At 47.0% G+C, this 57,671-nt stretch carries 42 protein-coding genes, 11 tRNA genes and 1 rRNA gene (1 of these 54 running past the window's edge); 51 read left to right on the top strand and 3 right to left on the bottom strand.

The annotated features are described in order from the left end of the window. The 43 genes from FHT67_RS19010 to FHT67_RS19220 form a co-directional block, all read left to right on the top strand. A 23S ribosomal RNA gene (locus FHT67_RS19010) occupies positions 1-94 on the top strand; the annotation flags it as partial. 57 nt (positions 95-151) lie between these two features. Continuing rightward, positions 152-227, top strand: a tRNA-Asn gene (locus FHT67_RS19015). A 4-nt stretch (positions 228-231) separates the two neighbouring features. Beyond that, positions 232-307: transfer RNA gene (locus FHT67_RS19020), tRNA-Thr, on the top strand. Between the two features lie 14 nt (positions 308-321). Next, positions 322-396, top strand: a tRNA-Glu gene (locus FHT67_RS19025). Positions 397-427: 31 nt separating this feature from the next. Then, positions 428-503: transfer RNA gene (locus FHT67_RS19030), tRNA-Val, on the top strand. A gap of 9 nt (positions 504-512) precedes the next feature. After that, positions 513-587: transfer RNA gene (locus tag FHT67_RS19035), tRNA-Gln, on the top strand. Positions 588-596: 9 nt separating this feature from the next. Further along, positions 597-669 (top strand) — tRNA-Lys (locus FHT67_RS19040). Positions 670-693: 24 nt separating this feature from the next. Beyond that, positions 694-776, top strand: a tRNA-Leu gene (locus FHT67_RS19045). Positions 777-869: 93 nt separating this feature from the next. Beyond that, a complete protein-coding gene (gene nfsA, locus FHT67_RS19050; protein ID WP_167200765.1) occupies positions 870-1,604 on the top strand; it encodes an oxygen-insensitive NADPH nitroreductase in 735 nt (244 codons plus the stop codon). A 192-nt stretch (positions 1,605-1,796) separates the two neighbouring features. After that, positions 1,797-2,648 carry an ABC transporter ATP-binding protein gene (locus FHT67_RS19055; RefSeq protein WP_132311501.1) on the top strand — a complete coding sequence of 284 codons (852 nt, stop codon included), beginning with the start codon at positions 1,797-1,799 and terminating at the stop codon, positions 2,646-2,648. Positions 2,649-2,806: 158 nt separating this feature from the next. Then, positions 2,807-2,881: transfer RNA gene (locus FHT67_RS19060), tRNA-Gly, on the top strand. 6 nt (positions 2,882-2,887) lie between these two features. Beyond that, positions 2,888-2,964 (top strand) — tRNA-Arg (locus tag FHT67_RS19065). Between the two features lie 28 nt (positions 2,965-2,992). Further along, positions 2,993-3,069, top strand: a tRNA-Pro gene (locus FHT67_RS19070). An 8-nt stretch (positions 3,070-3,077) separates the two neighbouring features. After that, a tRNA-Gly gene (locus FHT67_RS19075) sits at positions 3,078-3,151 on the top strand. A 186-nt stretch (positions 3,152-3,337) separates the two neighbouring features. Continuing rightward, a complete protein-coding gene (gene ppc / locus FHT67_RS19080) occupies positions 3,338-6,148 on the top strand; it encodes a phosphoenolpyruvate carboxylase (RefSeq protein ID WP_167200767.1) in 2,811 nt (936 codons plus the stop codon). A 193-nt stretch (positions 6,149-6,341) separates the two neighbouring features. Next, positions 6,342-7,472, top strand: coding sequence for a S1C family serine protease (locus FHT67_RS19085; protein ID WP_167200769.1), 1,131 nt, complete (start codon positions 6,342-6,344; stop codon positions 7,470-7,472). Positions 7,473-7,610: 138 nt separating this feature from the next. Continuing rightward, positions 7,611-8,525 carry an EamA family transporter gene (locus tag FHT67_RS19090; protein WP_167200771.1) on the top strand — a complete coding sequence of 305 codons (915 nt, stop codon included), beginning with the start codon at positions 7,611-7,613 and terminating at the stop codon, positions 8,523-8,525. Between the two features lie 156 nt (positions 8,526-8,681). Beyond that, on the top strand, positions 8,682-9,248 hold the full coding sequence (gene sigW / locus FHT67_RS19095) for an RNA polymerase sigma factor SigW (protein WP_015847179.1): 567 nt from the start codon (positions 8,682-8,684) through the stop codon (positions 9,246-9,248). 174 nt (positions 9,249-9,422) lie between these two features. After that, positions 9,423-10,055, top strand: coding sequence for a zf-HC2 domain-containing protein (locus FHT67_RS19100; protein ID WP_132311509.1), 633 nt, complete (start codon positions 9,423-9,425; stop codon positions 10,053-10,055). Positions 10,056-10,263: 208 nt separating this feature from the next. After that, a complete protein-coding gene (gene cdaA, locus FHT67_RS19105) occupies positions 10,264-11,118 on the top strand; it encodes a diadenylate cyclase CdaA (RefSeq protein ID WP_132311511.1) in 855 nt (284 codons plus the stop codon). Next, positions 11,111-12,571 carry a CdaR family protein gene (locus FHT67_RS19110; protein WP_167200773.1) on the top strand — a complete coding sequence of 487 codons (1,461 nt, stop codon included), beginning with the start codon at positions 11,111-11,113 and terminating at the stop codon, positions 12,569-12,571. Before cdaA ends, FHT67_RS19110 begins: the two co-directional genes overlap by 8 nt. 127 nt (positions 12,572-12,698) lie before the next feature. Continuing rightward, positions 12,699-14,039 (top strand): phosphoglucosamine mutase, encoded by a 1,341-nt coding sequence (glmM, locus tag FHT67_RS19115; RefSeq protein ID WP_167200775.1) that lies wholly within the window; start codon positions 12,699-12,701, stop codon positions 14,037-14,039. 792 nt (positions 14,040-14,831) lie between these two features. Then, entirely contained in the window at positions 14,832-16,664 is a 1,833-nt protein-coding gene (gene glmS / locus FHT67_RS19120; RefSeq protein WP_167200777.1) for a glutamine--fructose-6-phosphate transaminase (isomerizing), read from the top strand. A gap of 216 nt (positions 16,665-16,880) precedes the next feature. Then, entirely contained in the window at positions 16,881-17,225 is a 345-nt protein-coding gene (locus tag FHT67_RS19125) for a helix-turn-helix domain-containing protein (protein WP_167200779.1), read from the top strand. Between the two features lie 423 nt (positions 17,226-17,648). After that, complete coding sequence (locus FHT67_RS19130) at positions 17,649-18,476, top strand: TnsA endonuclease N-terminal domain-containing protein (protein WP_167200781.1); 828 nt, start codon at positions 17,649-17,651, stop codon at positions 18,474-18,476. Between the two features lie 5 nt (positions 18,477-18,481). Further along, positions 18,482-20,671, top strand: coding sequence for a Mu transposase C-terminal domain-containing protein (locus tag FHT67_RS19135; RefSeq protein WP_208403390.1), 2,190 nt, complete (start codon positions 18,482-18,484; stop codon positions 20,669-20,671). Then, on the top strand, positions 20,668-22,338 hold the full coding sequence (locus FHT67_RS19140) for an ATP-binding protein (protein WP_167200783.1): 1,671 nt from the start codon (positions 20,668-20,670) through the stop codon (positions 22,336-22,338). The genes FHT67_RS19135 and FHT67_RS19140 overlap by 4 nt, the downstream gene beginning before the upstream one ends. A 10-nt stretch (positions 22,339-22,348) precedes the next feature. Then, a complete protein-coding gene (locus FHT67_RS19145) occupies positions 22,349-24,121 on the top strand; it encodes a TnsD family Tn7-like transposition protein (RefSeq protein WP_167200785.1) in 1,773 nt (590 codons plus the stop codon). After that, entirely contained in the window at positions 24,109-24,543 is a 435-nt protein-coding gene (locus FHT67_RS19150) for a hypothetical protein (RefSeq protein ID WP_167200787.1), read from the top strand. Before FHT67_RS19145 ends, FHT67_RS19150 begins: the two co-directional genes overlap by 13 nt. Before the next feature lie 27 nt (positions 24,544-24,570). Continuing rightward, positions 24,571-25,725 carry a Tn7-like element transposition protein TnsE gene (locus tag FHT67_RS19155; protein WP_208403391.1) on the top strand — a complete coding sequence of 385 codons (1,155 nt, stop codon included), beginning with the start codon at positions 24,571-24,573 and terminating at the stop codon, positions 25,723-25,725. A gap of 99 nt (positions 25,726-25,824) precedes the next feature. Beyond that, positions 25,825-27,411 carry a restriction endonuclease subunit S gene (locus FHT67_RS30090; RefSeq protein WP_167200791.1) on the top strand — a complete coding sequence of 529 codons (1,587 nt, stop codon included), beginning with the start codon at positions 25,825-25,827 and terminating at the stop codon, positions 27,409-27,411. Positions 27,412-27,425: 14 nt separating this feature from the next. Next, positions 27,426-28,949 (top strand): class I SAM-dependent DNA methyltransferase, encoded by a 1,524-nt coding sequence (locus FHT67_RS19165; protein WP_167200793.1) that lies wholly within the window; start codon positions 27,426-27,428, stop codon positions 28,947-28,949. Next, the gene (locus FHT67_RS19170) at positions 28,939-30,255 is read left to right on the top strand and encodes a restriction endonuclease subunit S (RefSeq protein WP_167200795.1); all 1,317 of its coding nucleotides are present in this window, start codon (positions 28,939-28,941) and stop codon (positions 30,253-30,255) included. Before FHT67_RS19165 ends, FHT67_RS19170 begins: the two co-directional genes overlap by 11 nt. Before the next feature lie 17 nt (positions 30,256-30,272). Beyond that, on the top strand, positions 30,273-33,410 hold the full coding sequence (locus FHT67_RS19175; RefSeq protein WP_167200797.1) for a type I restriction endonuclease subunit R: 3,138 nt from the start codon (positions 30,273-30,275) through the stop codon (positions 33,408-33,410). A 199-nt stretch (positions 33,411-33,609) separates the two neighbouring features. Continuing rightward, complete coding sequence (locus FHT67_RS19180; RefSeq protein ID WP_208403392.1) at positions 33,610-34,725, top strand: DUF262 domain-containing protein; 1,116 nt, start codon at positions 33,610-33,612, stop codon at positions 34,723-34,725. Then, entirely contained in the window at positions 34,722-35,720 is a 999-nt protein-coding gene (locus FHT67_RS19185; RefSeq protein WP_167200801.1) for a hypothetical protein, read from the top strand. Before FHT67_RS19180 ends, FHT67_RS19185 begins: the two co-directional genes overlap by 4 nt. 219 nt (positions 35,721-35,939) lie before the next feature. Further along, positions 35,940-36,704 (top strand): hypothetical protein, encoded by a 765-nt coding sequence (locus FHT67_RS19190; RefSeq protein ID WP_167200803.1) that lies wholly within the window; start codon positions 35,940-35,942, stop codon positions 36,702-36,704. A gap of 690 nt (positions 36,705-37,394) precedes the next feature. Further along, positions 37,395-38,852 (top strand): DUF262 domain-containing protein, encoded by a 1,458-nt coding sequence (locus FHT67_RS19195; RefSeq protein ID WP_167200805.1) that lies wholly within the window; start codon positions 37,395-37,397, stop codon positions 38,850-38,852. Beyond that, positions 38,842-40,854, top strand: a complete 2,013-nt coding sequence (locus FHT67_RS19200; RefSeq protein WP_167200807.1) for a DUF262 domain-containing protein — start codon at positions 38,842-38,844, stop codon at positions 40,852-40,854. The genes FHT67_RS19195 and FHT67_RS19200 overlap by 11 nt, the downstream gene beginning before the upstream one ends. Before the next feature lie 13 nt (positions 40,855-40,867). Continuing rightward, positions 40,868-42,817: a hypothetical protein gene (locus FHT67_RS19205; RefSeq protein WP_167200809.1), complete on the top strand. Its 1,950-nt coding sequence runs from the start codon at positions 40,868-40,870 to the stop codon at positions 42,815-42,817. Beyond that, entirely contained in the window at positions 42,814-44,469 is a 1,656-nt protein-coding gene (locus FHT67_RS19210; protein ID WP_167200810.1) for a coiled-coil domain-containing protein, read from the top strand. The genes FHT67_RS19205 and FHT67_RS19210 overlap by 4 nt, the downstream gene beginning before the upstream one ends. Continuing rightward, positions 44,453-44,887, top strand: a complete 435-nt coding sequence (locus FHT67_RS19215) for a hypothetical protein (RefSeq protein ID WP_167200811.1) — start codon at positions 44,453-44,455, stop codon at positions 44,885-44,887. Before FHT67_RS19210 ends, FHT67_RS19215 begins: the two co-directional genes overlap by 17 nt. Further along, a complete protein-coding gene (locus FHT67_RS19220) occupies positions 44,877-46,367 on the top strand; it encodes an AAA domain-containing protein (protein ID WP_167200812.1) in 1,491 nt (496 codons plus the stop codon). The genes FHT67_RS19215 and FHT67_RS19220 overlap by 11 nt, the downstream gene beginning before the upstream one ends. A 357-nt stretch (positions 46,368-46,724) precedes the next feature. Here the strand turns inward: FHT67_RS19220 and FHT67_RS19225 are convergent, their stop codons facing one another. Continuing rightward, positions 46,725-47,435, bottom strand: a complete 711-nt coding sequence (locus tag FHT67_RS19225; protein WP_132311519.1) for an SDR family NAD(P)-dependent oxidoreductase — start codon at positions 47,433-47,435, stop codon at positions 46,725-46,727. A 105-nt stretch (positions 47,436-47,540) separates the two neighbouring features. Here FHT67_RS19225 and FHT67_RS19230 point away from each other — a divergent pair, with 105 nt between their 5' ends. The 3 genes from FHT67_RS19230 to FHT67_RS19240 all read left to right on the top strand — a co-directional run bounded on the left by FHT67_RS19230 (position 47,541) and on the right by FHT67_RS19240 (position 49,232). Continuing rightward, positions 47,541-47,900 carry a MerR family transcriptional regulator gene (locus FHT67_RS19230; protein WP_167200813.1) on the top strand — a complete coding sequence of 120 codons (360 nt, stop codon included), beginning with the start codon at positions 47,541-47,543 and terminating at the stop codon, positions 47,898-47,900. Between the two features lie 64 nt (positions 47,901-47,964). Then, positions 47,965-48,885: an RCC1 domain-containing protein gene (locus FHT67_RS19235; protein WP_132311523.1), complete on the top strand. Its 921-nt coding sequence runs from the start codon at positions 47,965-47,967 to the stop codon at positions 48,883-48,885. After that, the gene (locus FHT67_RS19240; RefSeq protein ID WP_167200814.1) at positions 48,882-49,232 is read left to right on the top strand and encodes a VOC family protein; all 351 of its coding nucleotides are present in this window, start codon (positions 48,882-48,884) and stop codon (positions 49,230-49,232) included. Before FHT67_RS19235 ends, FHT67_RS19240 begins: the two co-directional genes overlap by 4 nt. Before the next feature lie 67 nt (positions 49,233-49,299). Here the strand turns inward: FHT67_RS19240 and FHT67_RS19245 are convergent, their stop codons facing one another. Next, positions 49,300-49,914, bottom strand: a complete 615-nt coding sequence (locus FHT67_RS19245; protein ID WP_167200815.1) for a TetR/AcrR family transcriptional regulator — start codon at positions 49,912-49,914, stop codon at positions 49,300-49,302. Between the two features lie 143 nt (positions 49,915-50,057). After that, a complete protein-coding gene (locus FHT67_RS19250; protein WP_132311529.1) occupies positions 50,058-50,780 on the bottom strand; it encodes a hypothetical protein in 723 nt (240 codons plus the stop codon). 208 nt (positions 50,781-50,988) lie between these two features. On the opposite strand from FHT67_RS19250, the gene FHT67_RS19255 reads away from it, so the two are divergent. The 5 genes from FHT67_RS19255 to FHT67_RS19275 form a co-directional block, all read left to right on the top strand. After that, positions 50,989-51,840 carry a helix-turn-helix transcriptional regulator gene (locus FHT67_RS19255; RefSeq protein ID WP_132311531.1) on the top strand — a complete coding sequence of 284 codons (852 nt, stop codon included), beginning with the start codon at positions 50,989-50,991 and terminating at the stop codon, positions 51,838-51,840. Between the two features lie 62 nt (positions 51,841-51,902). Then, complete coding sequence (locus FHT67_RS19260) at positions 51,903-53,711, top strand: cache domain-containing sensor histidine kinase (protein ID WP_167200816.1); 1,809 nt, start codon at positions 51,903-51,905, stop codon at positions 53,709-53,711. Further along, positions 53,711-55,363 carry a response regulator gene (locus tag FHT67_RS19265; protein WP_243867339.1) on the top strand — a complete coding sequence of 551 codons (1,653 nt, stop codon included), beginning with the start codon at positions 53,711-53,713 and terminating at the stop codon, positions 55,361-55,363. Before FHT67_RS19260 ends, FHT67_RS19265 begins: the two co-directional genes overlap by 1 nt. A 111-nt stretch (positions 55,364-55,474) precedes the next feature. Continuing rightward, positions 55,475-57,070, top strand: a complete 1,596-nt coding sequence (locus tag FHT67_RS19270) for an extracellular solute-binding protein (RefSeq protein WP_132311535.1) — start codon at positions 55,475-55,477, stop codon at positions 57,068-57,070. A gap of 33 nt (positions 57,071-57,103) precedes the next feature. Then, positions 57,104-57,671: the 5' portion of an ABC transporter permease gene (locus tag FHT67_RS19275; RefSeq protein WP_127492433.1), read on the top strand. 395 nt of this gene lie beyond the right edge of the window; only the first 568 of its 963 coding nucleotides appear in the window; it begins with the start codon at positions 57,104-57,106; its stop codon lies off the right edge, out of view.

Genomic DNA, 57,671 nt, shown 5'->3' on the forward strand with positions numbered 1-57,671 from the left:
AGACCCCTTGAAGACGACGAGGTTGATAGGTTCGGGGTGGAAGCACAGCAATGTGTGGAGCTGACGAATACTAATCGGTCGAGGGCTTATCCTACTGCTTAAGAATTCATTGTTTCGCATCCAGTTTTCAAGGCACAAGCTTTGAACATATTCCCTGATAGCTCAGTTGGTAGAGCACTCGACTGTTAATCGAGTTGTCACAGGTTCGAGTCCTGTTCGGGGAGCCAATATGCTCTCATAGCTCAGTAGGTAGAGTGCATCCATGGTAAGGATGAGGTCACCGGTTCGATCCCGGTTGAGAGCTCCAGAAGTATTTTTCAAGGCCCGTTGGTCAAGGGGTTAAGACACCTCCCTTTCACGGAGGTAACAGGGGTTCGAATCCCCTACGGGTCACCATATATACTTATACGGTGGATATATTGCCTTTGGAGGCTTAGCTCAGCTGGGAGAGCATCTGCCTTACAAGCAGAGGGTCGGGGGTTCGATCCCCTCAGCCTCCACCATTACAACATTGGGGATTAGCCAAGCGGTAAGGCAACGGACTTTGACTCCGTCACTCCAAGGTTCGAATCCTTGATCCCCAGCCATTTTAATACGAGCCATTAGCTCAGTTGGTAGAGCACCTGACTTTTAATCAGGGTGTCGAAGGTTCGAGTCCTTCATGGCTCACTTTTCTTAATAAGCTTCACCCATGCGCGTATGGCGGAATTGGCAGACGCACCAGACTTAGGATCTGGCGGGCGACCGTGGGGGTTCAAGTCCCTCTACGCGCACCATACTTAACACCCAAACCTTCAGAAGATGTCCTGAAGGTTTTTTTGTGCTACATTGTAACCATATTAATTTTTAAGGCAAAGGAGATATCGATAATGAACGAAACTATAGCTAAGTTGATGCAACACCGCTCTATACGCAAATTTACGAAGGATCCGATTACGCAAGAGCAGCTTGATGCCATATTATCCGCGGCGCAGCAAGCATCAACTTCAAGCAATATGCAAGCCTATTCCATTATTGGTATTACGGATAAGGTACTGCGCAGCGAGCTGGCTAAGCTGGCGGGAAATCAGGCTTATATAGAGGAAAGCCCCGTATTCCTCGTCTGGTGCGCGGATTTGTACCGCTGGGAGCAAGCAGCGAAACGGCATTACGGGGAAGTGATTCCTAGTACAACGGAGAACTTTATTATCGGTACGGTGGATACGGCATTAGCCGCACAGAACGCTGCTGTAGCAGCCGAATCTCTTGGGCTTGGTATCGTTTATATCGGAGGGATCCGGAATCAGCCTGATAAGGTGTCTGAACTTCTGAAGCTGCCGCAGCATGTGTATCCGGTGTTTGGCATGTGCATTGGCGTACCGGATCAGTCTCCGCTCGAACGGCCTCGTCTGCCTCGCCAAGCAGTCTATTTTGAGAATACATACAAGCAGGACGCCATAGACTCTGCTATTGATGCTTACGATGAGACGCTAAGCGCTTATATGACGGCTAGATCGAACGGGAAGGCCAGCGCGACATGGTCTCAGTCGATGGCAGGCAAGGCGGGTCCTGTACGCATTCATATGCGTTCGTTTTTAGAGAAACAAGGATTTAAGCTGGAGTAACGTTCATTCCCTTAAACATGAAGTCCATTAATCCATAGTCATTTGGTCAAGTATCACATTTCTGTCATTGACAACGCATCTGAGAACGATTATCATTATACATAGTTAATTGATAATTGTTATCACGACGCGCTGCAGGCGCATAAATAAAAACGATCCGCCTTGCGGCATCGGAAGGAGCGTGCAGGTCAAATGATTCGTCTTGCGACTTCGAATCTCGACATTGCTTATGATGATCGACTCATCGTTCAAAATTTAAATATTGCTATCCCTCAAGGTAAAATTACAGCCCTTGTCGGTTCCAACGGATCGGGTAAATCGACCATTCTGAAGACGATGGCGCGTTTAATGCACCCATCTGCAGGCAGCGTTCTTTTGGACGGAAGATCGATTCACAAGCAGTCTACAAAAGAAGTGGCGAAGCAGCTTGCGATTTTGCCGCAGAATCCGACAGCTCCGGACGGCCTGACCGTTGCCGAGCTCGTGTCGTACGGTCGCTTTCCTTACCAAAAGGGCTTCGGGTCTTTAACGAAGGAAGACCGCGGTATTATCCAATGGGCTATTGAGGCGACAGGCATGGGAGAATTCACCGATCGCCCGGTTGACCAATTGTCCGGCGGTCAGCGCCAACGCGCATGGATTGCAATGGCACTTGCGCAAGAGACGGACATTTTGTTCCTCGACGAACCAACGACCTTCCTGGATATGGCCCATCAGCTTGAAGTGCTCCATTTGCTGCAGAAGCTTAACGAGATGAACAACCGCACCGTTGTCATGGTTGTCCATGATTTGAACCATGCCTCCCGTTACGCGCATCATATGGTTGCCATCAAGAAGGGCACGGTCGTAGGTGAAGGCACTCCGGCTGAAGTCATGACACCGGATATTTTGCGTGAAGTATTTAATATCGAAGCCGATATCGTTCCTGATCCTCGCACAGGTGTACCGCTTTGCCTGCCACACGCATTAGCCGGCGAACCGGCTGCTGACAAAGCGCTGGCTGACTCGAGGCCTGAACGGATTTTGACTGCTGCAGGGGCATAATTATAATGAAAGGCCGTGCGGGAATGGCGCGGCTTTTTCTTTTTATAACTTTTCTTAAAAAAACTTTTATAAAACAGTTGCATTTTGTTTTTGAAGGTGATATATTATTACTTGTCGCCGCGATGATAAGTAAACGCGTACGACAGCGAAAGTAACATGCGGAAGTGGCTCAGCGGTAGAGCATCGCCTTGCCAAGGCGAGGGTCGCGGGTTCGATTCCCGTCTTCCGCTCCATAATGTGCGGCCTTAGCTCAGCTGGATAGAGCGTTTGACTACGAATCAAAAGGTCAGGAGTTCGAATCTCTTAGGCCGCGCCAATCTTTACTAATACTTACTTATATTTGTCGGGATGTAGCTCAGCTTGGTAGAGCACCTGGTTTGGGACCAGGGGGTCGCATGTTCAAATCGTGTCATCCCGACCATTTAATACGCGGGTGTAGTTCAATGGTAGAACTTTAGCCTTCCAAGCTAATAGCGTGGGTTCGATTCCCATCACCCGCTCCAGATTTTCAAACAATCTCCTTCTTCGGAAGGAGTTTTTATATTTTATCCCCTTATATTGGCAGCCCCCGCTGGGGCTGCCTTTCGCGCGTTATGAAAAGAAAGTGGGTGCTTCGGGCTTCAACCAAGCGTCATTTTGTAGTATGATGATTAGAAGTTGAAAATGCGTTAAAGTACAGGAGGATCAGTATGTCGGACCAAGTAACATCGACTTTATCGGCACAACATCGGCCGCAGGCTAACAATTTACTGCGCAGAGACGTCCGTTTCCTAGGCAACATACTTGGGGAAGTGCTCGTCCATCAAGGCGGCCGCGAACTGCTGGATATCGTCGAGCAAATTCGTGAAACAAGTAAAGCGTTACGCGCTGAATTTGTACCTGAGCTTTTTGAACAGTTTAAGACGACAATTGCATCATTAAGTCCCGAAATTCGCCATCAGGTGATCCGTGCATTCGCGATCTATTTCCAATTGGTCAACATTGCAGAGCAGAACCACCGTATTCGCCGTAAACGCGATTACGAGCGTTCAGCAGGGGAAAGTGTACAACGAGGCTCCATTGAGAGCGCGATTTCCGATCTGAAAGAGCGCAACATCGATGTTGAAGGTGTTCAAGAAATCCTGAGCAATATTTCACTCGAGCTCGTGATGACTGCGCATCCGACGGAAGCGACGCGTCGTGCCGTGCTTGATATTCATAAGCGGATTGCCGAAGACGTAATGGAGCTTGATAATCCGACGCTGACTTACCGCGAACGCGAGATCCTTCGGGACAAGCTGCTGAACGAAGTACTCATTCTATGGCAGACCGACGAGCTCCGCGACCGTAAGCCAACTGTTATCGATGAAGTGCGCAACGGGTTGTATTACTTCGACGAAACCCTGTTTGAGGTGCTTCCGAACGTATACGAAGAACTGGAACGCAATCTTACGAAATATTATCCGGGAGAGTCCTGGCATGTACCAAGCTATCTGCGCTTCGGCTCATGGATCGGCGGAGACCGTGACGGCAACCCGTCCGTAACCGCTAAGGTCACATGGGAGACGTTGACGCTTAACCGCCAGCTGGCTATTAAGAAATACGAAGAGAAGCTGCATGAGCTTGTCAGCATTCTGAGCTTCAGCACGAACCTGGTTGAAGTATCCGAAGAGCTGATTAACTCGATTAAGAAAGACCGCGAGCACGTGGAACTCAAATGCATCGATCTGTGGCGCAATGCGAAAGAACCTTACCGCATTAAGCTGGGCTTTATGCTGGAGAAGCTGGCGAATACGCGCGACGAGTCGCTCAAAGGCTCTGCAATGCGTTACAACAACGCAAACGAGCTGCTTGAGGATCTGTACATTATCGACCGCAGCTTGCGCGGGCATTTTGCCGATTATGTAGCGGATACGCACATTGGCAAGCTTGTACGCCAAGTGGAGCTGTTTGGCTTCCATATGCTTACCCTCGATATCCGTCAGCACAGCCAAGAGCATGAGAATGCAATGGCCGAAATTTTGGCGAAAATGAATATCGCTCAGAACTACGGTTCCTTGTCGGAAGAAGAAAAGATTGAATTGCTCGGCAAATTGCTGGAGGATCCGCGTCCTCTTACTTCTTCCCATCTGGATTACTCGCCTTCGACTCGCGAGTGCCTTGACGTATACCACACGGTATACAGAGCGCAGCAAGAGTTCGGACCGGAATGTATTTCGACTTATCTGATCAGTATGACACAAGGCGCCAGCGACATGCTGGAGGTTATGGTATTCGCGAAAGAGGTTGGCTTGTTCTGCAAGGAAGCAGACGGCAGCGTTCGCTGCACGCTGCAATCCGTGCCGCTCTTCGAGACCATTGACGACCTTCACGCCGCGCCTGGCATCATGAAGCTGCTCTTCGAGCTGCCGATCTATCGTCAAGCCGTAGCGGCAAGAGGCGATCTGCATGAAATCATGCTGGGTTACTCCGATAGTAACAAAGACGGCGGCGCGGTAACCGCGAACTGGGAACTGCGCGTAGCGCTTAACGATATTACGGCAACTGCGGGAGAATACGGCGTGAAGCTGAAATTCTTCCATGGCCGCGGCGGTGCGCTTGGCCGTGGCGGAATGCCGCTTAACCGCAGTATCCTGGCTCAACCGCCACATACGGTTGGCGGCGGTATTAAGATTACCGAGCAAGGCGAAGTATTGTCCTCGCGTTATTCGATGCAGGGCATTGCTTACCGAAGCCTGGAGCAGGCAACATGGGCGCTTATTACGGCTGCCCGTCTTGCGAAATATCCGCAGGCACAAGACGACGCCGTGCTGAAGGAATGGGAAGAGATTTCCCGTTCGATCTCGGAAACGGCTTTGAACAAATACCAAGATCTGATCTTCCGCGATCCGGACTTCCTGACTTACTTCAAAGAGTCGACTCCGCTTCCTGAGGTTGGCGAGCTGAACATCGGTTCCCGTCCTTCGAAACGGAAAAATAGCGACCGCTTCGAGGATCTTCGCGCGATTCCTTGGGTATTTGCATGGACGCAGAGCCGTTACTTGCTGCCGGCATGGTATGCGGCAGGTACTGCCCTGAAGCAGTATACCGGCGAGGATGCGCAGCGTCTTGAAACGTTGAAGACGATGTACGAGAAGTTTCCGTTCTTCCGTTCGCTCATCGACAATCTGCAAATGGCACTGGCAAAAGCAGATTTAACGATCGCGAAGGAATATGCGGATATGATCGCCGACAGCACGATTCGCGACCGTATCTTCACGCAGATCGAGAACGAATATAAGCTGACTTCGGAAATGATACTGAGCATTACCGGTCAAGACGAGATTCTGGACAACGTGCCTGTTATCCAGGAATCGATTCGTCTGCGGAATCCATACGTGGATCCGCTCAGCTACATGCAAGTTCAGCTTCTGAGCGAGCTGCGAGCGTTGCGCGCGAAGGAAGAGGATGATCCTGAGCTGCTCCGCGAAGTGCTTCTTACCATTAACGGAATTGCTGCGGGTCTGAGAAACACGGGCTAACAGCAGACTAATAACCGGGCATTCGGCTTAATACAAGCCGGATCGCCCGGTTTTTGTTTTAAAACGAATTCGCCTATTATTTATCCTCCTTTATAATCCGCTTAAGTTTGATTTAAGGTACAACCCTCATGATAGTAATCAAGCAAGCGACATCAATTGCAAAAGCGATTGTCATGACAAAGGAGCGATTAAGATGAACCATAACGAATTCGAAAATAACCAAGTAAACGGAAACGATACAACTAACACCGAATCCACTGCTGAACATAAGCCATATACCTATACTTACAGAACGAGCCGCTCGACGGCAAATCTTCGCGAAGCTTACGAGAATCAGCTGCAGCTGATGGGGATGGACGGATCGGACGGAGGATACGGCAGCGGCGGAAAGAAGAAGGGGAGGAAATCGCAGGCCAAGGCCATGGTTGCGGCTTTCCTTGTTGGCGCGGTAGTTATCAGCGGATTTATGTACGCATCGGATAAAACAAACTTGTTCACCGGTAATCAGCCGCCTACTGCGGCAACTACACTCGCGAGCAATACGCCGCAGCAGTCGGCGGGCGTAACTACGGCATCGGTAAGCGTAGACGCTTCTATCGCTGACGTATATAAAGCTGCATCGCCTGCGGTAGTGAAAATCGAGAATTACACGGAGCCGGTTCAAAGCACGGGCAGAGGCTTCGGAGGCAGAGGCGGCTGGCAGGGATTTAGCCAAATGCCGCAGTCCCAAAGCGGCAGCGGTCAATCTAATTCGACCGATTCCACCGATAGCTCTAATCTGCAGCTGGCGGGAACGGGCACAGGATTCTTTTTCGAATCCTCCGGTTATATCCTGACCAATGATCATGTAGTCGAGGGAGCCGCGCAAGTGAAGGTGCAGGTAGAAGGTTATGATGAGCCGTTTGTGGCTGAGGTCGTAGGCGAGAACGCGGATCAGGACTTGGCCGTATTGAAAATCACGGGCTCCAAGGCATTCCCGACTCTGGCGATTGGCGATTCCGATCAAACCGCTATCGGGGATTGGGTTATTGCAATCGGCAACCCGTACGGCTTTGACCACACGATGACCGTTGGGGTGCTAAGCGCGAAGGAACGTCCAATTACGATCAGCGAGGAAGACGGCACCGAGCATCAATACGAGCATCTGCTGCAAACGGACGCTTCGATCAACCCGGGCAACTCCGGCGGACCGCTGCTGAACGCAAAAGGTGAAGTTATAGGTATAAATACAGCCGTCAATGCCGAAGCGCAAGGCATCGGATTTGCGATTCCAACCAGCACGATTCAAGAAACATTGAAGCAATTGCTTGGCCGCAGCGCATAATGCCATTATTCACTTATAAGGTTTGGGAAACGGAGGGGCGCTTATGCGCCTCTTCGTTTTGTTTTTTGCTTTTGCTTTTGCTTTTGAAGGGGGAGAACCGATATAATAGATCAGATGCGAATGGAGGACTTTTGTTCGATGAAAATTTCATCTGGCTATTGGACGGGCGTTGTTATGGTCGTTACCGCGGCAGCATGCTACGGAATCATGTCACCGGTGCTTAAGCTTGCTTACGAACATGCCTATACCTTTCAGCAAATTACGGTGCATCAGGCCGGAATAGGCGCGGCGCTGCTGTGGATCCTTGTCCTTCTGCGGCCAAACTCATGGAATAAGCTGGAGTTCGGTTTGAGACATTGGGCGGCATTAGCGTTTACCGGTATTTTCGGCCTAAGTATGACAACCGTATTATATAATCAAACCCTGGAGAGACTGGATGCTTCTTTCTCAATTGTCTTGCTTTTTCAGTTCATGTGGATTACGATTTTGCTAGAAAGTTTACGGAACCGGAAATGGCCGACGAAATGGCAATGGGCAGCCATTGTTATGGCTATGGCAGGAACGGTGCTGGCGGCCGGTTTGCTCCAGAATAATCTTAGGGACATGGACTGGGCTGGTGTTGGATATGGACTGGCCTCGGCGTTTTCGTACAGTCTTTTTCTATTTCTGGCGGGCAGAGTGGCCCCGGGTTACGATCCTGTATTTAAGTCGGCTCTTATGATGTCATTCGGATTTATTGTTATTCTGATTATGTACGGCTCTGCGGCATTCCAGGGCGGTGCCGGCCTGCAATGGGAGCTTATGGGCTGGGGGTTCGCGCTTGGGCTGCTCGGGCAGGTCATGCCAACGGTCTTCTTTAACGCGGGTATTCCCCGGGTGGGAAGCGGGCTTGCTTCCATGCTGGGAGCAACGGAGCTGCCTTTTGCCGTAATAAGTGCATGGCTGATACTAGGGGAGCCGATAACGTTGACCGGTACCGGTGGCATATTGCTTATTCTAGGCGGTATTGTTGTGGCCGAATACGGTGCGCGCCTAAGGCGGCAAGCCGCTTGACCGGACCATGCTTGCGAAGTAAGAATTAACACGAGCCGTGTGTTTGGACCATGCTTACGAAGTAAGAATTAACACGAGCCGCGTGTTTGGACCATGCTTACGAAGTAAGAATTAACACGAAACAGCTTGTGTTAATTCTTTGTAGGAGGATGAATAGTGAATGTATTGGAAGCCCGTCTCGCCAGGTTAGCGTTGAAAGGCGACCAGCGGGCATTTGCTGAGCTTGTGGGCCTGTATCAGGACAAGCTTTTCCATATGGCCTACCGAATGTTATATAACCGCCAGGAGGCGGAAGACGTCGTTCAGGAAACCTTTCTGCGCGTCTATAAAAATCTGGAGCGGTACGACGAGTCGCTCAAATTCTCCACGTGGATCTACCGGATTGCCACGAATCTTTGCATCGACCGGCTGAGGAAGCGAAAGCCTTCTTATTCGCTGGATGCGGAATCTACGGATCACGAAGGTCTGGATGGCTACTCCATGATCCCAAGCGATGACCGTACGCCCGAATCCGAGCTTCTGCTGTCGGAAACCCAGCGCATTATACACGAGTCGATCGAATCGCTTCCTCCGAAGTACAAGACGATTATGATGCTCCGCTATATCCAGGAGATGTCTCTGCAGGAGATTGGCGACGTTCTGGATATGCCGGTTACGACAATCAAGACGCGCGTCCACCGGGGCAGGGAGTTTTTGCGGAAAAAACTGGAGCACAAGCTATAGGCCAAGGAGAAACGGCTGTCGCCGTCCTTGGCGGAATCCGGAGAATGCTTCCGGACAGGAAATACTTATACCATTTTATAGCTTAAAAAAAGTGAAACATCTAATGCGAGCTATACGTACTCTATAAATGTGAAGAGCTTATGCGCAAGCAAACGAAAGAAAGGACTGGCTGCTATGAATTGCAACGTCGCGGTTGTATGGATGCATGATTATTTGGACGGCGATCTGCCGCGTGAAGACGCGCAAGAACTAAAAAATCATTTGCACGCATGTCCCGCTTGCCTGGCCCGCTTTGAACAGCTGGAGAAAACGGAAGCGATGATGCTGGGTACCCTTGAGCATACCGTTTCCATTCCCGATTACGATAAATCAGCTTTGACCGACCGTATTATGGCGCAGCTGCCAAAACCGGCAAAAACAAAAGAGCGTCGCGGCGTGCTCCGGTTCATCTACAAGTATCCGGGTCTTACGGCCGCCGCGTTGTTCGTGCTTGTCATGCTCGGCAGCTTCACTTCGATATGGGAACAGGACTCCAAGCTGATTGTATCCGGAGAAGATCTGCAGCAGGTTGTCATTAACGGAAACACGGTCACGGTTCCGGAAGGTGCCCATGTGAAAGGGAATCTGGTTGTCGAGAATGGAACGGCTGATGTGAAAGGCGAGGTAGATGGCAACGTAACGGTCATCGACGGCAGCCTCAATCTGGCATCAACGGGGTACATTGCAGGACAAAGCCGGACCATCGACCAGGCGCTGGATTGGTTCTGGTACAAAGTGACGGAAACGTTCAGCGGATTGGCTTCTTAGGACGAACTGCCTCTCTTGCAGAGAGGCGGTTATTTTTTTTATGAAAAAAAGGGTTTCGAAGTGCGATTCTAGAAAAGAATAAAGTTGAGTCCAAAAAAACGTATGACGGAGCAGATTACGTTTCGCGGGTAAAATATAGGCGGAAAGATAGAGAAATCTTATACTTACTTAAATGATGAGTTGTCGTCGGCAGTTTGGGGGTTGATCTATGAATTACTTCAATGATTTGACTTGGAATGGCTGGATAAAGGACATCATTGATATCGGCATTGTCAGTTATATTATCTATAAATTGATTTTGCTGGTGAGAGGCACAAGAGCAGTCCAGCTTTTGAAAGGGATTCTGGTCCTGGTTGGCACCTGGGCGATAAGTACCTGGTTTAATCTTTATACGCTGAAATGGCTGATGAACCAGATGTTTACGTTTGGCGTTCTGGCGGTATTTATCATTTTCCAGCCGGAGCTTCGGCGCGCGCTTGAGCAATTGGGACGCGGGAAGCTGTTTGCCCGTACGTCTACGCTGGAGCGGGATATTATAGCCGAACAGGTCGAGAGCATTATGAAGGCTGTTCAGCATATGTCTCAGCGGAGTATCGGGGCATTGATTGTTTTTGAACGAAATACGGGAGTCAGCGAGTTGATTGAATCCGGGATCCAGATGGAATCGCGGATTACGTCGGAGCTGCTCATAAATATTTTTACGCCGAATACACCGCTGCACGACGGGGCGGTTATTATCCGTGGCAATCAGATTATGGCCGCAGGCTGTTATTTGCCGCTTTCGGAAAATCCGTTTATCAGCAAAGAGCTGGGGACGCGCCATCGCGCGGCTATCGGGGTAAGCGAGGTGAGTGACGCCGTCGCGGTTATCGTCTCGGAAGAGACGGGACAAGTCTCCCTTGCGATTAACGGAATGATTGTCCGCGATATTAAGGAAGAATCGCTTATTTCCAAGCTGTTCGAAGAGCTGACGCCGAAACAGACGAGCGGCAAGGAGCGGGCAACCGTTTCCTCGTTCTCATTCTCCTCGTTCTGGAAGCGGAAAGGAGGCAGCGATGGATAAGTGGTTAAGTCATCCGACGATACTCAAGATTCTTTCGGTTGCGATTGCGCTTCTTTTATGGGCTATGGTTCATTTTGATCCGGAATCGACCCCGGCCACGGTGACGTCCACTATGGATACCAAAGTCATCGAGGCCGCCTCGGTTATTCCGACCGGACTGGATGAAACGAAATATGCACTTGTAAATGTAGAACCTACCGTAGTCCGGCTGGTCGTAGAAGGACGCAAAGCGAATTTGTTGACGATGAAAGACGAGGATTATGCGGTGCATCTGGATTTGAGTCACGTAACGCCAGGCGAGCATGTGGTGCCGCTGACCTATGATTTGCCCAAGGGCATTAGTCTGATTGAAATGTCGCCGCGTTCCGCTACAGTGGATATTGTAGAGATCGAGACGAAAACGTTCGAGCTTGGGGTCGCAACGGAAGGAACGCCCGCGAACGGTTATATTGCCGGCACGCCAACGGTGAAATCGGGAACGATCGTGAACGTTACGCTGCCGAGGGACGAGATGGCTCTCGTCGGGGCGGTGCGTACAACCGTTGATATCGAAGGCTCGGAGAAAAACGTTGTGAATAAAAAAGCGCAGGTTGTTGTCTACGATACGGAAGGCGAAGCGATGGAGCATGCCATCATACGTCCTTCGACGGTAGAGGTCGAAGTGCCGGTAACTCCTCCGCTTAAGACAATGCCGCTGCAGATCAGCTACACGGGGAGTTTGCCGGATGGTCTTAGCGTGAGCTCGGTAAAGGCGGATATTGATAAAGTCGCCGTATACGGGGATCAGAAGCTGCTTGATTCCATGGATACATATACCGGCGGCGTGACGGTGGATTTATCGAAGATCAAGGAATCCGGTACGGTCAAAGCGAAGGTAACGGCCGTTGGCGACGTGAAGATGGTCGAGCCGTCCGAGATTAATGTGGAGGTTACGGTTGTGCCTTCCCAGACGCTGACGCTGGACCGCAGCGTCATCTTGAACGACTTGCCCGGCGGGCTGAAGACAGCTTTTAAGGATCCTCCCGACGGTCATGTCTCGATCACGGTTCGAGGCGCGCCTAATATGCTTGCGGCTATTCAAGCCAATGATGTGCGGGTTATAGCGGATCTGAGCGGGGCCAAAGTGGGTCAGGCCACGTTTCCGCTGCTTGTGAAGCTGCCGCGGTTTATCGAACTGGCCAATGAGTCCCAAAAATTTACGGTTACGCTTGATATTGCGGATAAAAACGCCCCTAGCGGGAACAACCCGGACGGCGGAAGCAATAATGGCAACGGGGATGTCCCGGCTGGCGGACAACCGGAGGATACGCCATCGCCGCCGCCGGATACGGATACGGGAGCAGGAAACGGTACCGGGAATGGCTCCGGAAACGGCTCGGATACGGATGCAGGCTCCAGTCCTGATCCTTCTTCGAGCACGGACACCGGGGCTGACCCCGATGCCAGCCATTAAGGAATGCAGGCATGCTAGCGGAAAAAGCGGTAATTAATAGTAGTTCAAAAGCGGCCTCAGATGGAGTAGGATATGGAATAGGCCATTTGCAGCAGCAGATTTAACGACAAAAGGGGCATGAGAAACGATGGGGAAATATTTTGGTACGGACGGAGTGCGCGGAGTAGCCAATCAGGAACTGACTCCGGAGCTTGCTTATAAAATCGGCCGCTGCGGCGGTTACGTATTAACCGGACAGGCGGATAAGCCTAAGGTGGTTATCGGTCTGGATACGCGGATCTCGGGACCGATGCTGGAGGCTGCCCTTATTGCAGGGCTTCTGTCGATTGGCGCAAGCGTTATTCGGCTTGGCGTTGTATCGACACCGGCAGTTGCTTACATTACGCGCGAGCTTAAAGCGGATGCGGGCGTTATGATCTCGGCCTCGCATAACCCGGTTCAGGATAACGGCATTAAGTTCTTTGGCGGCGACGGCTTCAAGCTGTCCGACGAGACGGAGCTTGAAATCGAGCGTCTGATTGATGCCGAGGCGGATGAGCTACCTCGTCCAATCGGCGGCGATATCGGTGCGGTATTGAACGACGATCAAGCGAAGTTCCGTTACCTCGATTATTTAAAAACAACGATTAAGGGCGATTTCGGCGGCCTTAAAATCGTCCTCGACTGTGCGCACGGTTCCGCTTACGAGCTGGCGCCAAAAGTATTCCGCGAGCTTGGCGCGGAGATTATTACCGTAGGCGCGGAGCCGGACGGCCGCAATATCAATGCGGGCGTTGGTTCGACGCATCCGGAATATTTGCGCGAGCAGGTTCTGGCTCACGGCGCGGACCTCGGTCTGTCGTTTGACGGCGATGCCGACCGCCTGATCGCAATTGACGACAAAGGCGAGGAAGTAGACGGCGATTATATCCTCTGCATCTGCGGCGATGCGATGAAACGGGCCGGCAAGCTGAAAAACGATACGATCGTTACAACGGTAATGGCGAACATCGGCTTCTTCAAAGCGACGCAGCGCCTTGATCTGAATACGGCGCAAACGGCCGTCGGCGACCGTTACGTGATGGAAGAAATGCGCCGCGGCGGCTTTAACCTGGGCGGCGAACAGTCCGGTCACGTGATCTTCCTGGATTACAACACAACCGGCGACGGCATTCTGACGGCTTTGCAGCTGGTCGATACTCTCGTGGCATCCGGCCGGAAGCTAAGCGAGCTAAAAACGCTGATGAGCAAATATCCGCAGGTGCTGGTGAACGTTCGAGTTGCGGACAAAAGCCTGTATGCGGGGAATGAGGCAATCGTTAGCGCCACGGAGCAGGTTGAGAAGGAGCTTGGCGATAACGGCCGCGTGCTCGTCCGTCCATCCGGTACGGAGTCTCTGATCCGCGTTATGGCCGAAGGCCCTGATAAGGACCAGATCGAGGAGTATGTGACACGAATCGTAAATGTCGTGAAAGAGCAATTAGGCTAAACGTTAGCGGGCTTAAAGCCTTTGCATACACATGCGAAAGTCTCCACGATTCCGTGGAGACTTTTACATGCGCGGCCTGGCCAATGAATATATAGGTAATGTAAGGAGATTCGTTTTCCTCGAGAGTTGGGGCAAATGTATGACTAGGCTTGGGCAATTCGGACGAGAAGGCGTATATTGTTAGGGGAAAATAAGGGCGTTGTTCGTCCTGCGCCTAAAGTTCAGGTTGCGAAACAAGTCGAAAGTGAATATGATAGGAAGTATGATTCAAGCAGGAAAGCGAGGATAGAGGTTCAAATGACGTTTTATAAGCGCCAGAGCTTCAAGGGGGATGATGCCTTTCAATCCGTTTATTTGGATGGGAAGGGTCACACGAGGAAGCTGACGAGGTGAAGGTGTTCGAATTATTCGGCGGGGACCTTCCGGTTATCGCAAAGCCAACCGAAAGCCGATACGCAAAAAGATTGGGCGACCGGTCTCACAAACGTTCGGCAGGCTTGCATGTATTGATCTTTTATTTACCACAATAGAATTTATAGTTTTTCATTGTCAGTCGAAAACTGAAATTCGATGTGGCGATAAAACCTACCGCTAGACGCGGTCGCTCATCTTCGAGAGGCCGCGATAGAGGTTTTCTCATTTCGAGGTTTTTTAAAACATGCTCCCGTATGTCTATGGTGCCGCCTGAGAGGTTGGCACGGGCAGTAGGGAAAATAACGCCTGTGCCGCATATAGGCTGGCAGCCATGGTCATAGTGGGGAGACTACTATTGATTATCGGAGGTCTTTATATATGTGTGGTATTGTAGGATATATTGGTAAACGTGATTCCCAGGATATTTTGATTGAAGGACTCAAGAAGCTGGAATACCGTGGTTACGACTCCGCCGGTATTGCGGTATTCACGACGAACGGACTGGAGATCAAGAAATCCAAAGGCCGTCTGGCTGTGCTGGAGGATAAACTGCGTGATGAGCCGCTTGCCGGGTCGGTTGGTATCGGTCATACGCGTTGGGCTACTCATGGCAAGCCATCGGACGTTAATTCGCATCCTCACACGGATAACTCGGCGAAGTTCTCGGTCGTGCATAACGGCATTGTCGAAAACTACCTGGATCTGAAAGATGAGCTGATGGCGAAAGGACATCGTTTTGTGTCGGAGACGGACACGGAGGTTATCTCGCACTTAGTTGCCGACGAATACGACGGCAATATTGTCGAAGCGGTACAACGCGCCGTAAAACGGATGCGCGGCGCGTTTGCGCTTGGCGTACTGACGGAATACGAACCAGAACGTCTGGTTGCGGTTCGTTTCGCTAGCCCGCTTGTTATCGGCATCGGCGAAGGCGAGAACTTTATCGGGTCGGATATTCCGGCAATTTTGGAGCATACTCGAAATGTATACATCTTGAACGACGGCGAAATGGCTGTATTGACACGCGATAGTGTCGAACTCATGACGACAGAAGGCGAATTTATTTCCAAGGAAATATACCATGTCGATTGGGATCTTGTGACAGCGGAGAAAGCCGGATTTGATCATTTTATGCTGAAAGAAATTTACGAGCAGCCGAAGGCTTACCGTGACACCATGCTGGGCCGCATTGCGGAAGATGGCAAGTCCGTAAACCTGAAAGAGCTGACGATGACGGCAGATTACGTGAAGTCGATCCGCAAAGTGCATATCGTTGCTTGCGGTACGGCTTATCATGCAGGCATGGTTGGCAAAACGGTTATCGAATCGCTCGCACGCATCCCGGTTGAGACCGATGTAGCTTCCGAATACCGTTATCGGTCGCCGATTATTACGCCTGACACGCTCGTTATCGTCGTTAGCCAATCGGGCGAAACAGCGGATACGCTGGCTGCGCTTCGCGAAGCGCAACGCAACGGTGCCCGCGTTCTCGCCATCACTAACGTTGTAGGCAGCTCGGTAGCCCGCGAAGCGGACGATGTGCTCGTTACTTGGGCAGGTCCGGAAATCGCGGTTGCCTCGACAAAAGCTTACACTTCGCAGCTGATTGCCTTCTACCTGTTTGGTCTGCACTTGGCGACTATCCTTGGTACAAAAGACGAAGCAACCGTTGCCGGCATCATCGCGGCTATGAACGAGCTTCCGGAGCAAGTGGAGAGCATTCTCGGAAACGCTCCGGTTCTGAAGCAAGTAGCAGAGTCGATCTCGCATCATAAGAGCCTGTTCTTCATCGGCCGCGGCGTCGACTATGCAGTCGCGCAAGAAGGCTCGCTGAAGCTGAAGGAAATCTCGTACATTCACTCCGAAGCGTATGCTGCGGGCGAGCTGAAGCACGGTACGCTGGCTCTGATCGAGGACGGTATTCCGGTCATCGCGCTTGTCACGCAAGAAGAGCTGTATGAGAAGACGCTGAGCAACATCAAGGAAGTAAAAGCACGCGGCGCTCATGTCTTTGGCCTTGCAAACGCGGGCAGCGAAGCGGAGGTAGGCAAATCGGTAGACGAATTGTTCGCGATTCCGAAAACCTTGCCGCTTCTGGCACCAGCCCTGTCGGTTGTGCCGCTGCAGCTGATCTCTTACTACGCATCGCTGGCTCTTGGCCACGATGTTGATAAACCCCGTAACCTAGCGAAGTCGGTTACGGTGGAATAAGGTTTTTAAAAGTTGTTAGGAAATATGTTCAGTGAAAATAAAGTATTAGACTGAAAAATAAAGTATTAGACTGCGAAAATAAAGTATTAGACTGAGTAAATAAAGTATTAGACTGCTGGGTGATTCAGCATTTACTCCAAATAACAGACATCATGAGCTTGAACCCCGTAATTGTAACTAATTACGGGGTATTTTTGTTTTCTGGAGCTGATACAGTTGAATCTAGGTGAAAAAGTCAGATTTATTCGAAAATCAAATGAGCTTAATCAAAAAGAATTTTCGGTTAGGATTGGAGTCTCTCAAGGGACGCTGAGTGATATTGAACGCGGTGTTTGTCTCCCTTCATGCGAAACAATCATTGCACTTAGAAATAAATTCAAATGCGACTTGAATTGGTTACTAGCAGATGACGTTGAGTCTTCATCCATGCAAACCGATGTATCAAATGAGGAGTTGGAACTGCTCGACAGCATTCGATCCCTCCCTACTCGCGAAAAAAACGAATTGTTTGAAATCATACATATAAAGCTAAGAAAAAATAAATATCCGTTTACGGATTAAAAAATCCGAAAAGTGTAATCATGGTAACATTACCGAAAAATGCGGGGTGTTACCTTGGAAGAAGATAAGTTGGATATAGGAATCGTAACTCCAAGCGGGATCTGGTTTGATGGGAAAATCTATTCTTACTCTTGGGCTGTTCGTCATCAATGGTTTAAGCATGCGGAGTTCGTTGGAGGTTGGCCAGTATCCGTAAGAAGTCACGAGGAGCAAACAGATCGAATAGATGTCATATTGAATGATGGCAATTCTGTCGTGTGCATAAGGATAGATCACATACCTGTTAATTCAGCGAAACTCGATGCGTACTATCTGGAGTTTCAAAGGTTAGTGACTTTAAGGAAACAGCGACAGGCTGTGAAAGAAACCATTCCAGAGGATCAGAGACATTCGGATGAGCCTACTAACAACTGAGGTGAATGAATGGCAAAACGAAAAAGGCAACTAACCGAAGCGAAAATCGAGAAGATGATCAAGGAAGGCAGAGGTCAAGGTACCGGTAAAGACTATCTTCCTTGGCTCAAGATTCAGGACGTTCCATCTGAAGGCAGAGCAACTCGTGGCGTAGGCTGGACGACAGGCCGAAGACACGAGCTTCTTTCGGATATTGAGCGTGATTATTGTTATCTGCTTGACTATTCGGATGGGGTTTCCGATATCCGTGAACAGTTCCCTCTACTGCCACTTGAGGAAACCTTAATGATTGCGGAAAAGATCGGAATAACTCATCCCAGTGATCCTAAAACTGGTGTTCCAATTGTGATGACTACGGATTTCTTACTCACCCACGGAGACAAAGATGTTGCTAGGACTGTGAAGCCTTTTAGTGAAATGGAAGACGAACGAACGATAGCCAAGTTTGAAATTGAGCGGGTCTATTGGGAAACGCGTCATATAGACTGGGGCATTATTATTGACCGCGATTTACCTGATGTACTAATTAGAAACATTGAGTGGGTTCATAAGGAGTATCACAACGAGGACGTATCTGATCTAGGTGTGTTTACTATCCGCAATATAGAGCAAATGCTCGCTGCTCGTTTAAACGACGGGGAGGCAATATCGAAGGCTTGTTTAGCTTGCGACGAACGATTAGGACTAGAAGTCGGAACATCTCTTGCATTGTTCCGTCATTTTGTCGCGCGTAAAAAATGGTCTGTAAATATGAATGAAAGAATCATACCGACTCTCCCTGCGAAAGAGTTTAAGATAGCGACTCCTGAATATCGACTTGAAGCCAAAGGCGGGTGATTATAATGCAAGCGATTTATGAAAATATGGTCGTGGAATGGATCTCGTCTGATTCAGAGGATCGGCATTTAGAACGTATATTATGGATTTCCCCTTCTAACGACGTGGTTTTCAGTATTGCAATTGAAGATGACAAGGCTTTTCCCATCATGAAAACATATTTCGAGTATGTTACAGGCTTCGAATCGAATCTTCTCAAGACAGTCGAGTGGATAAATGGAAATATACCTTTATTGGATAAGGACATTAATGAAGAGTATCTGACCATTAGAGATAAAGCGTGGGACGTAATTAAAGACATCGTTATGGATGAACCGGGCTGCTTCGATAAGAATTTCCGAGGCTCACGAGTAAGAGAATCGCAGGAGCGAACCGGATTACATAAAAGTACGATTTACCGCTACCTACGAAGGTACTGGCAAGGTGGAAAGATGAAGAATGCTCTTCTGCCACACTTCAATAATAGTGGTAGTTATGGAACTGAGAGATCACCGGGAAATGTGAAGCGCGGTCGTCCGCGAAAGTTTGAAGATGAACCGGTAGGCATAAATATCGATGAAGAGATAAAACAATTATTACGATCGGGCATCCGACTGTTCTATAACAATAAGCAGAAGGCTCCTCTCAAACATGCGTTCCAAAAAACACTCGAAAAGTTCTTTGCTAACGGATTTCGACAAGATGGACAAGCGTTGGTGCCGATCCTTCCTCCCCATGAGAAGCTGCCGAGTTTTGGACAGTACAGGTACTGGTTTAAGAAAGAAATAAATTTAGAGGATACGCTCAAAAGCCGGCTCGGAGAAAAACGTTATGCATTAGATTATAGGCCTATTCTTGGAAGCTCCACGTTTGAAAGTTTTGGCCCAGGGTCTAGGTTTCAGATTGATGCGACCGTTGCAGATGTGTATTTGGTCAGTGAGTACCGCCGGGAGTGGATCATTGGTCGCCCGATAATTTATATCGTTATTGATGTCTTCAGTCGCTATATTGCAGGTATTTACATTGGACTTGAAGGTCCAAGCTGGATTGGTGCAATGATGGCTTTAGCGAATACGACGGCCGATAAGGTCAAGTTTTGTGCCCAATATGGGATAGATATCGAACCTGAAGAATGGGTATCCAGTCATTTACCGCAGAAACTGACGGCAGATCGTGGGGAACTTGAAGGGGAGAAACCTAGTCACTTAATTGATGTGCTTGGTGTTGATGTGGAAAATGCCCCACCGTATCGTGCCGACTGGAAAGGCATAGTTGAACAACAGTTCAGATTGGCGAACCTACGGAGCATTCATTTCATTCCTGGAGCGATAAAAGAACGCTATAGAGAACGTGGACAACGAGATTATCGTTTGGATGCAAAGTTAACGCTTCGAGAGTTTACGAAAATTATGATTCAAACTGTCCTTTATCATAATAATGATCATCACATGCTGTGGTATGACCGGAATGAATTTATGGTGGCTGACGAAGTATCTCCTATTCCAAGAGACTTGTGGCACTGGGGAATCATCAATCGCAACGGAAGGCTTAAGAAACAACCGGAGCATATCGTTAAGCTAAATCTAATGTATCAAGGTGAGGCAACAGTTACAGCTGTAGGAATCCAGTTCAAGGGTATGCACTATAGTTGTGAGTTGGCTATGCGGGAACAATGGTTCGTAAAGGCAAGAGCAGGTAAGACTTGGCGAGTTAAGGTTTGCTACGATCCTCGAACAACGAATGAAATCTATTTATGGTTGGATGAGGGGCACCTATTCGAGACATGTATTCTGCTGGAACGTGAGGAGCGATACCTCAATAAGAAAGTTGAAGAAGTCGAAGATTTGCTCGAGATTGAGCGGTACCAAGGACGACATCAGGAAGTGAACAACATGCTATCCAAAATTGAGCTCGATGCACAAACAAGGGCTATCGTTGATGAGGCAACTAAGAAAACGGATGCAGCCATTCAACAAAGCGAGGAAAGTAACAGTAAGCGTGTTAAAGGCACCAGACAGCGGCGTTCTAACGAGAAAGCATCTAATCGTGAACAAGAAGCTTTCCAGTTGTCTGAAAAAGTCTCGACAAATCCAACAAACAACGTAGTTCCTTTGAAACGCGACGACAAGGCAGAGACCAAACAAGCCTATGTTCCTCCAGCGGACAAGTTATCTAAAATAAAAGCTTATTTGCTTGAAGATGGTGATGATGAATGAGCGAATTTGATGTCCCGTTATTCCATTTCAGCCGCGGCGAGTTTGTAGAAGCCGATTATCAAGATCCGCTTCTTGAAGATTATCGGAATAACCCACTGCTCGAAGCTCTCCCACCGATTTGGGATGATAAGACGGTAGTGAACAAACTGGCGTCCAAGCCAATCTTTAATGCCTCGGAGCGTGACCTTCCCGTTCATCTCCGGTTGCACTGTGTTCAACGTATATCTCGCGACTTCTTTCGTCCGTTATCCAGACATTTGGAGCTTCAGCAGAGCATTTCAAGGCTTATTCGTGACGGTTATGTAGGACGTAACCCTCTGACTCCAAATTACGCTTTCAGAGCTCGCAAGGACGCTTATGAACTCATTATGCAGGGAAATACAAGCGGTTACCCAGTGAATACCCCAACTTCCGCTGGATTTGCCTTAGTTGGCATATCTGGAATTGGTAAGTCCAGCAGTTTGTTGCGAATCTTGCAAATGTATCCGCAAGTCATTCTGCACCGCAAATATAGAGGGCAGGATATGCCTGCTCCTTTTCAAATTGTTTGGTTGAAGATGGATTGCCCTCATGATGGATCCATAAGAGGACTATGTCTCAACTTCTTGTTAGCAGTAGACAGCCTCGTCGGAACAAAATATTACAAGAAAAATGTAACCAAAAACCCGGATGAGTTACTTCCTCTGATGGCACAAGCTGCGGCAGTTCACTGCCTTGGGGTTCTTGTCATTGATGAAATTCAGAATCTTCAAGAAGCCAAGGATGATCGCGCTGCTCAAATGCTTAATTTCTTTGTTCAATTAGTTAATACCATTGGGCTGCCGGTTATTCTTGTCGGAACCTACAAAGCTCTTCCTGCATTGAACGGCGAGTTTCGTAATGCTAGACGGAATAGCGGTCAAGGAGATGCCACATGGCATCACTTCAAGAAAGATGAGGAATGGACCTGGTTGCTTCAGGGGTTGTGGAAGTACCAGTGGACGGACAAGAAAGTGGAGCTAGATCAAGAGTTCATTGATGTCATGTATGAAGAGTCACAAGGCATATCGGATATTGCCATTAAGCTATTCATGCTAACGCAATGGAGAGCTTTGGATAAAGAACTCGAATCGGTTACGCCGGGGCTAATTCGTTCCGTGGCAAAGGATAGACTCACCTTGATTAGGCCAGCTTTGGAGGCTTTACGCTCAGGTAAGAAAGCTCAGATCCAGAAATTCGCTGATATTTATGACAGTGTTTCCATCGACGATTATTTGGATCGCATTGAAGCTGAACAAAGGCAAGCAGAGCGATTAGAAGTGATTCGAACAGAACTTGGCTATGACGTCACTGAACAGACGATAAACGAAGTCAGTGCATGGCTAATCGAGGCCGGTGTGACACAAGCCATAGCTTCTCAAGCTGCGGAAGAGGTAACGAAAATTCATCTTCATGAATTGGATGAAATCGATCTTCATAAAGAGGCGCTAAAAGTGGCATTGCAGAAGCAAAGTGCTCTGGTGAATAAATCATCGCAGCAGCGTAGTAAGACGAAGCCAAAGGTAATACCGTCGAATCCAAGTGACTTACGGCTCATTGTATCCCAAGGTCGAAAGAAGAAATTGTCTGCTTACGATTCGCTGAAGGCTGCGGATTATATTAAAAATCCAATGGAGTTCCTCGGATAGGTGATGAAAATTGAGTGAATGGTGTGCACTTCCAACCCCATACCCTGACGAACTCTTATATAGTGTGATCGCCAGATATCACATTAGATCAAATAATACAAGTCCTAAATGGACACTTAGGGAAGTTTTCGGTACTGACAATGTCATTCCTACGATCGATCTTCCAAGCCATCTGGATGCATTGTTAAGAAGAAACGTAGTTCAGATCATGGCTGATGAATGGATTATAAAGCACACCTTTTATTCTTACTATGCCCCTTTCTTACCGGACTCCCGAGCTATGCGCGTTAAAGCACTTATGAGAAGCATGGATGGATCGGGTATTCATGCTTTAGTAGGCGTAACAGCAAGCACGATTGATCGGACGGATCGATTGTGGTTTTGCCCTTCCTGTTACGAACAAGACATTCAACGTTATGGTGAGCCCTACTGGCATCGAGTTCATCAATTACCAGGTGTATATCTCTGTCCTCATCACCGGAGAGTTCTACATAAGCTAACGAGTCCATTGTCGGATAGACATGGCTTAAATGTTTTGCCGATTTCTAGACATATGTTTCATGCGATTCCTGTAATTGAAGATTTACCTGATAAACTAATTGATCGCCTGTCAGATATTGCTGAAGACATTCATTTACTCGTTCAGCAGGACAATCTGCCGGCATTATATGACTTAAGACAGGCTATCCTACCACGATTAGCAGAGAAGGGATATGTTACTGTATCCTCGCGTACCCGCCAACAGAAGCTTTGCGAGCAGCTGGTGCTTTTCTATAGTCGAGAATTGTTTGATGTAATAGATAGTGACCCAACAGAAAGCAGGTATTCGTGGTTAGAGCAATCAACGAGAACAGCGCGGCGAGCTATTCATCCTTTACGTCAGTTGCTTCTTATCCGCTTTTTATATGGATCATTTCGTGAATTTCTTGATCGCACTGACGGTGCGAACGCTCCATTTGGCAATACCCCTTGGCCCTGTCTAAATAAGGCGGCTGATCATTATAAGGAATTAGTTATTACGCAATGTGATATCACCCGTTGCTCAGATACAGGGCGACCTGTTGGCACCTTTGTATGTTCATGCGGATTCTCTTATTCTCGTCGTGGTCCTGATAGATCTGAAGAAGACAAGTACTATCGGGGAAGAATCAAGACTTTCGGCCCGATATGGTCAGATAAGCTAAAGCAGTACATGCAAGGTGGGATGTCCTATCGCTCTACTGCTGAGAGGCTTGGGGTGGATACAAATACTGTCATCAAGTATGCCAACGGAAAAATGCCAGAACCAAATGTTCCACTTGAACAAAAGCATGCTAAGAAGGCTGCAACAGCTCCTTCTTCGATAAATACAAGGAAGTCCCCTTACATACGTGTTGACTGGGAAAAACGTGATTTGGAGCTAAGCTGGATGGTTGAAAAGGTATGTAAGGCCATCTTGGTTGAAAGTAACGCCAAACCTGTTCGCATTACAATTACTTTGCTTGGCAAGAGAATCGGGAAACTTAGTTGGCTAGAGAAGTATCAACTTAAGCTTCCAGTAACGATGAGTATTTTAACTTCGTATGTAGAATCTGTTTCCCAGTTTCAGATACGAAGAGTACATTGGGCTGCGGAACGTTTGTCTGGAGAGTGGCCAATTAAACGATGGAAGCTGGAGAAGCTTGCAGGACTAAGACCTGACTATTCTCAGGAAGTATTAGACGAAATTAATCGATGCATCGGTCAAAGCCGACTATTGCAACCATTCACATCACCAGAGGAGACTTCTTCATGGCAACACTGACGTTGAGATCCTGGCCTTTTCCAGAGTATCACGAGGCAGAATTAGTCTGGTTTGGATCACCGTTTATGGATCATAAGGGGAACTGGAGAATTCGTGTCGCATTCAAAACTTCAGCCGAAGGGATAAAGGTAGTATCTTACCCCTGGGGGACGATTCCTTATTTGCGTATTGGTCAAATCTATTCAAACGGGACTTATGACCAGATAACACCTATGAGCGGATCGGCATTCCACTTTACCATAGATGCTCTCAACCACGGCACTCTGACCAATGGTTTTAAGCTGCCTAAACGTTTGATTGACTTTGGTAAAAATCCTGAGCTCGGATTACAAAATATTATTCAGTATCAAGCGAATGGTCTCACATACTGTATACCGGTAATTGAATTGATTAGAGCTCTATTTATTAACTCGAGGTACTAAGCCTACTATTTGCTTCAACCTCATGGCTTGGATTTATTAATCGATAATAGCTATTCATTGGGGGGAACATTGCATTTCGACTTGAGTAATCGAGTTCCAGCCAAATTGGCTACAGACAGCAACGTTCGTCACCTCTCTTGGATTTACACGGACCCGATGATTCGGTCCTTGTGGGATTCCGTTTATCAGAGCATGTTCAGTCATGCAGTTAAAAGTTCACCCTATAATCCATCCGCTACCTTAAAGAAAGGTGTTCCTCTAACTATTGATCTTCCGCCCTTAGGCCCTATTGAAATGCATACCCGCGGGGTGCAATTTATCGATTACGTGTTAGTAAAAGAGATCATTGCCATAGGCGGATTTCAGCATCCATCAAATGAGATTCTCTTTTGGCATCCCTCTAAGAAACGTCGTGAATGGAGCTCGGGCGACAAGACGATTCGTATGATTCCTGGTTCTAAAAACACTGACTATGTGCTGAACGATCAAAGTGACAACGCTAAGGAGGATTCGAATCAAGATATACTGGAAACTTCCCCTACAATAATGCGATTCGCCAATTATCCTGTAGTGGAGACTCGTCGATCAAGTGTAAGACAATCGAATACAGGAAATGAAGTCATCGTGTCGACTGGACGCGGGGGAAAACATGCAGCTGCTGCATCTGAAGAAGTCAGTACCCAGGATTCCATGGTTGGCGGGGATACCCTACCTATCGACTTCCAGACACTCGAGACGATTCCAGCCTCCGATGCAATCGGTCTTGAACCATTTTTTCAGATGATTGAATTGCTGAAGCAGACATTCCCAGTGAAAGTAAGGATGTCAGTAGTAAGAGTGCCGCCTGGTAAGCGATTCTCTGTCTGTATGAATGGATCTCGCAGAACATGTGCCATAGTTCAGGTAACTACTGGAATCATGACATCCTATATTATCGAAGTGGCAAGACCGGATGATTGGTCGATTTCTACACTTATTCTCCGTCCAAGAAATCAGTTGTCATTTAGGATAATAGAGCGAAACATAAAGCAGCTTCTCGATGGATTGGTTCAAAAAGGTGGACATTGGGATCAGTCAGTTCTTAATCAATGCGACGTTATGAATATTGAAAAACTGAAGCATTATCAAAGTGATACAATTCGCGAGTGGGCCACTAGACTTGCAGGTAAGTTAATGTCGTAAAGAACCGATTTCAATCGGTTCTTTGTTTTTAGTATTTGAATACTGGATTTTATTGTGGTATTATTTAGGTGTAAGTTCCTAGGGCTAGAGGGTGATGCATTGATTGAAACATTCTGGAATATTTGTCTTCTTCATGATATAGGGACTCGGGATCAATTGCTTCGAGAAGCAGTTCGGGTTGTTCAAACAAGAAAGTCGCTCGAACTGCAAGGAGCAGCACATACATCTATCTTAGAACCGGAAATGCTGTTCCAGTGGATGAAGCAGTATGCTGGTGAGCGTGAGTTCGGACACTTCCCCGGTGATCGAGATTTGTTCTTTAGGCTGTATCAAGTAGGCAAGGATATGGACTTGTTAGATTATGCCGTACAGACGATACAGCAAGATCGTATTACAGGCGGTATTGTTGTTCATACGAGTATTGTAGACAGATTTAAAGACATGTGTGAACGCAACCTCTACCGAACGATGTTGATTGCAGAAGTGGAGAAATATATGCGTGGTCTGGCAGAAACTCGATTACACAAGCAATCGTTTACGATTACGCTGCTGACCGAAAGTTACATTATCGCCAAGCTGCTGAAGACTTATTTTGAAGCTTATCCGAATGTTCAAATCATACAGGGCTCGATCTATCAGCCGTTACCTTTGCAAGAGAAGTTCGATGCCATCTTAACCATCCCGAACTTCGGATTAAAGATGGATGACGTTGAAGATGCAAGCATAAGAGATTCAGAAGGCGTAGCCGTCAACCATTTACTTCCCCTGTTGCGAGACACAGGGAGAATAAGTGTGACATTCCCACCAAGGATGATGTTTCAATCGGGGAGCATTGCAAAGTGGCGCGAACTGACGAATACGTCTTACCCTGTCCAATCTGTGCATTTGCTGCCCGATGGGTTGTTCCGACCCTATACGTCGGTTAAGACCTATCAGATTGAATTTGGGAAATCTCCTACAGAGCAAGTATTTATAGGTCGCCTAAAGCTTCAGAAGTTGTCTTTGGAGCCTGAGCGAGAAATTTCGATTCACGCCGAAGCATTTTCGCAATTTGAGGACTGGCGAATCGATATGCTGCTGGATGAAGATCAGGATACACTGCGTTCCTTTCAAGAGGCGCCTGTACCTAAGGTGAAGTTACGTGATGTTGCAGATATATTCCGTGGAAAATCTGTTCTCAAGCAAGACCTAAGAGCTGGAAACATCAAGGTATTAAATATCTCCAACATTGAAGACGGTGATGTAAAACTGGATCAGCTGGAGACAATTGATGAAGAAGAACGGAAGGTAAAGCGTTATGAGATCCTTCCCGGCGATCTAGTCATGGCTTGCCGTGGTACGGTAAATAAACTTGCTATTCTTCCCGAAACAGAAGGGATAATAATTGCTTCTGCTAATATTATCGTCATTCGATTTAAAGCGTCTATTATAAGTGGATTTGCGAAGATATTTCTGGAAAGCCCAGTTGGAATGACACTGATTCAGAGCTTCCAGCGAGGTACAACCGTTATGAATTTGAATCCCTCAGACGTAGGTGAAATTGAACTGCCTCTCCTCTCACTCGATGAGCAGATCAATCGAGTGAATTGTTATAACGAGGAGAAGGAACGGTTTAAACAAACGATTCGTGAGGCAACGAATCGCTGGGAACAAGTAAAAAACAAACTTTATAGCGAGCTTTACTGAGGAGGAACTTGGGAATGGCAACAGCGAACTTGGGTTATGAAGAAAAATTATGGAGCATGGCCGACAAATTGCGCGGTAGCATGGATGCTGCCGAGTATAAGCACGTCGTGTTAGGCCTGCTATTTCTTAAATATGTTTCTGATGCATTTGAAGAGAAATATGAAGCATTGAAGAATGAGCCTTATGCGGACCCCGAAGATCGGGATGAATATGTCGCCGCAAACATCTTCTGGGTGCCGAAGGATGCTCGTTGGAGCCATATCAAGAACACTGCTAAGAAACCGGAAATTGGCCAAATCATTGACCAAGCAATGATCGACATCGAGAAGGAAAACACATCGCTGAAAGGTGTATTGCCGAAGGATTATGCAAGGCCTGCCCTAGATAAAACACGCCTAGGTGAAGTTATTGACTTGTTCTCATTCAGGGTTGGCGATGAAGATAGTCGCTCCAAGGATGTGCTCGGCCGGGTATATGAATACTTCCTTAGCAAATTCGCCAGCGCTGAGGGCAAGAACGGCGGCGAGTTCTATACGCCGAACAGCGTGGTCCGTTTGCTCGTCGAGATGATTGAGCCATTTAAGGGGCGTGTCTATGACCCTTGCTGTGGCTCAGGTGGAATGTTCGTTCAGAGTGAAAAGTTCGTTGAAGAGCATCAAGGTAAGCTCGGAGATATCGCCGTGTATGGCCAAGAATCAAATCCGACCACGTGGAAACTATGCAAAATGAACTTGGCGATTCGCGGTATTGACAGTAACTTGGGTGAACATCATGCGGATACATTTCATAACGATCTTCACAAGAATCTTAAGGCCGATTTCATACTGGCCAATCCTCCGTTCAACATTAGTGATTGGGGCGGCGATCGGTTAACAGAAGACGCCCGATGGTCTTATGGAATTCCACCAGCAGGCAATGCCAACTACGCCTGGATCCAGCACATGGTGAATAAACTGGCTCCAAGTGGTGTAGCTGGCTTCGTCTTGGCGAATGGCTCTATGTCTACGAGTACGACGGCTGAATTGGACATTCGGAGTAAGCTGGTCAATGCGGATTTGGTGGATTGCATTGTTACTCTGCCTGGGCAGTTATTCTACTCAACGCAAATTCCTGTTTGCCTCTGGTTTATAGCGAAGAATAAGTCACCAAGAGGGCTCCGAGACCGTCGTGGAGAAATGCTGTTCATTGATGCCCGCAAAATGGGTCAAATGGTCGATCGTACACATCGTGAGATGACGACGGAAGATATTATGAAGATCGCGAATACGTATCACGCATGGCGGGGGCAGGTCGAAGTCGGGAAATATGAGGATGTTAAAGGATTCTGCAAAGCTGCGAAACTTGCTGAAGTGCAGGAGCATGAATATATTTTGACGCCTGGACGATATGTAGGCATTGAAGATGTCGAAGAAGATAGCGAGCCGTTCGAGGATAAAATAGCCCGGCTGACATTGGAGCTTGCGGAGCAGTTCGCTAAATCTCATCATCTGGAAGACGAGATTCGTAAGCAGCTTGGAGGGATTGGATTTGAGTTTTGAGACAATTTCATTACAAGAAGTTGCAGATGTAATCGACTCCTTGCACAAAACGCCCCAATACAGTGAAGAAGGTTATCCTATCATTAGGGTAACTGATATCAAGGGTGGCTATTTAGACTTTTCTCAAGCACTGAGAGTAAACAATGAAGTTTACGAGGAATTTAGTAAAAAATATAAGCCACAAATTGATGATATTTTAGTCAGTAGAGTTGGAAGTTATGGGAATTTTAGTTATGTGAATTCTAAAGAGCCTTTTTGTTTAGGTCAGAATACTGCAATAATTGTGCCTAAAAAAGTGAACAGTAAATTCCTATACTTTTGGTTAACTTCAAAATTTGTAAAGGAACAAATTGAAGAAAGAGTGGTAGGCTCGACACAAAAGACACTTAGCTTAAAAAATATTAAAGAATTAAGGGTGCCAAAGCTTAGTAATGAGGAGCAGCTAAGAATAAGCAAACTACTTTCATTATTGGAAGAAAAAATAAATATAAACAACTCAATTAATAAAAATCTTGATGTGTTAGCCCAGGCCCTTTTCAAACGTTGGTTTGTTGATTTTGAGTTCCCGAATGAAAATGGTGAACCGTATAAGTCCAGCGGCGGCGAGTTGGAGGAGAGTGGATTAGGGTTGATGCCTAAGGGATGGCGAGTTGGAGCATTAGCTGATCTTGGTGAAGTTGTAGGCGGAGCAACTCCATCCAAAAGTAAGGAAGAATATTATACGCCTATGGGAATTCCTTGGATAACTCCCAAGGATCTGTCGATAAATAAAAACAAATATATTTCTAGAGGCCAGATTGATATTACTGAAGAAGGGTTTAAGAGTTCAAGTACAAGGTTAGTCCCTAAAGGCACTGTACTATTTAGCTCTAGGGCGCCTATTGGATATATCGCTATATCAAAAAATGAAATGACCACGAACCAAGGATTTAAATCCCTTATTCCATTTAAGCATATCGGATCCGAGTTTCTCTATTATGTTTTGAAGTTCAATACTGAAACTATAGAAAGTAGAGCATCCGGCTCAACATTTAAAGAAATCTCGGGTAGTGAAATGAAGCGAGATCCCGTTACAATTCCATCCTTCGATGTAATTGAACGATTTAACATAATTGTTGAATCAGTTGGAAAAATGGTTGAGAAATGTGAGTCGGAAAGTGATTCATTGATACAACTCCGAGACTCTCTCCTCCCCAAACTCATGTCAGGAGAAATTCGGGTGCCATTGAAGCAAGACTGTTTGTATTCTCATTCTATTGAACTGCCATTGGCAGCCGAAAATAAAGTACAATACACTACCACCTAACTTAAGGAGGTGTATCTATGGCCATGTACACCACATCGTATGCTGAGAGCGACTTGGAGCAATCCGCTCTTGAATGGTTCGAAGAACTCAACTACAACAAAGCCTATGGTCCTGAGCTCTCACCTGAAGGAGAATATCCGGAAAGACAGTTCTATCAGGATGTCATTTTGAAAGAACGCCTACGAGAAGCGCTTATTCGCATCAACAAGCATCTGCCGCGAGAGGCCATCGAGGAAGCGATTCGTATTATTGAAGTGCCTCGCAGCCCGAGCTTGATGATCAACAACAAAGCGTTCCAGAAAATGATTACGGACGGCATAGATGTTCAGTATCGGAGTGCCAATGGTGACTATCCGACCGAGAAAGTTTGGTTGTTCGATACACGTCCGGACCATGTCGACAATAACGATTTTCTAGTTGTGAATCAGTTTACGGTCATTGAGAACCAAGTGGATAAGCGACCGGATGTCGTGGTGTTCGTCAACGGCCTTCCGATCGCGGTTCTGGAGTTGAAGAGCGCCTCCAATGAAGAAGTGGGAATCAGTGAAGCGTACAATCAGGTGCAGACCTATAAAAAAGCGATCTCGTCCTTATTTACGTACAACTCCTTCATGGTCATCAGTGATGGAGTCAATGCAAGAGTAGGCACGCTGACCGCTGACGAGGAACGGTTCATGATGTGGCGTACCATAGATGGCGAGGGTGTAGCCTCCTCTTCCCTGCCGCAGCTCGAAGTGCTGATTAAGGGCATGTTCGAGAAAAGTCGTCTGTTGGACATCATCAAGCATTTTGTTCTTTTTCAGACGGATGGTGAACGTCTATTCAAAATATTGGCCGGTTACCATCAATATCATGCCACGAATAAGGCGATTGCCGCTACGGAAAGAGCGACACTTGAGGAAGGCGACCGCAAGATCGGAGTTATCTGGCATACACAAGGCTCGGGCAAGAGCCTTTCCATGGTCTTTTACGCAGGCAAACTGGTTCTTACACTGGATAATCCTACGATTGTCGTCGTAACAGACCGTAACGATCTCGATGATCAGTTGTATGCTACATTCAGCAAGTCAAAAGATTTGCTCCGTCAAACCCCTCAACACGCCGAGGACCGTGCTCACTTGAAACAGCTGCTTTCGGTGGAGGCAGGTGGAATTATTTTTACAACGGTTCATAAGTTCACGCCTGAAGAAGGCGAATCCAAATACCCTGTACTCACGGACCGTCGTAATGTCATCGTAATGGCGGACGAAGCACACCGCAGTCAATACGGCTTTCAAGCTGAAATGGTCGCATCGGATGAGGAAGCAAGCATCAAGTACGGCTATGCGAAATATATGCGTGATGCATTGCCGAACGCATCTTACATCGGGTATACAGGAACGCCGGTTGAGTTGACGGATAAGAACACTCCGGCTGTATTCGGGGATTATATCGACATCTACGACATGACCCAGGCTGTGGAAGATGGTACGACAGTCAAGATTTACTATGAGAGCCGTATCGCACGGTTGGAGCTATCGGATAATGAGCGTCCAGTTATCGATGAAGAGTACGAAGAGATTACTGAGTATCAAGAGTATTCTCAGCAAGAGAAGCTCAAGTCCAGATGGGCGCGCCTTGAGGCGCTTGCTGGTGCAGAGAAACGCATCAAAAAGGTCGCCAAGGACATGGTTGACCATTATGAGCAGCACAAAGGAGCTATGTTCGGCAAAGCGATGATCGTCGTTATGTCTAGACGTATTGCCATCGATCTCTACAAAGAGATTATTGCTCTTCGTCCCGACTGGCATAGTGACGACGACAACGAAGGCAAAATCAAAATCGTCATGACCGGAAGTTCAAGCGATCCTGCTGAATGGCAGCCATATATCGGTACAAAGCGGCGTCGGGAACATCTGGCTAAGCGAATGAAGGATTTGAATGATCCTTTGGAGATCGTCATTGTGCGCGATATGTGGTTGACCGGCTTTGACGTACCAAGCATGAACACGATGTATATTGATAAGCCGATGAAGGGTCATAATCTGATGCAGGCTATTGCTCGCGTTAACCGTGTATTCCGTGACAAGCCAGGTGGGCTAATTGTGGATTACATCGGCATTGCAGATATGTTGAAGTCGGCACTCCAGCAATACACGGAAAATGATCGCAAGACCGCGGGGATCGACACCGATCAAGCTGTCGATTTCATGCTGGAGCGGATTCAACTCATTCATGAGCTGTTGTACGGACACGACTTTTCAAAATTTGCATCTGAAAAAGCCTCTGAGCGGATGAAGGCAATCGTCGAGGCAGTAGACTATGTGCTTGGACTTGGCGACCAAGGCAAACGCAATTTCGTCAATTGGACGACGGAGTTGGCGAAGGCGTATGCACTTTGCGCTACGACGGAAGCCGCAGAATCGGTTAACCTGGAAATCAGCTTCTACAAGGCTGTAAAATCAGGCATTGTCAAAATCATCACGACAGAGAACAAAAAGAAAACAACAAACGAGCTGGATGCGGAACTGAACCAGTTGATTTCTAAATCGGTTATGTCCGATGAAGTTGTCGATATTCTCGAAGCAGTTGGCTTACAGAAGCCGAACATCGCGATTCTGTCGAATGAATTCCTTGAGCATATTCGGGGATTGAAGCAGAAAAACCTCGCTGTCGAATTACTGAGAAGGCTCCTTCAGGGCAAAGTAAAGGCTGTATCTCGCACCAGCATCGTACAGTCAAAGAAATTCTCTGAAATGCTTGAAGAAGCTATTCGTAAATACAATAATCGTACTATTGAGACAACGCAGGTAATTGAAGAACTGATCCAGATGGCCAAGGAGATGAATGCTGCCGTCAAGCGTGGTGAAGACCTTGGGCTTATCAAAGAGGAAGTAGCCTTCTATGACGCGTTGGCTTCCAATGAGGCTGCAAAAGAGCTAATGGGAGATCTAGTTCTTAAGCAGATCGCTCACGAGTTAACCCAGGCTATCAAGAACAATATTAAAGTGGACTGGACTCTGCGGGAGAATGTACGGGCACAGATGCGGATTACGGTTAAAAGACTGTTGAAGAAATACGGGTATCCGCCTGATCTTGAAAAAATGGCAATTGATTTGGTGCTTCAACAGGCAGAGTTAATGGCTCAGACAGAGTCGGAGGATTTCAGATATTGATTACATCAGGGCATAGCGGAAATATCTTAGCTATGCCTTTTTAGATAGATTGCTACAACGAATTGGTGAAATATTCACTTTAAGCTATAATTCTATAATATATACAAAGAAAAATCTGCATTGAATGGAAATACAAGGTCGTGTTATATGAGTGGCCTTATAGCCGTAACTTTTTAACAAGCATATGGAGGTTAAAAAAATGAGTATATTTGAAGTGTTTAATTTAAGGGAACCAGCAGTAAATAAAACAGTTAATCGTGAGTATTTGGTTAATAAAGCATTGCATGGTGAGTATAACTTGCTTATTGATCAAGCCCGGTATCCTCTTGAAAACTTGCCGTTAATTTTTCATAATTACAATTTGCATCCAGATTATCAAAGAAACAGGGTTTGGGATATTAAAAGAAAATCAAAATTAATAGAAAGCTGCTTAGTTAATGTCCCTATACCTCCAGTTTTTCTTTATGAAACAGACTATAACAAATACGAAGTTATGGACGGGCTACAGAGAATTTCTACCATTATTAGTTTCTTTAATAATGATTTCAAGTTAGATGGACTTGAATTGTGGAGTGAGATTAATGGGAGTAATTTTAGTGAGCTACCAGAAGAATTAAGAAATCTAATTAATAGACGCTATTTATCTGCAATAATAATTTTGAAGGAATCCAATAAAAGCAAAGAGAGGGAGTTGGAACTGAAACAGTTTGTATTTGAAAGATTGAATACTGGAGGTATGGAGTTATCTCCACATGAAATTAGAAATGCACTTCATCCCTCTAAATTTAATAATACAATAAATGAATTAGCAAAGAATCAAGTGTTCAAATCCATGATCAATAATACTGAAGATGAACTTATACGCATGGAAGATCGAGAATTAATTTTAAGATTCTTTGCATTCAAAAGTGCTCTCGAGTGTGACTACAAACGAGGAATCAAGGTAACGTTAGACAATTATTCTGTAGCAGCTAAGAAGTTTGATGAAGACCAAGTTGAATACGCTCATGATTATTTTATAGATGTCATTGATAGCGTTTATGCAATTTACGGGGAGAAAGCATTTATTAAGAGTAGTAAAGGTAAATTTGAAAAGATGATATTTGACACTATTATGCTCGCTGTTTCCAAATTGAAAGATGAAGGTTATGATTTGGAACCATTGCGACGTATGGGAGCAGTTGCTACCACAAAGAAAAATGCATTAATAAAAAAGCATAAAGATGAATTCAATGGCAAATACACAGCATTGGCAAACGTTAAAACTAGGGTGGATATTTTTAAAAGCTTTTTAGTTGGTGAGATCTCAAGATGAGTAAATTGGTTGCTTTTGAAACCTTTAATGAATTATTGAGAACATTGGAACTGAAAAGAATATATCCATCTAAGAGGATAGAAAAGATACTAACTAAAAACTATATCCTTTCGTTGTATACTATTTGGGAGACCTATGCTAAAAAGCGCATCTTTGATACATATTCTGATTATGAATATTTGTTGCATACAGACGACTTCATAAAGAGATATTTGAAAAAAAGTTTTGGGAAACCGTACTTATCGAAAGAGTTTCTAAAAGATATTAAAGATACGAAAGTTAAAAAGGAGATTTTGTGTCAGTCAAATAACCTTACCTGGGGCGAATTTTTAGATTTGTTGCTGATTATCGGCATTGATAGTAGTCCTCTTGATACCTTAATAAATGAATCAGCGGAAATCTCCAATATTGTAAATATTCTAAAAAATTCCGGTCTTATACCAGTTTATAAGGATGGTTTCTCAACCCTATTATCAGATTCAGTAAAAGGCTACTTGCAGCTAATTGTAGATTTAAGAAATACAATATCACACACTTACAAAATGGAATTTGATGAATACATTGATTCCAAGCAAATGGCTCTCCTTGTCCATTTATTTAAATGCACTATCAATTTGATAGAAAAACATATTGATAATGAGATCTCAAAAAAATATTTAGAATTAATTAATAATGAACCAGTGATACGTGTAATAAATGTTATTCGAGGTTGTAATGCTTCTGGTAATCAAGAAGCAATTCTTGAGATTAGTGTAACAAATGAAGATATATACCTAAATGGTCAACAACTAGTTATACGAAGTGATACAAACAAAGGTTATTGTACTATAACGGGTATAAGAGTAGGGAACCTTAATTTAAAAAAAGTCCCGTTGAATAGAGTATGTACGGTGGCTATCATGTCGAGTATTAAAATTCGTAGAGGATATCAATATGAATTGTGCCTAGGACCACACAAAAGTTCAAACATTCCCAATATTATTCAATACGCATGATGTCTGGATGTTTTATATTTTTGATTAATCGGCTACATTTTTCGAAAAATAATAACTATTCAGTCTCAATGCATCATAAGCGTATAGAAGTTATGGCCCGAACTAAGGGGTATTTGTTTACTAATCAAGGGAGAAATAAATATGACGTGGCTGCCAGTTCCTTTAATCCGTAGGGTAATACAAGAGATCAGGCTAATTGATAGTAGAAGAAGGAACAAAATGAACAAAGGTGGGATAGATTCAGAACCTGCTTACGTCGTGACATTGTTAGACCGGTTCGATGATATTCCCTTGCCATATACACTCTTTCATGTAAGGCAAACTCCTGAGGGTGCAGAAAGAGAATTAGGTGTTGATGCGATAATGTTATTTGCTAAACACATAGGTAGTGACATTGAGTATAAAGTTGGTATGTTTGAAGCTAAATGGGTAGTTAAACATAACGGGAATGTACGTACATGGGATCCAAGTAAGAAGACAGACTTAAAACTGTCTAGGTATACAGAACAGCTTCAAAAGCAAAGACAAATACCTGAAGGTATAGCTGTTTGGACTATGTTTATTAATGCAATGGAAAATTTAACGAGAAACAAGTATCGTTTTCATCGCATTGGAGCCACTTGTTTATGGCATGAAGCAATATGGTCTTATTACACATTAGGTAAAATGAAATTTACTACCTACTTCGAAAGTTGGAATACAAAAGATGATTTAAGTTGTTTATTTAATTGTATAAGACCATTCAATTTTGCAAGAACTATTCAAGAAATATTGGAATGTAATACTGGTGTACCTAAAGCGAAGGATTTAACTACAAATAGCATTACATTTGACAATCGAAGAGACGGCTGTCAAGGAAATCTTATCATTCCCATTCCTGACTTATCTAATGGATGGAATAGAAATGATATTGATGAAATTAAAGAATTCATGAGAGTGCATGGACTAAGGGATTACTATGTTATTGATTTTGGAAATGGTTAATGGAGAGGTTATTGTCGTTCCTAATAATTAAATAGAAGCAAGCGAGCCATTCATTCGTACTGAGCGAGGCTTCCTCATTTCCATATAGTGAGTAACATTTTAGTTTTCCGAAGTTAATCTATCTTTGTTTTAACAGCGGAAAGTTTGTACTCCACATTTTATTCGCATTATTTTTCAATTGGTAATATTAAGTTTTTGCTGAGGAAACCGTTGTTATGCTAGATCAAACAACATCGATAAGCCATAAACGAATTATAAGGGAAACATTCCGTAATCCACAGGGGGTTGTTACCACAGTGGAGATTGGCGAGGAACCACGGGAGCATTACCAACAACATGTCTGAAATACTTCATTTCGGCCGTTCTTGCAAGGCCTATATGCGACTATACATGAACCGTTCACCAGATATTCATCTGAACTGCGAGGATTGCGGCTGTCGTCTGCATAAGCATGGCCGATACTACCGATCCATGACGACCAAGTTGTTGAGCTAATCCGCAAAGCAAAAGGTGCGGATAGACGTGACCATTTCTTCCTTTTGGATATGGGGTAATTGAGTGTGATAAATAAATTGCGCGGCGTGGCTTCAATCGAGCAACTTGACAGGATATTCGAAGAGGACGCCACAACTGAATAAGAAATGAAGGAGTCTGTTCGAAGGACAAATAATCATCCCGGAGGAAACGGTTATGACCGCTTGCTTAAAACTCGCAATAACAAAGATCGGCGACTTGCTGTTACACGATAAAATTACGCAGGATAAAAACGGAATCACCATTACAAACATAAATCTGTTGATACCGGATTATCAGCGTCCTTATAAATGGACAGCGAAAAACGTAATCCAGTTGCTGGATGATATTGTTGACGCCAAAAACGATAACAAAGAGACCTACCGGGTAGGAACACTCATACTCCACCAAGTGGGAGAAGCGTACAATATCGTTGACGGGCAACAACGATCCATTACTTTTTCGTTATTGCTTAAGGCTCTTGGTGCCGATTCTATTAAGTTTTTAGAACAGCCCCTCGCCAATAATCCGTTTAACATTCGCAATATTCCAAGTAACTACCGCATACTGGAAAGACGCGCCAATAATATCATTGACGACAGAGACAGAAAAGAACTGCTTAATTACATCAAGAACAACTGTGAACTTATTGTTGTGATCACGGAGGATTTATCCGAGGCCTTCCAGTTTTTTGACTCACAGAACGCTCGCGGCAAAAAGCTGTATCCTCACGATTTGCTTAAAGCCTATCATCTTCGCGAGATGAACGATTTGGATGTGTCGGAAACAGAGAAGGTTGTAAAGGGCTGGGAGGATATAGACCAAAAAGAACTTTCGGCACTTTTCAGCGATTATCTGTACCGCGTAAAAGAATGGACAAAAGGAAACAAGGCTTGGGAGCTCACTGAGCATAACATACATAAGTTCAAGGGGATTACGCGGCAGGACAATTTCCCTTATGCCCAGTTCTACAAAGGGGCATTTGCCTACGCCGATATGGTCAATCATTCGGCAATGCCCTTTGTTTCCGGCATGCGGAATCTTAAACCTTTTCAGTTGGACACTCCCATAGTGGCTGGCAAGCCGTTCTTTGACTATGCTAAGCACTACTTTGATATCCTTAAGGACATCCAGAATAATGACAAATATGAGGGCTATTACATAAACGATAACCACATCGTTAGAACACTCAACCTGCGGACATATAAAAATGGTGTCGGCAACAGAATCACCCGCTTGTTGTTTGACACTGCCATCCTGCTTTATGTAGACAGATTCTGCCCCGAAAGACCCGCAAAGCACGATTTGGAAATGATAGACCAGTTTGTGGTGTTTGCTTTCGTCTGGGCTTATTCTCTCAGGGCGCAGTATTATAATGTCGGATGGCTGGCGGCACAAAACTTCATTATGGGGAACGATGTCAGGAATTCATTCAACATATACAAGATCATAACCGATGCGGATTCGCCAGTTTCGCTCCTGAGCACGCTCTCCGACAGGGTTAACCCGCTACCCGTATTTGACATTGTAGCAAAAAAGGACAATATCGACGAGCAGGACGAAGACGGCGTTTATCAAAGCTATCTCCACTATTTCAGAGTAAACAAATTTATGGAGGGTGAATATGAAAACTAAAACCCTACCCCTCAGAGAAATGTCCATCGCCGATATTTATAATGGCGACAAGGCAACTTACGAAGTGCCTATTTACCAGAGAAACTACGCGTGGGAAAAAGACGAAATTTCCGCACTGATCCAGGATGTCTTTGATGCTTTTACAGCTAAGAAGCAGACCTATTTTATCGGGACATTGGTGTCCTTTCATAAAGGCGACCAAGTTTATGAAGTTATTGACGGTCAACAGCGCCTGACAACTATAAATCTCGTCCTTGGAGCGATGGGCGTTGTCATTCAAAACAAATTGACTTATCGTGCACGTAAAAAATCGGATGACACCATTCGGAATATTCCATCCTTTAAAATCGATGAAAAAGATCACGGAATTGTAAACGGTTATAATTTTGCCAAGGATTCTATCGATGAAATAGTTCCGAAATCCCAACATGATGGATTTAAGGCTTATTTTCAGTCCAAAGTACATCTGATCCATTACCAAGTGCCGAAGGACATAGACCTTAACCACTACTTTGAGATTATGAACTCCAGAGGGGAGCAACTGGAAAAACACGAAATTATCAAGGCGCGCCTTATCGAAAAACTGAAGGACACTGACAAGGCAAAGTTCAATCGCCTATGGGAATACAGCAGCGAGATGAATGTCTATATTCAGCAAAAATACAGTAGCGACAGGAAAAGCGCAGAGCAGATTTTCGGGAAATCGCTCAGCGATTTTGGCTATATTAGAGATTTTGATGCCTTGCCAGGCGTGGAGGACAACACCAATACACTTAAGATTAGGGATCTCATAAATTATAAAGGCGCGGACAGGCAACTGGATGAAGATGATAAAATCGATACTTTTCAACCGATTATCGACTTTTCAAATTTCCTGCTCATTGCATTGAAACTCACTCGAATTAAAGAGAGCGGCTTTGACCCTACGAGTTTTAACCTTGACGATAAAGAATTGCTCCGCGAATTTGACAAGGTGCAGGTTACAGAGACGTTCGTCAAGAAGTTCGGCTTTAATCTGCTGATGGCGAAGTATCTGCTTGACAACTACATCGTACACCATTCAAACGAAGATGACACGATTGAAAACAATCCGTGGAAGCTGCAGTATTGGCAAAGAGAAGGCAAAAAAGGTTACTTGAAGAACCTTGACGGTGAAAGCGATGCACAGCAAAAAATGGTGCAGCTGCTTTCGATGTTCGAAGTATCGTTTACAGCGCGGCAAAGGAAAAATTACCTCTTCTACTGCTTGCTTTATCTGTTCAACGACAGCGATTGGAACATTGAAAAATATTGTGAATTCCTGTCAGGGCTGGCTGATAAATACTTTAAGGATGTGTATTTGGTTCCGGAGAACCTTAACGAAATCAATACGCCGAAACCCGGTAGCTTTGATAGCGCTATCCTGCGTGAAAACACACTAGATATAACTCTGGTCAAAGAAGATTACGATTTCAATGCAATCTTTGGAGACGGCGCAGAAGAATCAAAGGGCATTCCGCTGTTTGTTTTCAACTACCTTGACTTTAAGCTGTGGGAGAAATATGCAGAGGAACTGCGGGGAGAAAAAATGAAGGAAGGCAGTAAAGCAAGGACTGATTTCTTTACTGCCCTTGGCTGTGGCGATTTCGGGCTAAAAGTATTCGAACAGTTCTACTTTTCAAGAACGCGCCGGAGTTTGGAGCATTATTATCCGCAGGCAAATGCCAACGGTGAGGAAGGTGCGCCGGATGAAAATCAAATAAACTGCTTGGGCAATTACGCCATGATTGGCAGTGAGGCGAATAGTTCCGGCTCGAACTGGAGCCCTAAAACCAAACTCGACCACTATTTGGACGCTTCCGGAAAGATTAAGCTGGTCAGCGTCGCGTCAATTAAGTTTATGATTATGATGCAGAAATGCAAAGATAATCAAAGTGTACGACCAGCTGGTCAGGAATGGAGTTTTGAGGACATAGATGCGCACCAAGTAAAAATGTTAAATATATTGCTTGGTGAGAACTAAAAGGAGTATTCGGATGGACGAGAGCCTTAAGAAAAGCAAATATCCAAGCATCGACTTCGAGTTAGACGAATCAAGCACTATTGACGATAGTGCTTTTGATGCTATAGAGGATACACTTCGCAATGCCTCGTTGGTCGGAAACGCCACGCAGGCGGGCTTGCAAACAGCAGGCCTGCAATCGGCTATCGACAACTACGCACCAGCTATGAATCAGTCCGCAATAGCAAGAACCACAGGATTGCCAGTAAAAACATCCTCGGTCACATACAAAGGCTTTGCCGCCGAGGAGTATTTCAAACACACGCTAAAAATCAATGCTCTCGCCAAAGGAGTGCCGGATTACGAACTTGGCGTTTATACAAAGGGTACATTGCCGGATGGGTCAAATCTCTCTGGTATCGATATGGAAACGGACATCTCCGTGTGGACTCGGAAGCGTCCGTGGAGCAAGCCTTCTCGGACAGTTGACTATCAATCCAAAATGCATAACAAGCCATCGGAATATGCAAAAGACATGGCTAATGCTCAATATGAAAATGTCGAATTTGTAGGTGGCTCAGGGCAAGGAGTTAATGATAAGGTCAGCGTTAATATTGGCAAAAAAACGGTTTCGTCTGATGCAATCACCCCAGAAGAAGCGACAGGTCTCGCCGATTCAATGAAAGCCCAAGAAACGCCGGAATACCAAAAAACCGCAGAAAAGCATGGTGAGCTTAACAGGGTCAATTTAAGCAGAGCGGTAGCCGCCGGAGCCGCTACAGGATTTGTTCTTACAACAGTCAAGGAAATAGTTGATGTCATTAAAAACCGTGACAACTTATCGGAAAACCAGTTCATTGAAAGTGTAGCGCAAATTCTATGCGGGACTGCAGAAGGGGGCATCCGTGGCGGGGCGATAATGGGTTCCGTCCAACTATTTGGGAAAGTCATGAGTAAAGAAGTAGCGGCAAACTCACTCGGAGCGGTGCCTGTTATAGCTGTTGCTAATACAGCCGTGGATTTTGCGAAAGACCTCTACAGATGCTTTGTAACCGGAGCGATAGATGCTGATGATTTGCTTTGCAACACAGTAAATAATACTTTCTCGTCATTTGCTGGCTTTGGCGGAGCATATGTAGGCGCTCAAATCGCAGCAGGCATTGCATCAGCAAAGGCAGCGGCAGCTACCGGAGCCGCTATAGGATCAGCATTGGGTCCTGTTGGGACTATTGTCGGTTCCGTGGTCGGAGGAATTGTCATCGGGTACAGTGCCAATGCGATTATTGGAATAGCAAATAAAGATGCACAGAAAGCGTTTAACGAATGCATCACAGAGATTAACACCCATATCGAACTCAGCGGGTGTGCGAAGCTGTATTATTTTGCCGATTCAATGTCCGGCATTTCTGACTTCCGTTTGTCATTCAAAGACCTTTTGCCGTGCTACAACCTGATTTCCGACCTTAAAGAGTACAATATTCGAAAAAAGGCTATTAATAGCATTCACGAACAACTTGACGCCAGTATAGCGAGCGTGGAAACCGCAAAGGTTGACGCGTTACGGAGGCTGGAAGCGCAACATTGCAATAGACTCAAAGAATTGCAGGTTCGCTTTAGTGAACAACGTGAAGCGATGTTTGACGAGTACAAAGAGTCAATGAATACTTATGTTGCAAATTCATATTCTCAATACATTGGTCTGTTTGAGGTTCTATCAGGAGACATCGAGACCATTAAGGCGGGTCTTGATGACAACATAGCTACCCATAACGTAATTCTTGACTATGCACGAAACCGTAACAAAATTAATGCACAATTAAATGAAACGCTTACGGATATAATGAACGACCAAGACTCGACGTATTTACTTAAGCCGTTTGTGGAAAAACTGGAATGGTTTATGCAGCAAGATGAATTGATGGTCGGGAGGCAATATCTATCACTTGATGAGGCTTTATTTCTTGTGAATGGAGGTCAATCATGAGTGCTTGGGATATTGTTTTGCCACATCGTCTGCTTATTAATCGCTCGTTGCGTAAGGCGTCGGCGGATTTGCGGACTCGTATTGATGAGTACAAGACGGACTACGAGCTGACAATTGAGCGTTGTTCAGCGGAGATTGAACAGGCGCGAGCCGACAAAGATCTAGATTTTGAAAAGGTTAAGCTGTCTCTGATAGATGAATTATCAAAGGATGCGGATTTGTTTGAAAAGGTTCAGGCTGGGCTATCGGAATATGTAGATTTATTCCTGCGTCGCCAATGCTTGAACAAAATGCAGGAAGCTAAAAGACTTGAAAAGCAAGCACTTGTCGAGTATAGGGATTTTCTGTCAGCGCAAATGAGTTTGATTGGCGAGGAAATCGATATTCTTGAAGCACGAAAAGACAAGCTGGTCGCACAAGCCAAGGTCGATGATATTATGAAACTGGTCAGGTTGACTGGATGTGAAGTCACCGTTGATTATAACGATGATGCCATTTCACTTTTAGCGAAAGTCTCCGAAATGGTTGCAGCCTGTGAGGTGTCTGACAATCTGACAAAACAGGCATTACAGAAACTCCGTTTTGTCCTGCAAGAAAGAGCTGATTTACTTCCAGTCATCCAGTACATTACTTGGATGATTCAGCAGAAAAAAGAGTTGAGTCGGGAATTGTCTGGTGACCGCCGTAGAACCTCTGTTGACATCAAAAATAAAACAAACGAATTAAGGGAAATGAGCGAAAGCATAGATGCTCTCAGTCGTTCGCTTGAAGAGCAAGCCAGAGCCGTAAGAGCATACTGGGTCGCTCCCGTTACTCAACTAAATATTCAAATTAACTTTCTGTATAAGAAACTAAACGCAATATTCGCTGAAGTAAAAGAGATTGGCGAACGTATCGAGCATATAAAGAGAATAGGCTCAGATGATAGCTTTACTTGGGATAGATTATGGCGTGAAAAGAATGACTTAAAGGAACAAATACCCCAAGTGAAAAATGAAATCGAGTCACTGAAATCTAAACGAAAACAGTGGTTTGCAAGGCAACAGATGCTATACTCGCTGTGCAAGAAGAATAATGTATACCTTATTCCAGATGGCAAAGCGGAAGCATCTGATGAATACCGAATAATTGATAGCAGACTTGCAGAACTCTTGCAAATTGAAAAAGAAGCCAATCAGCACGAGGAAGAACGCTTTAAGCGAGAGTCAGCACAGATACAACAGCTAAGAAAAGCGAAAATCAATGAGCTATCTGCCAAAATAGCAAGTGCCGAGGCCGTCCAAGCTGAAAAGAGCATAGTTATAAGCCAAGCGTCAAAGCAACTATCAAACAGTAAAAGCCGAGATGCGAGGTTCTTCTTATCGAAGCTGTTTTCGGAAACAGAGGAAGTCAGCCGTGCAAAACAGGCTTTACAATCGGCAACCGCTCAAAAGAAAAGAGCCGATATAGAGTTGGCGACATTAAAAACAGAACTCGCTAAAGCCACAGAGGAATTTGACAGGCAGTTAGTTGCCTGCGGACCAAAGCCCTATCGTCCATCATCTGCCGAAAGTGAAGAAAGAGAAAAACTTGAAGACAGAAGAACTGAGTTGGACATGCACAGGCAAAAGAAAGCTACACAAAAGGAGGGGCGGTATGACAGTCAAAATTGATTTTTCCCTTGGCCGACGCTTTGGCGTTGTTGAACAGACTATCTTCCGCCTTGTTCTGAACGGGCTGACAGATGCCAAGCAAATAAGCGATTTGCTGTGGGTTTTTTCTGACGTGGTGATTGCAAAAGCCTTTAGAAGACTGGTCAACCAGCAAATTATTAGAGTCAATATAGAGTCCCACAAACTCTCGCTTTCGGATGCCATTGTTGCCATTATCGAAATGTGTGTTAATACTTCATATGATTTGGATATGCCTGACTCTTTGGTAGAGATGATGTCGGATGGGCATCTGCTGATTACTGATGTTAACACAAAAGAAGCCATATTGGCTCAACTATTACCCGACATTAAACTTGCCTTTTTAGCGAGATCTCTGGACTTTAGCATTTGCGAGCGAGGTGAGATGGATGAACATTAACACTTGGACAGAACACTTATCTCACTGGAGGACGTTTTTGTCTGAAAGGCTCACTTCTCTTGACGAGGTTGGAGAACAGAAAAAAGTTGAGCGACAACTCAAAACCATAGAACGGGTTCGTTACGCTGCGGTACTTAATCCAAAAGTGCTGATAGAGTTTATCAATCCGTCGGATCTCCCCTTGCCCCATGCGGAGGATTACGATTATTTCCTTAATCTCAATGACTCGCAAAAAAAGGCGGTAGAGACTGCCTTGGGGAATAATGCCCTTTCCCTAATACAGGGGCCGCCGGGAACCGGCAAGACGCAGGTCATTGCCGAGATTTGCTTGCAATTGTATCGTAAAAATCCAGATGTCAGAATACTGGTTTGTTCGGAGACCCATGTTGCCGTAAACAATCTGATTTCGCGCATCTCAGAATACGACGATTCAATCAGGATCGTTCGTATCCGCGACAAAGAGCAAAATAGCGCGGTCGACGAGTTTTCGCCAGAAGCAATAATTAGTACATATAAAGAGTGGCTACAGGCAAATTGTAATAGCCAGGACACAATCAATATCATCTCAGAAACCTTATCGAACTATGAGGATAGGAGCCTTGAAAAGGCACTTGCATTATCGGCCAATATTGCCGGTATGACTTGCAATAGAATTAATGCCTACGAGTTCGAATCGTCGTCGGAGATGTTTGATGTTGTGATTATAGATGAAGTCTGCAAAGCAACGCTACCAGAAATCTTGGCTCCGCTAACCATTGCACAAAAGGCAATATTGGTCGGCGACCCTAAACAGTTACCACCCGTTTTCTGTTCCGAGGAAATAGAAGTCATTAGAAGCATCGAGAAGTGCAATTTGCAGAGTTACTTGTACATTGATGACCTGTTTTTGAAATCCCCCAATACAACTCTACTCGACACACAGTATCGCATGACGAATCGAATCGGGGACTTAATCGGAACCCTATTCTATGATGGTGCGCTTAAAAACGGGAGGAACATTGATGGCGACAAAGATATTATATGGGTCGACTATACTCCCACCGAACTGTGGCCGCACAATGAACCAGATAGCGAGGAACCTCCAAAAATATTTAATCTCGATGAATGCCGAATCATCACGAGAATTTTGAAAGACATTGATATAAGTATTGATAATTTTACATCTGTTGCCGTTATTGCCCCATATAGACATCAGGTGGCAATGCTACGAAGATTATTGCAGAATGAACACTTTAACAACCTCCATGTCAATGCGGACACTATCGATGGGTTCCAAGGAAAAGAATGTGATGTAGTACTATTTAGTTTAACAAGAACGATTGGTTCTTTCAGATTTCTTGCCGATGTAAGGCGACTGAATGTTGCTCTGTCCAGAGCGCGCGACAAGCTATACATTGTGGGAAACCTCAGTTACGCAACAAATCACAAGTTACTAAAATCGATTATCGAATACTGTGAGAAGATTAATTGTGATGAATAAAGAGACTTAACATGCTATACCTCCCATGACTTATTCCCGAGAACGGTAAGTGTCAAATAGCCCAAATCTCGAAATCAGATGTAATGTAGGCTGAGAGACACTTTAGATTAAGACTTCAAGACGCGACAAGTTAGTCTAATACTTTATTTTCTGTTGTAGAAGAATAAATTGTGAAATCTTGAAAATCAGTCTAAAACTTAATTCTCAAAAGCTGACGATATTCTAAAGTGAAAACCGCGCTAAATCAACAACTCCAGTCTAATACTTTATTTTCTCTATACAAAATAAGCCAGCAGCCCAAGGGCTGCTGGCTTTTGTTTTGCGATTTTCACGGGCAGGCTGGCATAACGAATCGGATTACCACGCGATAACGCCATGCTCATTCAGAAATTCGCCGTTGTGCCGCTTACCGTCCGTTGCGTATCCTACGATGATGGCTGCGCCTTCCGCCTTCGATTTACCGCCTTCCGCATTGCCGTTCAGATCGGTCGTCGTGAAACCCGGCGTTACGGCGAATACTTGAGCACCGCTGTTTCTTGATTCATAGGCCATTGATAGGGTCATGGCATTGTTGGCCGTTTTGGACGAATTGTAATCGAAGGCGTTTAACGTGAATTCGGCGTTTTGCATATGGTTAAGGGACGCCATGTCGGTTGATACATTGACGATCGTGCCTTCGTTATCCTTGATTAACGGGAACAAACGCTGGTTTAAACGATAGGTACCGAAGAAATTTACTTCGAAAGCGTTGCGCAGATCTTCTTCTTTGGTATCCGTAAAGGAACTGGAGAATGCACCCGGCATGCCGGCGTTGTTAATCAGCAGCTTTAACGCCGGATATTTCGTCTTGATTAGTTGCGAAGCTGTTTCAATACTCGTCAAATCAGTCATGTCGATTTGAATCCACTCCACGTCCAACCCTTGAGCGGACAGTTCGGATACGGCGGCTTGGCCCCTATGCGCATCGCGGGCTCCGAGAACTACCTGCCAGCCTTTTTCGCCCAGCTGTTTGGCGATTTCAAATCCGATTCCTTTATTCGCTCCTGTTACCAATGCGGTCTTTTTCATTAGAATCCCTCTTTCATTCCTTGTTTTTCGTTTCATGATTTATAGCTTAATATGCTACACTTAGTGTAGGTCAACAACCAAAATTCTATATACGCGAGGACAACTATGTTTACGATTGGACATGTGGCGAAGGAGACCGGATTGAATATAGGCGCGATTCGCTTTTATGAAAGAAAAGGCTTGCTGGAACCGGCTGCGCGGAACGAACAAAATAATCGGCTCTATACCGAGCACGAGCTGAATTGGCTGGTTTTCATCAAATGTCTCCGCGAAACCGGAATGAGCGTGGAAGACATTAAGCACTACTATGACATGGTACAAAGCGGAACCGCTACTCTTCCTCAAAGAATTAAGCTCATTCAAGAACAGAAGCAAAAGCTTTTGGACGATATAGAGGAGAAGAAGTCACAGCTCGCTCACTTAGAGCATAAGCTTGACCGTTATTATCGCGGTGAGAACTACTAGATACCCGGGAAGTTCATGGTCCGCCGATGTTTGAATGTTGATCCGGTCCGATGGGAGGGAATTCATGCAAGAAGCGATAATCAGGAAGCGGTGGCCTGTCATAGCGGCTGGCTGCCGTCATACCGTTGGCCTCAAATCGGATGGCACGGTTGTTGCCGCAGGCGATAATTTACACGGTCAATGCGAGGTGAACGGTTGGCGCGATATCGTGGCGGTAGCGGCTGGCAATGTTCATATGGCGGCAAACACGGGTAATGCTCATACCGTTGGTCTGGCCTCTGACGGAAAAGTAGTGGCGGCCGGTTGGAATAAGCATGGCCAATGCGAAGTAAACGATTGGCGCGATATCGTAGCGATAGCGGCAGGCTGGCGTCGTACCGTTGGTCTTCAAGCAGATGGCACAGTAGTGGCTGCGGGGCGAAATCAGGAAGGGCAGTGCATGGTAAGCGACTGGCGCGATATCGTAGCGATAGCGGCAGGAGACTGGCATACGGTTGGTCTTCAATCAGACGGCACGGTGACAGCCGCGGGTAATAACCGGTATGGGCAATGCAAGGTCGGCAGCTGGAACGATATCGTAGCGATAGCGGCAGGTTACTTACATACGGTTGGGCTTAAAGCAGACGGCACGGCGGTGGCTGCGGGCTTGAATAAGCATGGTCAATGCGAAGTAAGCAGCTGGCGCGGTGTGATGTCGATAACGGCGGGCAGTTACCATACGGTCGGACTTCAATCGGACGGCACGGTGCTGGCCGCAGGCGGGAATGAATTCGGCCAATGCGAAGTGAGCGGCTGGCGCGATATCGTGGCGGTGGCCGCGGGCTGCACGCATACGGTTGGACTTCAATCGGACGGCACGGTGCTGGCTGCGGGTAATAACGAATACGGCCAATGCGAGGTGAACGATTGGAGCGTTAACGCCAATAATGAATTTGATTCCATCGCTGAAATAAATCTGATGACGGATAGGGGACCGATACAATGATCAAAGGTTTCGGAGGAGTATTCTGGAGAACCAAAAATCTTGATACGATTAAAAACTGGTACAACGAAGCGCTGCAGCTTGAAATCGGGGATTGGAACGGGACGATGGTAAAAAACGAATCGGGAAGCGAGACGATCTTCTCTCTCTTTGCCGAGACTGACCCTTATTTCCCAACCGAACAACAAGTGATGCTGAACTTCCAAGTCCATAATCTGGACGAAACGATTAAGCATCTTGAACAGGTTGGCGTACCTCTCGCAAGGCCAAAAGAGAGCAGCGAATTTGGACAGTTTGTTTGGATTGAAGATCCGGATGGCCGGCTGATCGAGCTGTGGGAGAAGTCATAACTAGGGCCAGGGATTCCTTTAAGCTAGCGTGTTTGGGCAGGAATCCCTTTAGCCTTTAAAGGGCATTTCAGTCCATGGAACCGAGCTCAGCCGACAGCTCATGAAGGATATATAGTTTCAGATGCTTCTTCACCGTTAAAACATGGGATTCTTCGGCGAATATTTGCCTTAAAAGGATACCGCCCTCAATAGAAGACATGATAAACGTTGCTGCTTCATGCGGATCAACTTCGGCACGGAATTCTTTGTTTTCGATACCGTTTTTAACAATGTCTTCAATTAGAAGAAGCAAAATGCGCATTTGCTGCTGTACTTGTTCTAACAGCCTCGGAGAACGGCCGTCATCGGCTTCAACCCCCGCGTTCATAATCGTACATCCTCCCGCCAGGGGAGAATGATCGCCAAACGAGTAATACGCTTCAATGAAGGCGAACAGCTGATCCTTAGCGGTAGTCTTGGATTGAAGCTCGCTTTCGATGCGCTCGCGCATGATGCTGCAGCATTGATCGAAAGCGAGCAGGATGATTTCTTCTTTATCTTTGAAGTGGTTATAGATTCCTCCCTTTTGCAATCCCGTTATTTCCACGATTTCGGCGAGCGAAGTCGACGTAAAGCCTCGTTGATTCATCAGCCTCGCGGCCTTGTCAATGATATGATTTCTGGTAATTTCGCCTTTTCTCAACTGAGTCACCTCTTCGTATCCGTGCGCTTATCGATTTACATTATACCTAAAACATGCGGCATGCCACAAAGAAGCACTTTCAAAGGAAAAGTGCTTCTTTGCGATTGCGATTTGCGCCTATACGGCCAAAGGCAGGATCATCCTTACCGCAGATGGATCCGACTCATGTCGATGGAAACCAGCAGCGGTTCCGCTGCCTTTTGTCCATCCGGTCCAATTGGATATACCCGGCGTTTGGTCGGCACTAAAATACCATTGACCTCTTGATAGCCGGAGGCGTAATTGGCACCCGTTGCACCGGCGCTTACTTCAACCGTATAGTCGTGCCGGCGCAGCAAGCCGTCTTCTCCGAAATAAGTGATCTGTTCGCGGCTATGAGTGGCGATACTCTCCGGGAACGTGACTTTGAGACGGCGCCAAGTCTCACCGTTCTCCTGTACAGGGGGAAGCTCTTCCGTCGCGAAGCCAGGACGCGTGTACAGGAAGGGCTGATTAAGATAAAGCCACATCGCATAGCTTGCGAAATACACCAAGTGCAGCTGATCCCATTGCGTTTCCAGAACATGACCATGAAAGGCCTGGCGAGGGTTATCGCGGCTTTGCAGCGTTTCGCCAGTGCTTGCGTTCTCGATTGAAACCCGGTCCGGGGTGTAGACACTGCGTTGATCTGCCCCTGCGAATCGGTTGAAACTCACGAATTGATCGCGCGTGTTCACTTCAAGATCGTAATCGTCCAAGAGGCCGGGAACCCCTTTGAGCGGCCACAATACTCCTCCTGCGTTTACGCGGGCAGTCAACTTCGAGAATTTCTCCCATCGCTCCAACCCGCCGTGTGCGTCTAATGCAAGCTTCAATAAATCATTCATATATCTTCGTCTCCTTATGGATTGTTTTTATCGAAATAAAAAACCGACCGTTCGGTCTCATTATAATCGAGCCAAAGTTATTGTCAATTCATTTTTTTATAGATAATATCAATACGTCAGGTTTACGAAAAGAAGATCTCATAATATGCTTATTGATATACATTTTATTTATTGTCATTTTGTTAGCTGAAAGCGAGGAGATAAGGGAATGAAAGAATACGATTACGAATATGCGGACTTTATCTACTACACGCCGGGCGAGCTGGACAAGGAGGGCCGGCTGTGGCCGGTAAGGGCGGGAAGATGTCTGGCCAAGCCCCATTACAAGGTTGGACCCAAACGAATCGAGTGCTACAGCCTTCATTTCGTGCGGGAAGGGAGGCTTCGCCTCGAATATGAGGGCCGTCAGGTGGAGCTTGCGAGGGGAGACCTGTTCGTCCTGTTCCCGGACCGAACGTATTATTACGACATGCTCCCGGCGGAGCGGCCGCTTGAAATGCGCTGGCTGGCAGTCGACGGGGACCGGGTGGAGCCGCTGCTTCTGCTGGCGGGACTGACGGAGCAAGAGCCTTTCCGCAGGGGTGCCGTCTCTTCGCGGATCGAAGCTGCCGCGGACCGGGCTATCGACGCGCTGGAGCGGGTTCAGCGCTGGCGGCCGGCGGTGGCCTTGGAGCTTCAAGGGCATTTGTACGGGCTGCTCGCGGCCCTGATGCTGGAAGAAGCCGGGCAAGGGCCGGAGCTTGCGGGCTGGATCCACGAATGCGCGGAGTATATGGAGCTCCATGCGACGGAAGGAATCACGGTCCAGCAGGTTGCCGAATATGCGGGCGTACACCGTTCCTATTTTACGCAGGTATTTACCGAAGAGATGGGAATCCCCCCGATGAAATACATGCAGAAGGTTCGAATGGAGAAGGCTAGACGCCTCTTAATCGATACCCATGCGTCGGTGACGGAAATTGGGCTGTCGCTTGGTTATCCGAATCTGTATACCTTCACGCGGGCCTTCAAGACGTACTTCAAGGAATCCCCGTTGGCTATAAGAAAGGCGGAGGCTTAACCGGTCCAGCCACGCCATTCGTGTAAGCGATTGCATTTATCTCCTCAAAGGAGTTGTTCGAAATGAAGCTCTCCACCCTCAGGCGCTGGGTATCGCCGAGCCTCAGCATCCAAGGCAAAATCTTTCTGGCGTTCAGCCTTGTCGCTCTTCTCTCTATCGTCTCCATTTCCGTCATTGTCTATCTCAACATGCGGGAGACGATCAAATCCAATGCCGTAACCTCGGTGTCGGACAGTATCCGTCAAGCCGACGAGTCGCTCAACATTATGCTGGAGGAGATCGACCGGCTTAATACGGTTGTCGTTACGAACAAAAACACCGTAATCGATACGCTGCTCAGCCCCTCGGAGGAAATCAGCTACGAATGGTTTCAGGAGCAGAAGCGAATCGAGGAATTTCTGTCCTCGTTAGTCGCGAACAAGCCTTATATCGCCCGGATCGCCGTCGTTGGTTTAAGCGGCAAGGTGTTTTTCACCGGAGGTCCGTGGCTGGACCGAAGCGTCCTCGGAACGCCCATGATGGACTATATGCTGCGCAACGGCTCCCGTCATGCGTATTTGAAGCAGACGGGCGTCACGGAGACGATAACGGTGGGCCGCGAAATCCGCTACAACCGCGAGACGATTGGCGTTGTTATGGTCGATTTGAATTACGATTTTATCCGCAAAACGTACGGAGTGAGGCCCACCGCCGACAGTATGCTGTATGTGCTGGATCAGCAGGACGAATTCGTGTACCGGTCGGACCATACGCCAAGCTTTGCCCCTTCCGATGAGCGTATCGCCGACATGAAGCGGAAATATGCCAAGCTTGGCAAGCCTGAAGGCAATGTGGAGGAAAAGGATATTAGCGGCAGGTCCTATATCGTGGTCAGCCGGCAATCGGACCATACGGGGTGGACAACGCTGGCGCTTATTCCGACGAATTCCCTTTTCAGCGAATCGGCCCGCCTGCTGAAGCTGATTATCGAAGCCTCGGCGATTGTTCTGCTGGTCGTCCTTATTGGCTCGCTGCAGGTATCGTCGCGCATTACGATTAATATCCGGCGCTTGAAGTCGATGATGATGCTGGTCAAGGACGGCAATTTGACGCTGCCGAAGAAGGAGATCCGGGCAAAGGACGAGGTAGGACAGCTGTACCACGTATTTATCGGCATGATGGAGGAGCTGAAGCGTTTATTCGAAGGGATACGCGTCAGCGAGCAGGAGAAGCGGGAGGCCGAGCTGACCGCGCTCCAGGCGCAAATACGACCCCATTTTCTATACAACTCGCTGAATACGATCAAATATTTGGCCAAGCTCAACGGGACGCCAAACATTGAGGAAGTATCCGGTTCATTAATCGATCTGATGAGGGGCGTGCTGGGCAATTCCAACGAATATTTGACGGTGAGGGAAGAGCTGGATTATGTGCGAAGCTATATCTCTATCGTTAAATACAAATACATGGAGCCTATTCTTGTTCACGAAGAGATCGAAGATCCTTCGTTATTGGATAGCCGCGTATTAAAGCTGACGCTGCAGCCTATCGTGGAGAATGCGATTCTGCACGGCATTGGCTCGCGTGACCAAGGAGGCTTCGTCACGATACGGGTATACGAGGACAACCGCGACCTGATGATCGAGGTGACGGACAACGGAAAGGGAATGACGCCCGAGCAGGTGGAGCAGCTGCTGGGCGGACCGGGCACGAAGCCGACCTCCTCCCGGTTCAGCGGGATGGGCGTGCGCAACGTGCACGAGAGAATCGTCCGTTCGTTTGAAGCCCCATACGGCATCAGGCTGTACAGCGAGCCCGGCTTGTATACGAAAGTCGAGATTCGCTTTCCCAATCTGCGGAGCCAGGCAGGCGCCGGACAAGAGGTGAGCTAATGATGTATCGAGTGCTATTGGTAGACGATGAGCCGCTCGTCCGCAACGATCTGCGGTCTTTATTGGATTTTCGCGCACACGGATTCGAGATCTGCGGAGAAGCGCAAAGCGCGGAGTCGGCATTGGTCATGATTGGAGAGCAGCGCCCCGACGTGGCGATCCTCGACGTTAATATGCCGGGAATGAACGGCGTCGATTTGAACCGGACGATCAAACAGCGGTATCCCGCCGTCCAGACCATTATGCTCAGCAGCTATGACGATTACGACTACGTCCGGGACTGCCTGAAGAACGGCTCGGTCGATTATTTGCTGAAGCACCGGCTGGATAAAGAGACATTGCTTGCCATGCTTGAAAAAGCGGTTCAGGCAGGCCAATCAGCCGGTGCTGCGGGTGAAGCCGACGAACCGTCCGGCTTCAATGCCGAGTTGGTCAGGAATCGGATTGCCGACCTGGCCAGGGGCAAAGAGGAAGCCGCAAGAGAGCTGGAAGGATGCGTTAGGCGTTACGGCATGTACCCCCAGGCGGACTTGTATGCGGCAGCGGTCCTGCAGATCGTTCCTTTCCTGCTGCTGACGGAATCGAATACCGACGTGCAGACGAACCGGCTGGTTCAACAGGTCGTTGAGCTCATGCAGCAGAGCCTGGGAGACGCGCGCGAGCGTACGGCCGCTTACGTGGAGGACGGGCGAGTCGCGGTCGTGTTCGCCATTCGGGAGCGAAGCGAGCATGCGGCCGCAAGCGAAGCGGCCAGAAGCATGAGCAAGCTTGGCCACGCGCTTTCGATGTATTTGAATTTGAAATCGATCTATGCGGTTGGACATGTGTGCAACAGCCTCTCGCGGCTTGGGGCAAGCTACGCCTCCGCGGAGCGGGCACTCGATCCAAACGCTCAGGCCGCTCATCCGAATCCGGAGCAGCGCGGAAAAGGCACGCGGGAGAGCCGCGTCGCGCTTACGATCGAGGAGCAGAAGCAGCTGCTGCTTGCCATCGAGAGGCTGGACGGGCAAGGCGCGCAGCGTCTGATCGGTTCGGTATTCGAGCCGCTTCGCGGGCTTCCTTTGCATTCGCACGCGGTACAGATGACTGTCAGCGAGCTGCTGCATATCGGCGATAAGGCATTGAAAAAGGGGAACAGGTCCCCGGTTGGGGCAGCAAAGGATGCGGATCGTCTGCCGTCGCGAGGCGAGCTTAACCGTCTTGGAAGCGTCGGAGAGCTGGAGAAATGGCTTCAGCAGTATTATGGCGTCTTGCTCGTTCTGCTTAAGGAGCATCACGCGACGGGCAGCTATTCCCGTCATGTATCGCAGGCGATCGGCTTTATTCTGGAACGGTATTCCGGCGTCGTGACGCTGGAGCTTGCCGCAGGCTTCATCGGCTTAAACGCTTCCTATTTGAGCCGGATCTTCAAGGAGGAGACGCAGTCGACGTTCTCCGAATACGTGAATCGGGTACGGGTCGACGCAGCTCGCAGGCTGCTGGAAAGCGGCCGTTATACCATCAAGCAGGTCAGCGACGAGGTGGGCTTTTCCACGCACAACTATTTCTTCAAGGTGTTCAAGGAAGCGACGGGCATGACGCCGCAGGCGTATGGTTACAGTCTCGGAGGCGGCAAGGCAGCGGCTAAGGATTCCGTAAAATATGTGGAGTAAATAGTCATATAAGTGTAACTCGGCGCTAGGGGCCGTACTTTATAATCGTAACAACACCGATGGTAAACGCTTACAAGGGTCGGTGAATTGAAGGTCTGGAGGTATACAAACATGCGGAAAACATGGGGGAGATATGCTTTCGCCACGATGCTTGTTACCGGATTGATCGTATCCGGCTGCAGCAACGATAGCAACGGCGGCAATGAAAAGGGCGGCAGCACCGGGGACTCCAAGTCATCGGGTTCGACCGAAAATACGGTAAAAACGGAAGGATTCCCAATCGTCGATACGCCGATCAAGCTGAAAATGTTTACCCGCGTCGCGCCCGTAAACGGCCCGTTCAAGGACATGCCCGTATTCCAGGATTACGAGAAGATGAGCAACGTCCAGGTTGATTTTATCGAGGCGCCGACCGACGGCTTTGCGGAGAAGAAAAACTTGTTGTTCGCATCCAACGAGCTTCCCGATGCTTTGTACCGCTCGGGTCTGACGCAGCTGGAGACGGTCCGCTACGGAGCTGCCGGACAGCTGATCCCGCTGGAAAATCTCATTGATCAATATGCGCCTAACCTGAAAAACCTCATGGAGCAATATCCGGAGATCCGCGCGGGCATCACGACGCCGGAGGGACATATTTACGCGATCCCTGGCATTGTGACGCTAGGCTCCGCCCGGACCGACAAGAGATGGATCAACAAGGCATGGCTGGATAAGCTGGGCCTGAAGGTGCCTGAGACGACCGACGAATTGTACGAGGTGCTGAAGGCCTTCCGCGACGGCGATCCGAACGGCAACGGGAAAGCGGACGAAATTCCGATGACCGCGCGTATCGGAATGCCAATCGTCTATCAAATGGCGGGAGCATTCGGTCTTGATTCGCAGCTGGGCTACAACATTAATGTCGATAGTGACAAGGTGCATATCTGGAGCGGTGACGAGCAGTACAAAGAGCTGCTCATGTATTTGAACAAGCTCTATAAGGAGAAGCTGATCGACCCGGAGATTTTCTCCCATACGGAAGCGCAATATCTCGCCAAGCAAGGAACGGGCAATACGGGCTACTTTTTCGATCAGACGAACAATAACTTCCTGACCATTCAGGATCAGTATATAGGCATTGCGCCGCAAGCGGGTCCGAATGGCGACCGCCTGCATAGCCAGATCGCTCCGGTGCCGCGCGATTACGGAGCATTCGCCATCACGTCCGTCAACAAATATCCGGAAGCGACCATGCGCTGGATCGACTACTTCTACAGCGACGAAGGCTCAACGCTGCTGCGCTTCGGCCGGGAAGGCGAGCACTACGATCTGAAGGACGGTATCCCGTATTACAAGGAAGAGCTTCTTAACGTAGCGGGCGCCCAGGCGAAAATTACGCCATACGCCGGCGGCGGCGCGCCTCATCTCATCAGCGATAAAGTAGCTTCGTTCATCAACCCGCCTCAAGTGCAGGAGGCTTACGAGCAGCTCGAGCCGTATTTGCCGAAAATCCGCTATGCTTCGCCGCTGTTTGACGAAGCGACCGCCCAGAAGGTTAACGTGCTGCGCAATGACATCGACAAATATTTCGAAGAGCAAAGCACCAAGTTCATCGTTGGGGCGCTCAGCTTCGACAAGTGGGACGAATTCCAGTCTACGCTGAAGAAAATGAACATTGCAGAGCTTGAGAAGCTTTACCAGGATGCCTATGACAAGATGGCCAAATAAACGGGATGACGCTAAGAGAGGGAGGGGTTGCTCATGGACAGCATGATCGAGAACGCGGGGGCGGCCCCCGTTCCCGGCCGCAAGAGGAAGAACGACGGGCTGCTGAGAAAGATGGCGAAGCGGTATGATTTGTATCTCATGCTGCTGCCGCCGCTCGCCTTTTATTTAATCTTCCATTACGGGCCGCTGTACGGCCTGCAGATCGCCTTCAAAAACTTCAATCCGGCCAAAGGCATTATCGGCAGCCCTTGGGAAGGCTTCGGCCATTTCGAACGATTTTTCAACTCGTATTACTTCTGGCGGCTGCTGTGGAATACGGTATCCATCAACCTGTTCTCGCTCCTCATCGCCTTCCCGGTACCGATCCTGCTGGCGCTGCTCGTAAACGAAATCAAGAGCCGGGCCTACAGCAAATGGCTGCAAAATATTACGTACATCCCGCATTTTATCTCGGTTGTTGTTATCGTCGGCATTCTGAACGTGTTCCTGTCGCCGAAGACGGGACCCGTCAATCAATTGATCGAGGCGTTTGGCGGCACGCCGATTAACTTCCTTCAGGAAGCAGCCTGGTTTAAGCCGATCTTTATCGGATCGAATATCT

It is taken from the genome of Paenibacillus sp. BK720 (assembly GCF_011761545.1).
Taxonomy (GTDB): Bacteria; Bacillota; Bacilli; order Paenibacillales; family Paenibacillaceae; genus Pristimantibacillus.

Coding starts and splice junctions, on each gene's coding strand:
- FHT67_RS19235 (WP_132311523.1), top strand. CDS start 47,965: ATGCAAGAAGCGATAATCAGGAAGCGGTGGCCTGTCATAGCGGCTGGC.
- FHT67_RS19215 (WP_167200811.1), top strand. CDS start 44,453: ATGACAGTCAAAATTGATTTTTCCCTTGGCCGACGCTTTGGCGTTGTT.
- FHT67_RS19195 (WP_167200805.1), top strand. CDS start 37,395: ATGACCGCTTGCTTAAAACTCGCAATAACAAAGATCGGCGACTTGCTG.
- FHT67_RS19220 (WP_167200812.1), top strand. CDS start 44,877: ATGAACATTAACACTTGGACAGAACACTTATCTCACTGGAGGACGTTT.
- FHT67_RS19230 (WP_167200813.1), top strand. CDS start 47,541: ATGTTTACGATTGGACATGTGGCGAAGGAGACCGGATTGAATATAGGC.
- FHT67_RS19085 (WP_167200769.1), top strand. CDS start 6,342: ATGAACCATAACGAATTCGAAAATAACCAAGTAAACGGAAACGATACA.
- FHT67_RS19185 (WP_167200801.1), top strand. CDS start 34,722: ATGAGTAAATTGGTTGCTTTTGAAACCTTTAATGAATTATTGAGAACA.
- FHT67_RS19100 (WP_132311509.1), top strand. CDS start 9,423: ATGAATTGCAACGTCGCGGTTGTATGGATGCATGATTATTTGGACGGC.
- FHT67_RS19150 (WP_167200787.1), top strand. CDS start 24,109: ATGGCAACACTGACGTTGAGATCCTGGCCTTTTCCAGAGTATCACGAG.
- nfsA (WP_167200765.1), top strand. CDS start 870: ATGAACGAAACTATAGCTAAGTTGATGCAACACCGCTCTATACGCAAA.
- FHT67_RS19140 (WP_167200783.1), top strand. CDS start 20,668: ATGAGCGAATTTGATGTCCCGTTATTCCATTTCAGCCGCGGCGAGTTT.
- FHT67_RS19255 (WP_132311531.1), top strand. CDS start 50,989: ATGAAAGAATACGATTACGAATATGCGGACTTTATCTACTACACGCCG.
- FHT67_RS19265 (WP_243867339.1), top strand. CDS start 53,711: ATGATGTATCGAGTGCTATTGGTAGACGATGAGCCGCTCGTCCGCAAC.
- FHT67_RS19240 (WP_167200814.1), top strand. CDS start 48,882: ATGATCAAAGGTTTCGGAGGAGTATTCTGGAGAACCAAAAATCTTGAT.
- FHT67_RS19270 (WP_132311535.1), top strand. CDS start 55,475: ATGCGGAAAACATGGGGGAGATATGCTTTCGCCACGATGCTTGTTACC.
- FHT67_RS19200 (WP_167200807.1), top strand. CDS start 38,842: ATGAAAACTAAAACCCTACCCCTCAGAGAAATGTCCATCGCCGATATT.
- FHT67_RS19180 (WP_208403392.1), top strand. CDS start 33,610: ATGAGTATATTTGAAGTGTTTAATTTAAGGGAACCAGCAGTAAATAAA.
- glmM (WP_167200775.1), top strand. CDS start 12,699: ATGGGGAAATATTTTGGTACGGACGGAGTGCGCGGAGTAGCCAATCAG.
- FHT67_RS19130 (WP_167200781.1), top strand. CDS start 17,649: ATGGCAAAACGAAAAAGGCAACTAACCGAAGCGAAAATCGAGAAGATG.
- FHT67_RS19090 (WP_167200771.1), top strand. CDS start 7,611: ATGAAAATTTCATCTGGCTATTGGACGGGCGTTGTTATGGTCGTTACC.
- FHT67_RS19250 (WP_132311529.1), bottom strand. CDS start 50,780: ATGAATGATTTATTGAAGCTTGCATTAGACGCACACGGCGGGTTGGAG.
- FHT67_RS19190 (WP_167200803.1), top strand. CDS start 35,940: ATGAACAAAGGTGGGATAGATTCAGAACCTGCTTACGTCGTGACATTG.
- FHT67_RS19135 (WP_208403390.1), top strand. CDS start 18,482: ATGCAAGCGATTTATGAAAATATGGTCGTGGAATGGATCTCGTCTGAT.
- FHT67_RS19110 (WP_167200773.1), top strand. CDS start 11,111: ATGGATAAGTGGTTAAGTCATCCGACGATACTCAAGATTCTTTCGGTT.
- FHT67_RS19225 (WP_132311519.1), bottom strand. CDS start 47,435: ATGAAAAAGACCGCATTGGTAACAGGAGCGAATAAAGGAATCGGATTT.
- FHT67_RS19205 (WP_167200809.1), top strand. CDS start 40,868: ATGGACGAGAGCCTTAAGAAAAGCAAATATCCAAGCATCGACTTCGAG.
- cdaA (WP_132311511.1), top strand. CDS start 10,264: ATGAATTACTTCAATGATTTGACTTGGAATGGCTGGATAAAGGACATC.
- FHT67_RS19165 (WP_167200793.1), top strand. CDS start 27,426: ATGGCAACAGCGAACTTGGGTTATGAAGAAAAATTATGGAGCATGGCC.
- FHT67_RS19055 (WP_132311501.1), top strand. CDS start 1,797: ATGATTCGTCTTGCGACTTCGAATCTCGACATTGCTTATGATGATCGA.
- FHT67_RS19175 (WP_167200797.1), top strand. CDS start 30,273: ATGGCCATGTACACCACATCGTATGCTGAGAGCGACTTGGAGCAATCC.
- FHT67_RS19260 (WP_167200816.1), top strand. CDS start 51,903: ATGAAGCTCTCCACCCTCAGGCGCTGGGTATCGCCGAGCCTCAGCATC.
- FHT67_RS19210 (WP_167200810.1), top strand. CDS start 42,814: ATGAGTGCTTGGGATATTGTTTTGCCACATCGTCTGCTTATTAATCGC.
- ppc (WP_167200767.1), top strand. CDS start 3,338: ATGTCGGACCAAGTAACATCGACTTTATCGGCACAACATCGGCCGCAG.
- glmS (WP_167200777.1), top strand. CDS start 14,832: ATGTGTGGTATTGTAGGATATATTGGTAAACGTGATTCCCAGGATATT.